Annotated in this window: 49 protein-coding genes (2 of these 49 cut by a window edge); 30 read left to right on the top strand and 19 right to left on the bottom strand. The window is 73.1% G+C overall.

Annotation, left to right across the window (positions count from 1 at the left end; all coding sequences use genetic code 11):
• On the bottom strand, positions 1-660 hold the beginning of the coding sequence (locus ACIQWR_RS08305; protein WP_404005943.1) for a penicillin acylase family protein. 1818 nt of this gene lie to the left of the window's left edge; only the first 660 of its 2478 coding nucleotides appear in the window; it begins with the start codon at positions 658-660; its stop codon lies beyond the left edge, outside the window.
• A gap of 137 nt (positions 661-797) precedes the next feature.
• On the opposite strand from ACIQWR_RS08305, the gene ACIQWR_RS08300 reads away from it, so the two are divergent.
• The 5 genes from ACIQWR_RS08300 (at position 798) to ACIQWR_RS08280 (ending at position 5675) form a co-directional block, all read left to right on the top strand.
• Positions 798-2300 (top strand): fatty acyl-CoA synthetase, encoded by a 1503-nt coding sequence (locus tag ACIQWR_RS08300; protein ID WP_404005942.1) that lies wholly within the window; start codon positions 798-800, stop codon positions 2298-2300.
• Between the two features lie 263 nt (positions 2301-2563).
• Positions 2564-3157: a hypothetical protein gene (locus ACIQWR_RS08295; RefSeq protein WP_404005941.1), complete on the top strand. Its 594-nt coding sequence runs from the start codon at positions 2564-2566 to the stop codon at positions 3155-3157.
• Between the two features lie 139 nt (positions 3158-3296).
• A complete protein-coding gene (locus ACIQWR_RS08290) occupies positions 3297-3779 on the top strand; it encodes a hypothetical protein (RefSeq protein WP_404005940.1) in 483 nt (160 codons plus the stop codon).
• A gap of 124 nt (positions 3780-3903) precedes the next feature.
• Entirely contained in the window at positions 3904-4482 is a 579-nt protein-coding gene (locus ACIQWR_RS08285; RefSeq protein ID WP_404005939.1) for a hypothetical protein, read from the top strand.
• Between the two features lie 146 nt (positions 4483-4628).
• The gene (locus ACIQWR_RS08280; RefSeq protein WP_404005938.1) at positions 4629-5675 is read left to right on the top strand and encodes a serine/threonine-protein kinase; all 1047 of its coding nucleotides are present in this window, start codon (positions 4629-4631) and stop codon (positions 5673-5675) included.
• Positions 5676-5704: 29 nt separating this feature from the next.
• Here ACIQWR_RS08280 and ACIQWR_RS08275 read toward each other — a convergent pair whose 3' ends face one another.
• The 6 genes from ACIQWR_RS08275 to paaK form a co-directional block, all read right to left on the bottom strand.
• Positions 5705-5941: a response regulator transcription factor gene (locus tag ACIQWR_RS08275; protein ID WP_404005937.1), complete on the bottom strand. Its 237-nt coding sequence runs from the start codon at positions 5939-5941 to the stop codon at positions 5705-5707.
• Positions 5942-6161: 220 nt separating this feature from the next.
• A complete protein-coding gene (locus ACIQWR_RS08270; RefSeq protein WP_404005936.1) occupies positions 6162-8615 on the bottom strand; it encodes a SpoIIE family protein phosphatase in 2454 nt (817 codons plus the stop codon).
• Between the two features lie 142 nt (positions 8616-8757).
• Positions 8758-9483 carry a 4'-phosphopantetheinyl transferase family protein gene (locus ACIQWR_RS08265; protein ID WP_404005935.1) on the bottom strand — a complete coding sequence of 242 codons (726 nt, stop codon included), beginning with the start codon at positions 9481-9483 and terminating at the stop codon, positions 8758-8760.
• 10 nt (positions 9484-9493) lie between these two features.
• Positions 9494-14161, bottom strand: coding sequence for a type I polyketide synthase (locus ACIQWR_RS08260; RefSeq protein WP_404005934.1), 4668 nt, complete (start codon positions 14159-14161; stop codon positions 9494-9496).
• 78 nt (positions 14162-14239) lie between these two features.
• Positions 14240-15070, bottom strand: a complete 831-nt coding sequence (locus ACIQWR_RS08255; protein ID WP_399267175.1) for a YhjD/YihY/BrkB family envelope integrity protein — start codon at positions 15068-15070, stop codon at positions 14240-14242.
• A 71-nt stretch (positions 15071-15141) separates the two neighbouring features.
• Positions 15142-16518 (bottom strand): phenylacetate--CoA ligase PaaK, encoded by a 1377-nt coding sequence (paaK, locus tag ACIQWR_RS08250; RefSeq protein ID WP_404005933.1) that lies wholly within the window; start codon positions 16516-16518, stop codon positions 15142-15144.
• A 106-nt stretch (positions 16519-16624) separates the two neighbouring features.
• Here paaK and ACIQWR_RS08245 point away from each other — a divergent pair, with 106 nt between their 5' ends.
• The 3 genes from ACIQWR_RS08245 to ACIQWR_RS08235 all read left to right on the top strand — a co-directional run bounded on the left by ACIQWR_RS08245 (position 16625) and on the right by ACIQWR_RS08235 (position 19064).
• Positions 16625-17554, top strand: a complete 930-nt coding sequence (locus ACIQWR_RS08245) for an alpha/beta fold hydrolase (protein WP_404005932.1) — start codon at positions 16625-16627, stop codon at positions 17552-17554.
• 112 nt (positions 17555-17666) lie between these two features.
• The gene (locus ACIQWR_RS08240; protein WP_404005931.1) at positions 17667-17888 is read left to right on the top strand and encodes a hypothetical protein; all 222 of its coding nucleotides are present in this window, start codon (positions 17667-17669) and stop codon (positions 17886-17888) included.
• A 96-nt stretch (positions 17889-17984) separates the two neighbouring features.
• Positions 17985-19064: a protein kinase family protein gene (locus ACIQWR_RS08235; RefSeq protein ID WP_404005930.1), complete on the top strand. Its 1080-nt coding sequence runs from the start codon at positions 17985-17987 to the stop codon at positions 19062-19064.
• A gap of 83 nt (positions 19065-19147) precedes the next feature.
• Here the strand turns inward: ACIQWR_RS08235 and ACIQWR_RS08230 are convergent, their stop codons facing one another.
• A complete protein-coding gene (locus ACIQWR_RS08230) occupies positions 19148-20779 on the bottom strand; it encodes an acyl-CoA synthetase (RefSeq protein ID WP_404005929.1) in 1632 nt (543 codons plus the stop codon).
• Between the two features lie 186 nt (positions 20780-20965).
• Between ACIQWR_RS08230 and ACIQWR_RS08225 the strand changes: the two genes are divergently transcribed.
• The 8 genes from ACIQWR_RS08225 (at position 20966) to ACIQWR_RS08190 (ending at position 29982) form a co-directional block, all read left to right on the top strand.
• Positions 20966-21766, top strand: coding sequence for a crotonase/enoyl-CoA hydratase family protein (locus ACIQWR_RS08225; RefSeq protein ID WP_404005928.1), 801 nt, complete (start codon positions 20966-20968; stop codon positions 21764-21766).
• A gap of 603 nt (positions 21767-22369) precedes the next feature.
• Complete coding sequence (locus ACIQWR_RS08220) at positions 22370-23338, top strand: Zn-ribbon domain-containing OB-fold protein (protein WP_404005927.1); 969 nt, start codon at positions 22370-22372, stop codon at positions 23336-23338.
• Positions 23338-24402, top strand: a complete 1065-nt coding sequence (locus ACIQWR_RS08215; protein ID WP_404005926.1) for a thiolase domain-containing protein — start codon at positions 23338-23340, stop codon at positions 24400-24402. Before ACIQWR_RS08220 ends, ACIQWR_RS08215 begins: the two co-directional genes overlap by 1 nt.
• Positions 24399-25574 (top strand): thiolase domain-containing protein, encoded by a 1176-nt coding sequence (locus tag ACIQWR_RS08210; protein ID WP_404005925.1) that lies wholly within the window; start codon positions 24399-24401, stop codon positions 25572-25574. Before ACIQWR_RS08215 ends, ACIQWR_RS08210 begins: the two co-directional genes overlap by 4 nt.
• A 144-nt stretch (positions 25575-25718) precedes the next feature.
• Positions 25719-25946 carry a DUF397 domain-containing protein gene (locus ACIQWR_RS08205; protein ID WP_404006398.1) on the top strand — a complete coding sequence of 76 codons (228 nt, stop codon included), beginning with the start codon at positions 25719-25721 and terminating at the stop codon, positions 25944-25946.
• Between the two features lie 167 nt (positions 25947-26113).
• Entirely contained in the window at positions 26114-26518 is a 405-nt protein-coding gene (locus tag ACIQWR_RS08200; RefSeq protein ID WP_404005924.1) for an ACT domain-containing protein, read from the top strand.
• A gap of 101 nt (positions 26519-26619) precedes the next feature.
• The gene (locus tag ACIQWR_RS08195; protein WP_404005923.1) at positions 26620-29379 is read left to right on the top strand and encodes an ATP-binding protein; all 2760 of its coding nucleotides are present in this window, start codon (positions 26620-26622) and stop codon (positions 29377-29379) included.
• A 102-nt stretch (positions 29380-29481) separates the two neighbouring features.
• Positions 29482-29982 carry a hypothetical protein gene (locus ACIQWR_RS08190; protein WP_354384530.1) on the top strand — a complete coding sequence of 167 codons (501 nt, stop codon included), beginning with the start codon at positions 29482-29484 and terminating at the stop codon, positions 29980-29982.
• Between the two features lie 79 nt (positions 29983-30061).
• Here the strand turns inward: ACIQWR_RS08190 and kstD are convergent, their stop codons facing one another.
• Complete coding sequence (gene kstD / locus ACIQWR_RS08185; protein WP_404006396.1) at positions 30062-31762, bottom strand: 3-oxosteroid 1-dehydrogenase; 1701 nt, start codon at positions 31760-31762, stop codon at positions 30062-30064.
• Positions 31763-32028: 266 nt separating this feature from the next.
• The gene (locus ACIQWR_RS08180) at positions 32029-33153 is read right to left on the bottom strand and encodes an aminoglycoside phosphotransferase family protein (protein WP_404005922.1); all 1125 of its coding nucleotides are present in this window, start codon (positions 33151-33153) and stop codon (positions 32029-32031) included.
• Positions 33154-33383: 230 nt separating this feature from the next.
• Here ACIQWR_RS08180 and ACIQWR_RS08175 point away from each other — a divergent pair, with 230 nt between their 5' ends.
• Positions 33384-34907 (top strand): hypothetical protein, encoded by a 1524-nt coding sequence (locus ACIQWR_RS08175; protein WP_404005921.1) that lies wholly within the window; start codon positions 33384-33386, stop codon positions 34905-34907.
• 117 nt (positions 34908-35024) lie between these two features.
• Here ACIQWR_RS08175 and ACIQWR_RS08170 read toward each other — a convergent pair whose 3' ends face one another.
• Positions 35025-36458 carry a PP2C family protein-serine/threonine phosphatase gene (locus ACIQWR_RS08170; protein WP_404005920.1) on the bottom strand — a complete coding sequence of 478 codons (1434 nt, stop codon included), beginning with the start codon at positions 36456-36458 and terminating at the stop codon, positions 35025-35027.
• 176 nt (positions 36459-36634) lie between these two features.
• On the bottom strand, positions 36635-36883 hold the full coding sequence (locus ACIQWR_RS08165) for an SCO4226 family nickel-binding protein (protein WP_385778938.1): 249 nt from the start codon (positions 36881-36883) through the stop codon (positions 36635-36637).
• Positions 36884-37192: 309 nt separating this feature from the next.
• On the opposite strand from ACIQWR_RS08165, the gene ACIQWR_RS08160 reads away from it, so the two are divergent.
• The 3 genes from ACIQWR_RS08160 to ACIQWR_RS08150 all read left to right on the top strand — a co-directional run bounded on the left by ACIQWR_RS08160 (position 37193) and on the right by ACIQWR_RS08150 (position 42032).
• Entirely contained in the window at positions 37193-39517 is a 2325-nt protein-coding gene (locus ACIQWR_RS08160; RefSeq protein WP_404005919.1) for a molybdopterin cofactor-binding domain-containing protein, read from the top strand.
• Positions 39518-39532: 15 nt separating this feature from the next.
• Positions 39533-39988: a (2Fe-2S)-binding protein gene (locus ACIQWR_RS08155; protein ID WP_399267190.1), complete on the top strand. Its 456-nt coding sequence runs from the start codon at positions 39533-39535 to the stop codon at positions 39986-39988.
• Positions 39989-40091: 103 nt separating this feature from the next.
• Positions 40092-42032: an APC family permease gene (locus ACIQWR_RS08150; protein WP_404005918.1), complete on the top strand. Its 1941-nt coding sequence runs from the start codon at positions 40092-40094 to the stop codon at positions 42030-42032.
• Positions 42033-42043: 11 nt separating this feature from the next.
• Here ACIQWR_RS08150 and ACIQWR_RS08145 read toward each other — a convergent pair whose 3' ends face one another.
• Together ACIQWR_RS08145 and ACIQWR_RS08140 are read right to left on the bottom strand one after the other, a co-directional pair.
• The gene (locus ACIQWR_RS08145; RefSeq protein WP_404005917.1) at positions 42044-43648 is read right to left on the bottom strand and encodes a hypothetical protein; all 1605 of its coding nucleotides are present in this window, start codon (positions 43646-43648) and stop codon (positions 42044-42046) included.
• Positions 43649-43779: 131 nt separating this feature from the next.
• Positions 43780-45000: a PucR family transcriptional regulator gene (locus tag ACIQWR_RS08140; protein ID WP_404005916.1), complete on the bottom strand. Its 1221-nt coding sequence runs from the start codon at positions 44998-45000 to the stop codon at positions 43780-43782.
• A gap of 147 nt (positions 45001-45147) precedes the next feature.
• Here ACIQWR_RS08140 and ACIQWR_RS08135 point away from each other — a divergent pair, with 147 nt between their 5' ends.
• From ACIQWR_RS08135 to ACIQWR_RS08100, 8 genes are all read left to right on the top strand, one after another.
• Complete coding sequence (locus tag ACIQWR_RS08135) at positions 45148-46092, top strand: DUF4304 domain-containing protein (protein ID WP_404005915.1); 945 nt, start codon at positions 45148-45150, stop codon at positions 46090-46092.
• 122 nt (positions 46093-46214) lie between these two features.
• Positions 46215-46475 (top strand): helix-turn-helix domain-containing protein, encoded by a 261-nt coding sequence (locus ACIQWR_RS08130; protein WP_404005914.1) that lies wholly within the window; start codon positions 46215-46217, stop codon positions 46473-46475.
• Positions 46476-46657: 182 nt separating this feature from the next.
• On the top strand, positions 46658-47074 hold the full coding sequence (locus ACIQWR_RS08125) for a hypothetical protein (protein WP_404005913.1): 417 nt from the start codon (positions 46658-46660) through the stop codon (positions 47072-47074).
• The gene (locus ACIQWR_RS08120; RefSeq protein ID WP_404005912.1) at positions 47071-47871 is read left to right on the top strand and encodes a transcriptional regulator; all 801 of its coding nucleotides are present in this window, start codon (positions 47071-47073) and stop codon (positions 47869-47871) included. The genes ACIQWR_RS08125 and ACIQWR_RS08120 overlap by 4 nt, the downstream gene beginning before the upstream one ends.
• Positions 47872-47942: 71 nt before the next feature.
• Positions 47943-48362, top strand: coding sequence for a roadblock/LC7 domain-containing protein (locus ACIQWR_RS08115; RefSeq protein WP_404005911.1), 420 nt, complete (start codon positions 47943-47945; stop codon positions 48360-48362).
• An 88-nt stretch (positions 48363-48450) separates the two neighbouring features.
• Positions 48451-48822: a hypothetical protein gene (locus tag ACIQWR_RS08110; RefSeq protein ID WP_404005910.1), complete on the top strand. Its 372-nt coding sequence runs from the start codon at positions 48451-48453 to the stop codon at positions 48820-48822.
• A 169-nt stretch (positions 48823-48991) separates the two neighbouring features.
• A complete protein-coding gene (locus ACIQWR_RS08105; RefSeq protein WP_404005909.1) occupies positions 48992-52567 on the top strand; it encodes a CDP-glycerol glycerophosphotransferase family protein in 3576 nt (1191 codons plus the stop codon).
• A 109-nt stretch (positions 52568-52676) separates the two neighbouring features.
• Entirely contained in the window at positions 52677-53159 is a 483-nt protein-coding gene (locus tag ACIQWR_RS08100; protein WP_404005908.1) for a VOC family protein, read from the top strand.
• A gap of 46 nt (positions 53160-53205) precedes the next feature.
• On the opposite strand, the gene ACIQWR_RS08095 is transcribed toward ACIQWR_RS08100, so the two are convergent.
• Complete coding sequence (locus tag ACIQWR_RS08095; RefSeq protein WP_399267201.1) at positions 53206-53940, bottom strand: SIR2 family NAD-dependent protein deacylase; 735 nt, start codon at positions 53938-53940, stop codon at positions 53206-53208.
• A 79-nt stretch (positions 53941-54019) separates the two neighbouring features.
• The gene (locus ACIQWR_RS08090) at positions 54020-54472 is read right to left on the bottom strand and encodes a VOC family protein (protein WP_404005907.1); all 453 of its coding nucleotides are present in this window, start codon (positions 54470-54472) and stop codon (positions 54020-54022) included.
• 285 nt (positions 54473-54757) lie between these two features.
• Here ACIQWR_RS08090 and ACIQWR_RS08085 point away from each other — a divergent pair, with 285 nt between their 5' ends.
• Both ACIQWR_RS08085 and ACIQWR_RS08080 read left to right on the top strand, forming a co-directional pair.
• Complete coding sequence (locus tag ACIQWR_RS08085; RefSeq protein WP_404005906.1) at positions 54758-54931, top strand: hypothetical protein; 174 nt, start codon at positions 54758-54760, stop codon at positions 54929-54931.
• Between the two features lie 62 nt (positions 54932-54993).
• Positions 54994-55878, top strand: coding sequence for a GNAT family N-acetyltransferase (locus ACIQWR_RS08080; protein WP_404005905.1), 885 nt, complete (start codon positions 54994-54996; stop codon positions 55876-55878).
• Positions 55879-55891: 13 nt separating this feature from the next.
• Here the strand turns inward: ACIQWR_RS08080 and ACIQWR_RS08075 are convergent, their stop codons facing one another.
• The 3 genes from ACIQWR_RS08075 to ACIQWR_RS08065 form a co-directional block, all read right to left on the bottom strand.
• A complete protein-coding gene (locus ACIQWR_RS08075) occupies positions 55892-56314 on the bottom strand; it encodes an SSI family serine proteinase inhibitor (protein ID WP_404005904.1) in 423 nt (140 codons plus the stop codon).
• 316 nt (positions 56315-56630) lie between these two features.
• Positions 56631-57077, bottom strand: coding sequence for a Crp/Fnr family transcriptional regulator (locus ACIQWR_RS08070; RefSeq protein ID WP_404005903.1), 447 nt, complete (start codon positions 57075-57077; stop codon positions 56631-56633).
• Between the two features lie 82 nt (positions 57078-57159).
• Positions 57160-57419 carry the 3' portion of a hypothetical protein gene (locus ACIQWR_RS08065; protein WP_399267206.1) on the bottom strand. It continues 43 nt past the right edge of the window, so 260 of the gene's 303 nt are visible here — the last part of the coding sequence; its start codon lies beyond the right edge, outside the window — the gene reads right to left on this strand; it ends in the stop codon at positions 57160-57162.

Raw genomic sequence — 57419 nt, 5'->3', positions numbered from 1 at the left:
CGCCCCCGGAGCGGCGGCGGGCGGCTGCGCCGCGGTGATCCCGTCGATCCCGCGCCCCTGGCCGCCGAGCACCGCGACGGCGTACCCCCGGGCCGCCACGTCGACGGCCGTCACGGGTCGCACCCAGGCGGCCCCCTTGCAGGCCGGATCCGTGATCTTGTTCTGCGCCAGCCAGGCGTTGTACCCGGCGGCCCAGCCGCGCATCAGCTCCTTGACGTCCTTACCGGGCCCGGCGGGCGCGGGCGTGGCCAGCAGCTTCTCGACCGTGCCCGTCTGCCGGATGCCCTTGAAGTACAGGTCGCTGGAGAGGTTCCCGACGGCGGAGGAGAGGGAGCCGTCGGGGGCCGCGTCGGGCCCGAACCAGCGCGAACGCTCGCCGGACACCGTCAGGAACCCGTCGGCCAGCACGCAGACCTGGTCCGCGGCCTGCGCCCAGCCGGTGCCGAAGCCGAGGTCGGCGTAGTCCTTGGCGAGGATGTGCGGGACGCCGTTCTCGGTGTAGCGGACGAGGGCGGACAGACCGCCCCCGGACGGGGCCCGGGCGGCCCCCGCGTCGGCGGCGGCCGAGGCCGCGGCCGGAGGGACCGCGGCGGCCGCCGCGAGCAGCGCGGCGCCGGTGAGGGCGATCCGGCGAAGTGCGGGGCGGGTGCGGAAACGCAACGTGCCTCCCAAGTAGCCTTCGAATGACTGCGGTTACGCGTGAAACCGGTGGTGCGCTTGCCGTGCCCCCACACTCATGCAGGCAAGCTGATGATCTGTCAACAATCCGTGTTCCAGGATGAGATGAGGATGGCTCCATGACGCAGGTGCGGCACAACACCGTCGACGGGCTCCTGCACGACACCGCGCGGCGCCTGCCCGAGCGGGTCGCGGTCCGCTACCGGACGCGGGAGTGGACCTACAGTGCGCTCGACCGGGCAGTCTCCGCCGCGGCCGCCGTACTGACCGACGGCTACGGCCTGCGGCCCGGCGACCGGGTGGCCACCTTCGCCCACAACTGCGACGCCTACCTGATCGCCTTCCTCGGCTGCGCCCGGGCCGGACTGGTGCACGTCCCGGTCAACCAGAACCTCACCGGCGAGGACCTCGCACACATCCTGGACGACTCCGCGAGCGCGCTGGTGCTGGCCGACCCGGACCTCGCCCCGCGGGTGCCGGACGGGCGTCCGGTGCGGGCGCTGCGCGACGCCCCCGGGTCCTTCCTGGCGGCGCTGGCCGGGCAGGCCCCGTACGAGGGCGTCGGCGACCCGCGGGACGTGGTCCAGCTGCTGTACACCTCCGGCACCACCGCGCTGCCGAAGGGCGCGATGATGACCCACGCGGCGCTGTGCCACGAGTACGAGAGCGCGATCGAGGCGCTGGACCTGACCGCGGACGACCGGCCGCTGCACTCGCTGCCGCTCTACCACTCGGCGCAGATGCACGTCTTCCTGCTGCCCTACCTCGCGGTGGGGGCCGAGAACACGGTGCTCGACGCACCCGTCGCGGAGGAGATCTTCGACCGGGTGGAGGCGGGCGGGGCGGACAGCCTCTTCGCCCCGCCCACCGTGTGGATCGCCCTGGCCGACCACCCCGAGTTCGCCACCCGCGAGCTGGGCGGGCTGCGCAAGGCCTACTACGGCGCCTCGATCATGCCGGTGCCCGTCCTGGAGCGGCTGCTCGCGCGACTGCCCGGGCTCGGGTTCTACAACTGCTTCGGGCAGAGCGAGATCGGCCCGCTGGCGACCGTCCTGGGGCCGGCCGAGCATGAGGGCCGGATGGATTCCTGCGGGCGTCCGGTGCGCCACGTCGAGGCACGGGTGGTCGACGAGGACGGCGCGCCGGTGCCCGACGGCGCCGCCGGCGAGGTGGTCTACCGGTCCCCGCAGCTCTGCCTGGGCTACTGGAACGACCCGGAGGCGACGGCGCGGGCCTTCCGGGACGGCTGGTTCCGCTCGGGCGACCTGGCGGTGCGCGACGCCGAGGGCTACTTCACGGTGGTCGACCGGGTGAAGGACGTGATCAACTCCGGCGGGGTGCTGGTCGCCTCCCGCCAGGTCGAGGACGCGCTCTACACCCACCCGGGGGTGGCGGAGGTGGCGGTGGTCGGGCTGCCCGACGACCGCTGGATCGAGGCGGTCACGGCCGTGGTGGTGCCGCGCGGGGCGGTGACCGAGGCGGAGCTGATGGCGTACAACCGGGAGAAGCTCGCCCACTTCAAGGCGCCGAAGCGGATCCTCTTCGTGGACGCCCTGCCCCGCAACGCCAGCGGCAAGATCCTCAAGCGCGAGCTGCGGGACCGCTACCGCACGGGGGAGTAGGGACCGGACCCCCTGGGACGACCCGGCCCCCGCACCGTGGAACGCCGCGGAGCGGGGGTCGACGCATGCCCGGCCGGGGCTTCTACCCCGAGACGTGGGGTCCGTCAAGTCCCGAATGTCCGGAACGTGACCCCTGTGCGGCGCTCCGGCTTACTGGTGATGCGGGCCTCGCCGGAAAGCGAACGAAGCGAACAAGGCGAAGGAACCGCAGGATCCCGGATCCCCGGGACACCAGAACCCCCGAAGTTCCTGAGGAGAAGGCCATGAACCGTAAGACGCGCACCAACAACGTTGTCCGTACCAACCGCCGCGGATTCCGACTGGCGACGCTGTTCGCCTCGGCGGCCATGATCTCGGGAGGAGTCCTCATTCCGGCCTCGATGGCGTCGGCGGCCCCGATGCCCGCTCACGTGGCCACCGCCCTTCCGGCAGCCGGAGGCGCCGGAGGTGACGGCGGTGAAGGCGGCGGGGGCCTGATCGGCGGGGGCGGCGGCTCCGGTGGGTCGGGTGGCGGCAGCGTCACCGGTGTCGGCGGCGCCGGCGGCAACGGTGGCAAGGGTGGAGAGGGCGTCCTCTCCGGAGGTGGCGGTGGTGGCGGTGGCGGCGGTGGCGAGGGCGTCATCGGCGGCAACGGCGGCAAGGGCGGCGACGGCGGTGGCGGTCTGTTCGGTGGCACCGCCGGCAACGGCGGCGGTGGCGGCGACGGCGTCCTCCAGGGCGGCAACGGCGGCAAGGGCGGCCACGGCGGCAACGGCGTCTTCCAGGGCGGCGGCGGTGGCAAGGGCGGCAAGGGCGGCCACGGGCTCTTCGGTGGCATCGGCGGCGGTGGTGGGACCGGAGGCTCCAGCATCTTCTGACCGGCCCACCCGACCCGGTGATCCGACGGGGTGGGGGCCCCAGGGCCCCCGCCCCACCCCCCAGTCGTTCCGAAACCCGCAGTACCGCAGTACCTCACCTCACTGAAACTCACCGAAACTCACCGAAGTGGAGAACCCCATGTTCACGAGCTCCTGGCAGCGTCCGCTGGTCCTGGCGGCGGCCTCCCTGGCCTTCGTCACCGGTACGGCGTGCGCCGCGCAAGCCGCACAGTCCCACGCTCCCGCGGGTGTCGTCTCCTCGGCCCTGGCCGGAGAGTCCGCCCACTGCACGGGCGGCGCGGGCGGCGAGGGTGGCGAAGGGGGTCAGGGCGGTCAGGGTGGCCAGGGCGGACAGCCCGGTCAGCCGGGTCAGCCGGGCAAGTCCGGCACGGCCGGTTGCTTCCGGTTCGAGGACCTGCCCGACAAGCCGAAGGCGGAGCTGACGGTGGTGGACCGGGTGCGCATCGTCGTGACCCTGCTGGCCGACGACACCGACGCCACGAAGGAGAAGATCGCCAAGAAGTACGAGATCTCGACCGAGCAGCTGGACACCTGGAAGAAGAACTACCTCGACGGCGACTGGTTCGCCCTGACGGCAGGAACCTTCCCCGCCGCTCCGTAGGACGAGCGGAGCGCAGCGGAAGGGTTCATGGAACGAGGCCGGCGGGCCGACAGCGGGGCAGCGGACGATGCGGGCCCGAACGGTCGGTGGCCGGCCCCACCATTTCTCGGCTAGGGAGAATCTCATGCGTGCACGATCTTGGAAGTTCAGTCTCGGTTTCGTCATCTCGACCACGGTGATCGGCGTCGGCGCGATGGTGCCGGCGGCCACCGCCGCCAGCGCGGCCCCCGCGATGAGCGTCCAGGCGGCCTCCACCACCAGCCACCGCCACGTCCCCTCTCCCGGGGGCGGCGGCAACGGGTCGGGCCTCGGCAGCCGGATCGGCGGCAAGGTCCAGGTGGGCAACGGCAGCGTCCGCGTCGGTGACAAGGTGTGCGCGGGCAACTGCAACGGAACGGTCAACGGCAGCCAGGGCGGCAGCGGCGGTGTCTGCGTCGGGCTCTGCAACGGCAGCGCCAACGGCGGCACCGGCAATCAGGGCGGGACGGGCGGCAACGGCAGCCAGGGCGGGAACGGCGGGGTCTGTGTCGGGCAGTGCAGCGGCAGCGTCAACGGCGGTAACGGCGGCAACGGTGGGGCCGCGCCGGCCGGCGGCGACGGAGGCAACGGCGGCAAGGGCGGCAACGGCGGCATCTGCGTCGGCACCGGCTGCGAGAGCAGCGGCCAGGGCGGCCGCGGCGGTAACGGCGGCAGCGACGACTGACCCCCCTGGGGGGGCGGGGCACGAGGCGCGTCCGGTGATCACCGGACGCGCCTCGTGATCGTTCGCACTACACTTTTCGTGTTCGGAAGAAGGCCCAGGCGACGACTGCGCAGCCGAGTCGGTCGGCCGGGAGCGGGAGGCGCCTGATGGGCACGGCATCGCATCGGATCTTCTACACGGGCCGGCCCTCCGGCCTGATCGGGCAGGAGATCGCGGGCTACCGGATCGAGCGGTTGATCGGCCGGGGCGGCATGGCCGTCGTCTACTGCGCCAAGGACCTGCGCCTGGACCGGATGGTCGCGCTGAAGCTGATCGCCCCGGAGCGCGTGCGCGACGAGGTCTTCCGCCGCCGCTTCACCCACGAGTCCCGGGTGGCCGCGCGGATCGACCACCCCCACATCGTGCCGATCTTCGAAGCCGGTGACACGGACGGCGTGCTGTACATCGCGATGCGCTACGTCGTGGGTCCGGACCTGAGGGTCCTGCTGGACCGCGAGGGCCCGCTCCCCGTGACGACCGCCGTGCGCATCGCCGCCCAGGTGGCCTCCGCCCTCGACGCGGCCCATGACCACGAACTGGTGCACCGGGACGTCAAGCCCGCCAACATCCTGGTCGCCGCCGGCACCGACAGCGACCACCCGGAACACGTCTACCTCACGGACTTCGGCCTGACGAAGAAGGCGCTGGCGATGAGCGGCTTCACCACCGCCGGTGAGTTCGTCGGCACGCTCGACTACATGGCGCCGGAGCAGATCGCCGGCCGCCCGGTGGACGGCCGGTGCGACCAGTACAGCCTCGGGTGCGTCGTGTACGAGTCCCTCGTCGGTGGCCCGCCCTTCGTGCGCGACGACGCCCCGGCGCTGCTGTGGGCGCACCAGTACGACCAGCCGCCCCCCTTGACGGAGAAGCGGCCGGACATCGCCCCGGCGGCCGCCGAGGTCCTGGCGAAGGCCCTGGCCAAGGTCCCGGAGGACCGGTACGGCTCCTGCCTGGAATTCGTGGCGGCGCTGCGCGCGGCCGCCATCGGCAACGGCGCGGCCATCGGGAACGGGGCCGCGACACACGTCGACCGGACATCCCTGTCGGATGCCCGGTCTGTCAGCTGGTCCCGGGAACTCGCGGCGCCACCGGAGCCTCCCGGTTGGGCGCTGCCGGTCTTCGTCGGACCGTCCCGCGGGTGGTGGAGCGCGTAGGTCGTAGGGGGATCAGGGGGTACGGCCGGTCACAGGCCCAGGGAGACGGCGAGCCGGACCATTTCCGCAGTGGTGTTGATGCCCAGCTTGGTCCGGATGCGCCGCAGGTAGGCGTCGACCGTGTGCTTGGAGAGTCCCATGGAACGGGCCGTCTGCACGTAGGTGCACCCGGCGGCGATGTGGCGCAGCGCCTCCTGCTCACGGGGAGCGAGAACGGTGGCGGTGGTGGTGGCTTCGACCTGCGGCATGGAGAGTGTGAGGCTCATGGGACTTCCTCCGACACATCGGCTCGGTCATCGCTGCTCACACCCTCGGAAGCAGGGGACTCATCCGTGTTTGCGGATGTATGTCCCTGTTAAAGAGCTTGTCGGTGGGACTTCATGGAGGTGTCCGTCGACTGTCACAGGCGTGTCACAGGCAACGCCGACACGCATACTGCGGGAACCATCGCGGTAGGGCCGGATCCCCCCGCATCACCCGATCGCATCACCCGATGAGGGACTGCTCGGCCCAGATGGTCTTGCCGACGGGGGTGTGGCGGGTGCCCCAGCGTTGGGCGAGCTGGGCCACCAGCAGGAGGCCGCGTCCGCCCTCGTCGAAGATCCGGGCGCGCCGCATGTGCGGGGCCGTACCGCTCGCGTCCGAGACCTCGCAGATCAGGGACGTGTCCTCGTGGATCAGCCGCAGCTGGATGGGCGGCTCGCCGTAGCGGATGGCATTGGTCACCAGCTCGCTGACCACGAGCTCGGTGACGAAGGCGGCGTCGTCGAGGCCCCAGGCCGTCAACTGGTCCGTGGCGTCCCGCCGGGCCTGGCCGACGATGGACGGGTCCGGCGGTACGTCCCAGACGACCACCTTGTCGGCGTGCAGCGCCCTGGTCCGGGCGACGAGCAGGGCGACGTCGTCGTCCGGAGGATGGGTCAACAACGTGGTCAGGACCCGGTCGCACACCGCGTCCAGGGTGGCGGCCGGCCGGACGAGGGCCGTGAACATGCTGTCCAGCGCCTCGTCGATGTCGTGGTCACGGGCCTGGAGCAGGCCGTCGGTGTACAGGGCCAGGATGCTCCACTCCGGCAGCTCCACCTCGACGGTCTCGAAGGGCAGGCCCCCCAGACCCAGCGGCGGCCCGGCCGGGACGTCCAGGAGGTACGCGGAGCCGTCCGGGGAGATCACCACGGGTGGCGGGTGGCCCGCCCGCGCGGCCGTGCAGCGGCGGGTGATCGGGTCGTAGACCACGTACAGACAGGTGGTGCCGATCCCCCCGGCGGTCTCCTCGCCGTCCCGGTCGGCCTCGTCGGCGGACAGGTGGATGACGAGGTCGTCGAGATGGGTGAGCAGCTCGTCGGGCGGCAGGTCGACGTCGGCCAGGGTGCGCACGGCGGTGCGCAGCCGGCCCATGGTGGCGGAGGCGCGGATGCCGTGGCCGACCACGTCGCCCACGACCAGGGCCACCCGCGCCCCCGAGAGCGGGATCACGTCGAACCAGTCGCCGCCCAGACCGGCCTCGCCACCGGCGGGCAGGTAGCGGGAGGCGGTCTCCAGCGCCGAGTGCGCGGGCAGCGAACGAGGGAGCATGCTGCGCTGGAGCATCATCGTGGAGGTGTGCTCCCGGGGGTGCCGGGGCGCGTTGCGGATGCTGCTCGCCGCCTTGTTCGTCAGCTCCTCGGCCAGCCAGAGGTCCTTCGGCCGGAAGGGCTCCGGGCGCTGGTGGCGGCCGAAGAGGGCCACCCCGAGGGTGGTGCCCTGCGCCCGCAGCGGCACCACCATCATCGAGTGGGCGCCGTAATCGGCGATCCAGGCTGCTCCGGGGTCCTGGGTCGCCCCGCGGGCGACGCCCGGGTCCGCCGTCCCGTACACCGCTCCGCGGCCCGCGGCCAGACATTCCGCGGGAGGGGAGAACGGCGGGTGCGTGGTCCGCTCGCCGACCGACACCCGGGACTCCGGGTGCCCGCGCAGGACCGAGCGGTCGGCGGTACGGCGCACGGTCACCGGCGTCGCGGCGGCGTGGGCGGACGGTCCGTTGCCGCGGGGGAGGGGGTCCAGCAGGTCGACGAAGGCGAAGTCGGCGAGCCGCGGGACGGCTACCTCCAGCAGCTCCTGCGCGGTACGGGCACTGTCCTGGGTGGTGCCGATGCGGGCGACGGCCGAGGCCGCGTCGTCCGGTACGAGCGGCTGCCGCTGGTCGTCCTCGGACCCGGCCGCGTGCTGCGCCGCCAGGGAGACCGCGCGCACCCGGCCGTCCGGGTCCCGCAACGGGGCCAGCGAGGTCACCCAGCCGTGCTCGGGCTCCGTACCCGCGGGGTGGACGAAGGCGTCGACGTACTGCGTTTCGCCGGTCTCCAGCACCAGGCGCATCGTGCGCCCGGTCGCGTCGCTCACCGGGTCGGGCACGATGTCGGACAGGCGCAGCCCGCGCATCTCGGCCTCGGTGAGGGACAGCGCGCGCTCCATGCCCGTGTTCGCCCGTACCAGCCGCAGGTCCTCGTCGAAGATCGCGAGGGGGAAGGGGGACTGGGCGAAGGCCCATTCGCTCAGCGGCCCGTTCCGGGACGCCCGGGCGGCCTCGCCACCCACCGCGGAGACCACGAACCACCTGGTGGGACCGTCGCGGGAGGTCCGGCGGTGCGCGAGCAGGGCCTGTTCCAGCCGTCGGCCGTCCCGGTGCCGCAGGGCGACGGTCCCGCTCCACCGCTCCGGGCCGGGCGGGATCGCGCGGGCGACCTCGTCGACGCCATCGGCGAGCAGGTGCGCGGCGGGCAGCCCGACGACCTCGGAGGACGCGTAACCGAGCAGCAGAGCGGCGTCCTCGCTCCACTCGGTGACGATGCCGAGCTCGCTGATGGTGGCCGTGGCCGTGGCCCGGTACACCGGCTCGGGCGAGGCGTTCGGTTCCGCCGGCCGCTCCGGACGCTCACCGGGAGGGGTGGGAAGTTGCTCCATCGACGCTCATCTCGCCCTCGCTAGTCCTGCGCCGCGGTGCCGTGCGCGGTCCCACGGAACCGCGCACGGCCAGGGTTCCACTGACAAGCATGATCCGGCGGGGCACGGAGCACCAACGCAGTGCCGTCACGGGGCGGCGGCGTCACGAGCGGGGCGCGAGCACGAGGGCCAGGACCGTGCCTTCCGTCTGCCACACCATGGCGCGGCGTGCCCCGCCGAGCAGGGGCGGCCACAGGCCCAGGATCGGGACGCGCCGCGCGGCGGGGCCGAAGATGCCGCTCCTGTCCGCCTTGACGGCGGCTTCCTTGAGCGCCCAGGCTCCGGCCCAGGCACCGGGCCGGTCGCCGGGCGGATCGCCGAGCCGGTCCGTGGCGATGGCGCGCCGGTCCCGGGGCGAAAGGACGTGGTCCGCGACGCGGCGCACCGTCGCGGCCGAGGCCGTATCGCACAGGTCCACACCGACCGGCCCCGGTGCCAGGGCCGCGGCGACGTGCCGGGCGGTGTGGCTGATGGAGAGGTGCAGGGCGGGCGCGGGGCCGCCGCCGACGAGGACGCGGGGGCTGCCGTCGCCGCGCGGGAGCACCTCCACCTCGTGCGCCGGGACCGCGAGGAACGTGGCGACCAGACGCTTGGCGAGCAGCCGGCCGGCCAGCCATTCGGCCCGGCGCCGGGATGCCAGGCCGTCGGCCACGCGCTGTTCGGCCGGTGAGAGGCGCGGTGCCCGGTGCAGTTCCTCGCGCCGGGCCACGACGACGCCGGCGCCGCCCCAGCGGAGGGGGCGGCCCGGCACGATCGACCGGAAGGCGGTGGCGTCCGTCACGACGGTGTCTGTGATGCCTGTGGTGTCCGTGGTGTCCGTGGTGTCCATGGCGGCGGGCTCACGCGGCCCGGGCCGGGGACAGGAGCCCCAGCTGCCGCTCCAGCACGGCCACGGCGCCGCGGATCTGCTCGGGCGTGTGGTCGTGGGTGAGGAAGAAGCGCAACCGGGCCATGTCCTCGGGGACGGCCGGATGGAGGATGGGATTGACGCTGATGCCCTCGTCGAAGAGGGCCTGCGCCAACCTCAGGGTCTTCAGGGAGTCCCCGACGATGCAGGGCACGATCGGGGTGTCGTGGCTGTCTCCGATGCTGATCCCGGCCCGGCGGGCGAGGCCGACGAACTGCGCGGCGTTCGCCGCGAGGCGGGCCACCCGCCGCGGCTCGCGGCGCAGCAACCGCAGCGCGGTCAGCGAGGCCGCGGTGTCGGCCGGGGTCATTCCGGCGCTGTAGACGAAGCCGGGAGCGGTGTACCGCAGGTAGTCGACGACCGGGCCGGTCCCCGCGACGTAGCCGCCGCAGCTCGCCAGGGCCTTGGACAGCGTGCCCGACCAGAGGTCGACGGCCGAGCGGTCGATGTCGAAGTGCTCGCCGATGCCGCGCCCCGTCGCACCGATCGTCCCGATGCTGTGCGCCTCGTCGATCATCAGCAGTGCGCCGTGCTTGCGCTTGACCTCGACGAGCGCGGGCAGGTCGGCGATGTCGCCGTCCATGCTGTACACGCCCTCGACGACGACCAGTACCCGTCGGTACTGATGGCGCACCTGCCCGAGGAGGGCGTCCAGGGCGGCCGCGTCGTCGTGGGGGAACGGCCGCCGGGTCGCGCCCGAGAGCGTGCAGCCCTGCAGGATGCTGTCGTGGGCGAGGGCGTCGTGGACGACGAGGTCACCGGGGCCGACGAGGTGCCCGATCACGGTCACGTTGGTGGCGTGGCCGTTGGCCAGGGTGATCGAGTCCTCGCATCCGAGCAGGTCGGCGAGCTCCGCTTCGAGCTCCAGGTGGAGCGGCCGGCTGCCGGACAGCAGCCGGCTGGCGGACACCGACGTACCGAAGCGGGCGATCGCCTCCCGGGCCGCTTCGTGGACCTGCGGGTGCGTGGCCAGACCCAGGTAGTTGTAGCTGGAGAACGAGACCAGTTCCCGGCCGTCGATGACCGTCGTGTCCGTCATGCCGCCCTCGTGGACGAGGAAGTACGGGTTGGACAGACCAGACCGGGCCAGGAGGGCGAGGCGCTCGCCATGGGCCGTCACCTCCGGGAAGCACTCGATCCGTGTGTGCTCTGTGGGTGGGGGTGTGGGCGCGGGTGTGGCGGCGGGTGCGGGTGCGGGCGGTGTCGCGGGGAGCCCGTCGTCCTGTGCCGCGCGCTGCTCGGGGACGGGGACGGGGACAGCTGCGGGTGCGGGTGCGGGTGCGGGCGCGGGGGTCGGGACGGCCGCCGGTGCGGCGTCCTCGGCAGGGCCCGCGATCAGCGCGGCGATCCCGCCGATGGTCGGCCGGTCGGCCACCGCTTCGTCGAAGCTCCACCCGGGCCACTGCCGCTGGAGGGAGGTGAACAGGTCGGTGAGCATCAGCGAGTCGAAACCGAGCTCGTCGATCAGCAGCTGGTCGTCGCGCAGGTGATCCACGGGGAAGGCGCTGATCCGGGCCACCTGGGCGGTCACGGCCTCCATGACCTCCCGCCGGGCCGGGGCACGGAAGGCGGGCGCGTCCACGGGGGCGGGAAGCACCGGCGGAGCCGGGGGAGCCGGCGGAGCCGGGGCGGCGACGCGAGCCGGGGCAGGAGCGGGAGCCGAAGCGGCGGGGGGCGCGGCAGCGGTGTCCCGCCGTGCGGGCTCCCGGCCGGTGAACCAGTAGGACCGGGTGTCGAGCCGCGCCACCGGCAGGTCCAGCAGCATGCGCTCCTCCTTGGGGACCAGCGCGCGCGGGTCGACCGGGACGCCCAGGACCGCGAGCCGGGCGAGGGCCAGGACGAAGGACCGCCCGGCGTCCGGCGCCTCCGCGTCGACGGGGACGACGTGCACGTCGCCGTGGCCGGCGAGGTTGCGGCGTACGGACGTCAGCAGCGAGCTGCCGCCGGCCACTTGGAGGAAGACGCGGGCCCCCTGGCCGTAGGCCGTGCGGACGGCCTCGCTGAAGCGCACCGGTACGGACGCGTGCCGGCTCCACAGCCGGCGCAGCAGGTCGGGATCGTCGCAGACCTGCGCGTTCACGGAGGACACGAAGGTCAGGAGGGGGCTGCTGATGCGACGGCCGGCGAGGTCCGCGCGGACGCTCTCCTCGGCCGACTCCAGCCGCGGCGAGTGGAAGGCGTGGGACACCTCCAGCGACGCCGTGACCACTCCGGCCTCCGCGCAGGCCCGCCGCAGGGCCGCGAGCCCTTCGACCGAGCCGCTGACCACGAGCTGGCGCGGTTGGTTGAAACAGGCGAGCCACACGTCGTCGATGCCGTCGACGAGCCGGCGGCAGGTCTCCTCGTCGCTCTGCACGGCGAGCATCCCGCCCGGGAAGCCGCTCTCGGCCCGCCGGACGGCCGCGCCCCGGCGGACCAGCAGCCGGACGGTGTCCACGGGGGTGAGCGCACCGGCCGCCGCGGCCGCGGCGAACTCCCCGACGCTGTGGCCGAGGGTGAGGTCGGGGGTGACGCCGCAGTCGGCGAGGACCCGCGTGGCGGCGATCTGGACGCTGCCGAGCAGCGGCTGGCACACCTCCGTGGCGGTGAGCCGCTGCATGCGCTCCGCGGCGCCGTGGGCCGTCGTGGTCCCGCCGTACAGCAGCTCGACGAGGTCGACGCCGATGTCCCGGCGGGCCACGGCGCCCAGGACGCCGACCGCCGATCGGAAGGCGGGGAACCGCTCGTGGAGGTCCCGCATCATGTCCGGTCGCTGGCTGCCCTGACCGGGGTAGAGGAAGGCGACGCGGCGCTGCGCGGCCGGGAGCGGCGCGTCGGCGGCGAAGGCCCCGTCGCCGAGGTCGCCGCGGGCACCGGCGAGGAGCTGTTCACGGGCCTCGCGCAGCCGACGCAGGAACGCGTCGGTGTCGGTGGCCACGATCGCCAGCCGTGCCGTCAGCGGTCTCCGGGCGGCGAGGGTGTGGGCCACGGCCGCCAGCGGCGCACGGTCCGCCGTGTCGAGTGCGTCGAGTACGTCGCCGATGTGCTGGACCAGCAGGTCGGGGTTGCCGGCGGAGAGGAGGACGAGCTGGGGGTCCGGGGCTCGGGCACCGTCCGGGCCGCCGGTGGCTGTGGTGCCCGCGGTGCCTGTGGTGTCCGCGGTACCTGCGGTACCTGCGGTGCCTGTGCTGCTAGTGGTGTCGTCGACGTGCTCGGGGCGGGGGCCGGGGGTCGGGGCGGGCCGCTGTTCCTCCAGGACCACGTGGACGTTCGTACCGCCGAAGCCGAAGGAGCTGACGGCGGCCCGCCGCGGGGCGCCCGTACTCGGAAAGGGACGGGCGGTGTCGGCGAAGCGCAGGCCGGCGGCGGATATGCCCAGGTCCGGGTGGGGGATGGTGTCAGGCTGCGGCACGATCGTGCGGTGGTGGACGACCAGGGCCGTCTTGATCAGCCCCGCGATGCCCGCCGCGGCCAGGGAGTGCCCGATGAGGGCCTTGCCCGAAGCGAGGTAGCACAGCCCCGGGTCGTCGTCGGGGAACTCGGTGCGCAGTCGGCGCAGTGCCTCGGTCTCGGCGCGGTCGCCCGCCGCGGTGCCGGTGCCGTGCGCTTCGAGGAAGCCCACGGAGGAGGGCGCGACGCCCGCGTCGTCGTAGGCCCGGAGCATGGCGCGCAGCTGGCCTTCGGGGGTCGGGACCAGGGGGCCGGGGGAGGCCCCGTCGTTGGCGGTGCCGATGCCCTTGATCACCGCGTACACCCGGTCGCCCGCCGCGAGCGCGTCGGCGAGCGGACGCAGGACGACGACCCCGGCTCCCTCGCCGAGGACGAAGCCGTCGGCCCGCTCGTCGAAGGGACGGCACACCCCGGTGGCGGACAGCGCGCGGAGCCGGGAGAAGCCGACCAGGCTGTCGGGCGTGAGGTTGAGGTACACCCCGCCCACGAGGGCGATCGAGCAGGCGCCCCGGCGCAGGTGGGCCATGGCCTGGTCGAGCGCGACCAACGAGCCGGAACAGGCCGCGTCGACGGCGAAGCTGGGGCCGCCGAGGTCGAAGTGCCGGCTGACCGCGCCGGACGCCATGTTCAGCAGGCTTCCGGGCAGGGTGAAGGACTCGACGGTGGCGAGCCGCCCTTCCTGCTCCTGCTCCTGCTCCTGCTCCTTGACGGCGCCCCGGCCGCCGCCCGCCGCGTGCGCGTCGTCGGCCAGGGTGATGACGCGCATGTGGGCCGTCATGAGGTCCTTGTAGTCGGACACCGACAGGCCGAAGAAGACCCCGGTGTTCTCCCGGTCGAAGTCGCCGCGGCCCAGCCCGGCGTCGTCGAGCGCCTCACGGGTGACGCCGAGCATCAGCCGGTGCTGCGGGTCCATGGCCCGGGCGCGTGCGGGGGGCACCCCGAAGTGCAGGGCGTCGAAGCGGTCCACGTCGTCGAGGAAGGCGACCTGGTCGGTGTACGCGGCGTTGGGCGCCGACGGGTCACCGGGCACGTGGAAGATCTCGTGGTTCCACCGCTCCCTCGGGACCGTGGAGAACTGCCGCTCGCCGCTCAGCAGCAGCTCCCAGTAGGCGCGGACGTCCGGGGCGGAGGGGAAGCGGCAGCCGATTCCGATGATGGCGATGTCAGTCATGGGAGCTTCCTTCGGGGCGGTGGCGCACGACGGGTGATTCCCACCGTGCCCGCAGCGGCCCCGCGGCCGTAGCCCCGGCTATTCGTCACTTGACAGGGCGCCGGCGTCCGTGCGCAGGCGCCGCAGGGTGCGGTCCTCGTGGACCAGGCGCCCCACGAGCGCGCCGCCGTAGACCACGAAGCCGACGCCGACGAGCCAGGACTGGACGACCAGCAGGGTGCCGAAGGGGCCGTAGGTGACGGCGTTCGACGCGATGAGGGGGGAGAAGACCAGCTGGGAGAAGATCCGCAGCCCCAGGAGGCCCAGGCTGGTGGCGACCGCTCCGGGCAGCAGGGCCGGCCAGCGGACCCGGCCGCCGAGCAGCACCCGTTGCGAGACCCAGAAGAAGACGCAGGTGCCGGACAGGTCGCCCGCCGTGCCCAGGACCGTCCCGATCGCGTCGTCGGAGGGGGCGGGGATGAGGACGAGCAGGGCGATGTAGACCACCAGCAGGGCCAGCCAGACGACGTGCCGCCACATCGTGTGCCAGCGGGCGGTCGGCAGGTCCCACACCTTCTCGTAGCCGGTCTGCACGGCCGAGCCGAAGGTCAGGCCGAAGACCGCCAGAGCCGCGAGGCCGAAGGCGGTGGTGCGCTCCAGCGCCTGGTTCTCCGCCCCGAAGAGGACCTCGACCCGGGCCCGGGAGGCCGCGGTCACCCCGAGGGCCTGCGCGAGCCAGCGGCCGAACCCCTCACCGCTGCCGGGAGCGGCCGCCGCCACGACGATCAGCAGGGGCACCAGGGTGAGGAACCCGAGGGCGGCGAAGCCCATCGCCCGGTGCATCAGCTCCATCTCCCGGCCACGGCTCCAGGCCAGCCCGGCGGAGGACGCCAAGAGCCGGTCGTGGAGCTGCCGGAGGGACGGGGTCACGCACCATGCCCTACCCGCGAGCGCCCCCCGCTTCCCGAATGTGGCCCGTAAACGCGCCCGAAGGGGTGGTTTCAGCCGCCCGAAGGCGTGTCACCGCGGCCGCGGAGGTCCACGATGCGCTGGAGCTTGCCGACCGAGCGCTCCAGGGTGTGGGGGTCCACCACCTCGACGCGTACGGAGACCCCGATGCCCTCCTTGACCGCCCGGGTCACCGCGGCCGCCGCCCCCTCGCGCTCGGCGGTCGTGGCCTCCGGGCGGGACTCGACGCGCACGGTCAGGGCGTCCATCCGGCCCTCGCGGGTCAGGCGGAGCTGGAAGTGCGGGGCCAGCGCGGCCGCGGACGTGCGCAGGATGACCTCCTCGATCTGCGTGGGGTAGAGGTTGACCCCGCGCAGGATGATCATGTCGTCGCTGCGGCCCGTGACCTTCTCCATCCGCCGGAAGGCGGGTCGCGCGGTGCCGGGCAGCAGGCGCGTGAGGTCCCGGGTGCGGTAGCGGATCACCGGCATGGCCTCCTTCGTGAGGGAGGTGAACACCAGCTCCCCGGGCTCGCCGTCCGGCAGCACCTCGCCGGTGAAGGGGTCGACCACCTCCGGCAGGAAGTGGTCCTCCCAGATGTGCAGCCCGTCCTTGGTCTCGGCGAACTCCTGGGCGACCCCGGGGCCGATCACCTCCGACAGCCCGTAGATGTCGACGGCGTCGATGTCGAGGCGCTCCTCGATCTCCCGGCGCATCTCCTCGGTCCAGGGCTCCGCGCCGAAGATCCCGGTCCGTAGGGAGGTGGACCGGGGGTCGATGCCCTGGCGCTCCATCTCGTCGAGCAGAGTCAGCATGTACGACGGGGTCACCATGATGACCTCGGGGCGGAAGTCCTGGATCAGCCGGACCTGGCGGTCGGTCATCCCGCCGGACGCGGGCACGACCGTACAGCCCAGGCGCTCGGCGCCGTAGTGCGCGCCGAGGCCGCCGGTGAACAGTCCGTAGCCGTAGGCGACGTGCACCACGTGACCGGGGCGGCCGCCCGCCGCGCGGATCGAGCGGGCGACCACCTCGGCCCAGGTGTCGAGGTCGCGCTCGGTGTAGCCGACGACGGTCGGCGCCCCGGTCGTCCCGCTGGAGGCGTGCAGCCTGCGCACCTCGGTGCGGGGGACGGCGAACATGCCGAAGGGGTAGTTGTCGCGCAGGTCGGCCTTGGTGGTGAAGGGGAACCGGGCCAGGTCGGCGAGCGAACGGCAATCCTCGGGGTGCAGTCCGGCCTTGTCGAAGGCCTGGCGGTAGAAGGGGACGTGCTCGTACGCGCGGTGCAGGGTCGCGCGCAGACGGGACAGCTGCAGCTCAGCCAGGGCGTCCGGCGTCAGCCCTTCGCTGCGGTCCTCGAAAGCGGACCTCGCCGAGATAGCGGCAGCAGCGGCAGTGGCCGCAGTAGCGGCAGTGGAGGAAGCAGCCATCTCGTCACCCCGTTGTGAGCAAACCGACCGATCATTCGGTAGCCTGCCGGAGCGCGCGGCGGAAATCAATGACTCGAACGAGTGATCGCCTGTTTGAATGTCGGCCATGTCCTTCTCGCACGCCCCCTCCGCCTTCGACGCGACCCCCGGCGGCGGGGCCGCGGCGGTCCCCTCCGGCACCGGCCGCTTCACCACCTACGACGGGACCCGGCTCGCCTACCACTCGCAGGGCCGGGGCGAACCGCTGATCTGCCTTCCCGGCGGGGCCATGCGGGCCTCCGTCTACCTGGGCGACCTCGGCGGGCTCGCGGCCAACCGCCGCCTGGTGCTGCTGGACCTGCGCGGCACCGGGGACTCCGAGGTACCGGCCGACGGGGCGACGTACCGGGTGGACCACCAGGTCGCCGACGTCGAGGCGCTCCGGGTGCACCTTGGCCTGGAACGCATGGACGTACTGGCGCACTCGGCCGGCGGCAACCTCGCGCAGCTCTACGCCGCCGCCCACCCGGAGCGCCTGCGCGCCCTGGTCCTGGTCACCCCCACCGCGTGGGCCCTGGGCGTACCGGTCACCCCGGAGCTGCGGCTGGAGGCGGCGCGGTTGCGGGCCGGTCGGGAGCCGTACGACGCGGCCATCGCGGCCTACCGGACCATCCTCGACGGCGGTGGGGGCGAAGCGGAATGGGAGCTCGCGGTGCCCCTCTTCTACGGGCGCTGGAACGAGCGGGCCCGCGCCCACGCGGCCGCCAACGCCGACCAGCAGAACGAGGAGGCGGCCCACGCCTACGCCGCCCCCGAAGCCTTCGACCCGCCCGCCACCCGGACCGCCCTCCAGGAGGTCACGGCCGACGTCCTGGTCCTGGCGGGGGAGTTCGACGGCAACCCGCGCCCCGAACCGGCGGCGCGCATCGCGGCGCTCTTCCCCCACGGGGTCCGGGACGTCCAGCCGGGCGCCGGGCACTTCCCGTGGATGGACGACGCGCCGTGGTTCGCGGCGCGGGTGGAACGCTTCCTGGCCGGGGCTAGGACGAGGGTCTGAGCCGGGACGGCGGCCACCGGGCCGCCTCCCGAGCGGCCGTACGCCCGGCGGCGTACCGTCGAAGGACGTGGAGGAGCCGCAGGAGGCAGCCCCCTGAAGGGAGGCCGTGGCGATGTCCGACGTCGACCCCGCCGTATCGGTGCGGCTCGGAGCCTCCGGCGCCCGGCGCCTGGTCGGGCTGCTGGCCGAGGTGTCCCGGCTGCTGGAGGACCCCGGACCGCTGCGCCTGACCAACGAACAGGCCGCCTCGCTGGGCCAGGGCATCGACCGCCAGGAACTCGCCCACTGGAGCCGCGCACTGGCCGCGGAACTCCGGGTCGACCTGCGACCATGACCATGACCATGACCATGACCATGACCATGACCATGACCATGCCGTGAGTGTGACCGTGACCATGACCGTGCGGCAGGGCATTCCTGAGAGGCTGGTGTGCTGGTGGGGGTGGCCGTCGAGGGCTTCGACGCGTCGCGCGGTGCGCGGTTGGCGGCCTACGGCGCCGTCTCCACCTCGCTGGCGCTGTACGGCGATCGCGAACTGCGCGACCTCGTCGATACGGCCATCCCGATGGGTTCCGGCATCGGCGGGACCTCGGCGTTGCTGGAGGTCGGCGGAACCCCGGTCTTCGTCAAGCGGCTGCCGCTGACCGATCTGGAGAGGCAGCCGGAGAACGTCCGTTCCACGGCGAACCTCTTCGGGCTGCCCACCTTCTGCCATCCCGGCCTCGGGGTGCCCGGAAGCCCCGGATGGGGGGCCTGGCGGGAGTTGGCCGTGCACACCATGACGACGAACTGGGTGCTCGCACAGGACCACGAGGGCTTTCCGCTGATGTACCACTGGCGGGTGCTGCCGCACCCCGGGCAGGTGCTGCCGGCGGAACTGGCCGACGTGGAGCGGACCGTGGCCTACTGGGGAGGCGGAGCGCAGGTGCGCCACCGGATCGAGGCGCTGCGGGACTCCTCGGCGAGCGTCGCGCTGTTCATGAAGTACATCCCGCAGAACCTGCACGACTGGCTGGACGTTCAGGTCCGGGCCGACGAGGGGAGCGCCGGGCGGGCGTGCGCCATGGTGGCGAAGGGACTCGAGGCCGGAACCTCATTCATGAACGCCCGCGGGCTCCTGCATCTCGACGGCCACTTCCAGAACGTCCTCACCGACGGCGAGCGGCTGTTCTTCACGGACTTCGGCCTCGCCGTCTCCTCCCGGTTCGACCTGTCGAAGGAGGAGGTCGCCTTCTTCGCCGAACACCGGACCTATGACCGCTGCTACACCGTCACCCACCTCGTGCAGTGGCTCGTCACCGCCCTGTACGGGTACGAGCGGGACGAGCGCGTCGCGTTCGTGCGCGCCTGCGCCCGGGGGGAACCTCCGACGGGGATCCCGTCGCAGGTCGCGGCGATCCTCACCCGCCACGCCCCGGTCGCCGCGGTCATGACGGACTACTACCGCGCGTTCCGCTTCGAGAGCAGGCGGACCCCGTATCCCCTGGAGGCGCTCCGCCGGATCACCTGACGGATGCCTCGCCTGACTGCCTGACCGCCGGACTGCGCGACTGCCTGACCGCCTGCGATACGGGAGTCCACCCGGCGGGTCCGCTACGCCTGTGCCCGCCCCTCCGCCTCGGAGGCCACCGCCTTCGCCCACCGGTAGTCCGCCTTGCCGCTCGGCGAGCGCTGGATGCTCGGCGCGATGACCAGCTGGCGCGGGATCTTGTAGCCGGCGAGCTTGGTGCGGCAGTGGCTCTGGATCTCCTCCAGCGTCGGGTCGGCCGCGCCCGCGCGGACCTGGACCACCGCGGCCACGTGATTGCCCCACTTCGCGTCGGCGACCCCGGCCACCAGGGCGTCGTACACGTCCGGATGGGACTTGAGGGCCTGCTCGACCTCCTCCGGATAGACCTTCTCGCCCCCGGTGTTGATGCACTGCGAGCCGCGCCCGAGGATCGTGACGATGCCGTCCTCGTCGACCGTGGCCATGTCGCCGAGCAGCACCCAGCGCTCCGTGCCCTTCTGGAAGAAGGTCTCCGCCGATTTGACGGGGTCGTTGTAGTAGCCGAGCGGCACGTACCCGCGCTGGGCGAGCCGTCCCGGTTCGCCCACCGCCACCGGCTCGTGCGTCACCGGATCCACCACCTGCGTACGGTCGTTGACCTCCAGCCGGAACCCCTTCTCCGGCCCCGAGTCGTTGGTCGCACGGCCGTTCGAACCGGACTCGGACGAACCGAAGTTGTTCAACAGCATCACGTGCGGGGCCAGTTCCTGGAATTCGGCGCGCACCGTCTCCGACATGATCGCCCCGGAGGAGGAGAGGCTGAACAGGGAGGACAGGTCGGCGCCCTGCAACGGCCCGCGCAGCGCGTCGATGAGCGGCCGGAGCATCGCGTCGCCGACCAGGGAGATGCTGGAGACCTTCTCCTTCGCGATCGTGCGGATCACGTCCTCGGGCGTGTACTTGCGGTGGATGGCCACCCGCTGGCCGTAGTTGAAGGCCACGAAGGAGGTCAGCGTCGACGTGCCGTGCATCAGCGGGGGAGCGGGGAAGAAGGTGAGGCCGGGACTGTTCCCCGCCACCCGCTCGGCCAGCTCCTCGGGCCGCTTGACCGGCTGCCCCGAGGGTTCGCCGCCGAACAGCCCGGCGAAGAACAGGTCCTCCTGGCGCCACATCACGCCCTTGGGCATCCCGGTGGTGCCGCCCGTGTAGATGATGAAGAGGTCGTCGGGCGAACGCGGGCCGAAGCCGCGACCGCCGGAACCGGCCGCCTCCGCCTCGGCGTACGGCACGGCGTCCAGGTGCGGGGCGCCGTCGGGAGCCGTCCCCACCCGGACGAGGTGGCGCAGCTTCTCGGTCTGCGGCAGGGCGCCCGCGACCCGCTCGGTGAACTCGGCGTCGAACACCAGCGCCGCGAGGTCCGCGTCGCGGTAGAGGTAGACCAGCTCCTCCTCCACGTAGCGGTAGTTGACGTTGACCGGTACGAGCCGCGCCTTGAGCGCGGCGAGGACGGTCTGCAGGTACTCGACGCCGTTGTAGAGGTGAAGGCCCAGGTGCTCGCCGGGCCTCAGACCGCTGTCCAGCAGGTGGTGCGCGATCCGGTTCGCCGCCGCGTCCAGCTCTCCGTACGTGAGGCGGCGCTCCGCGCCCGTGCCCGGGTGGTCCAGGTACACAAGGGCCTCGCGGTCGGGAACCACGTCGACGACCGACTCGAACAGGTCGGCAAGGTTGTACTCCACCGTTCCTCCTGACCCCGGAAAAATCCGCATGACAGAGCCGCGCTGGGCGGCACGGCGGCCATTAGAGCGCCGTGCCTGCCAACTGGGAAGGGCGGCACCCAAGAAATCTGACTGGGTGTCAGAAAACTATTGAACTGCACCCGCCCCTCCTGCAACCTGTTCTAGGTCTTGAGAGGGAGGACGGCAATGGGTGGGACAGAACACCTGACCGTGGAACGGCACGGCGCCACGCTGGTGCTCACCATGAACAGGCCCGAGGCGAAGAACGCGCTCTCGCTGCCGCTGCTGGTCGGCCTGTACGACGGCTGGCTCGAAGCGGACGCGGACGACGAGATCCGGTCGGTCGTCCTGACCGGCGCCGGCGGCGACTTCTGCGCGGGCATGGACCTGAAGGCCCTCGCGGGCCGCGGGATGGCGGGCGACCACTACCGGGACCGGCTGAAGGCCGACCCCGACCTGCACTGGAAGGCGATGCTGCGCCACCACCGCCCCCGCAAGCCGGTCATCGCCGCCGTCGAGGGCTACTGCGTCGCGGGCGGGACCGAGATCCTCCAGGGCACCGACATCCGGGTGGCCGCGGCGGGCGCCACCTTCGGGCTCTTCGAGGTCAAGCGCGGGCTGTTCCCGATCGGCGGCTCGACGGTGCGGCTGCCCCGGCAGATCCCGCGCACGCACGCCCTGGAAATGCTGCTGACCGGGCGGCCGTACGGGGCCGAGGAGGCGGCCAGGATCGGCCTCGTCGGGCAGGTGGTGCCCGACGGCACGGCGCTGGAGAAGGCGTTGGAGATCGCGGCGCTGGTCAATGCGTGCGGGCCGCTCGCCGTCGAGGCCGTCAAGGCGTCGGTGTACGAGGGCGCGGAGCTGACCGAGACGGAGGGTCTGGCCGCCGAACTCACCCGTGGCTGGCCCGTCTTCGACACGGCCGATGCGAAGGAAGGCGCCCGCGCCTTCGCCGAGAAGCGACCGCCGGTCTACCGCCGCGCCTGACCCCCACCCGGGTCGGCCGCCCCCACGACACGTCGAGCCACCCCGCCCGACACGTCGAGCCGCCCCGGCGACCGGGCCGGCCTAGCGACCGGACCGGTACGGCGACCGGACCGGTACGGCGACCGGACCGGTACGGCGACCGGGCCGGTACGGCGACCGGACCGGCCTGGCGAACGGGCCGGTACGGCGACGTAGCCGGTACGGGGCTGCGCCGGCCCAGCGGCCGTTCCGGTCCACCGATCGGGCCGGTACGGGGACCGATCCGGCCCAGCGGTCGACTCGGCCCAGCGGTCGACTCGGCCCAGCGGTCGACTCGGCCCAGCGGCCGATCCGGCCGAGGGGCCGATCCGGCGCGGCGATCGCGCCGGTGCAGCAACACCCGCCCGGCAACGGGCTCCTGAGCCAACGGGCCCGTCCGGCGATCGGAGACGTCCGCGCCGCGGGTGCGGGGCCAGGGCCCGCACCCGCGGACCGACCCGCACCGGCGGACCGACCCGCACCGGGGGGACCGGCCGTCCCCCACCGCCCCGCACGACGGACCGCCCCGCCCCCCGCAGGGGACCGGCCCCACCTCACCCGCCCCGGAGAATCGGAGAGCACCCCATGACAGCCGCCCCCACACCGGAAGTGCTGAGCGCGCCCCTCGTCGTCGAGTTCCCCTTCACCCGCTCCCTCGGGCCCGTCCAGAGCGCCTTCCTCACCGGGCTGCGCGAGGGCGTCGTGCTCGGGGTGAAGACCACCGACGGCCGGGTGATGGTGCCGCCCGTCGAGTACGACCCGGTCACCGCCGAGGAGATCCGCGACCTCGTCGAGGTCGGCGCCACCGGGACCGTCACCACCTGGTCCTGGAACGCCGCCCCCCGCCCCCAGCAGCCGCTCGACACCCCCTTCGCCTGGGTGCTCGTCCGGCTCGACGGCGCCGACACCGCCCTGCTGCACGCCCTCGACGCGTCCGGCCCCGAGGCCGTCCACAGCGGGATGCGGGTCCGGGTCCGGTGGGCCGCGGAGCGCACCGGGGCCATCACCGACATCGCCTGCTTCGAGCCGTACGGCGACGCGGCGCGGGACGCCGCCCCCGGGGGACGACCGCACGACGGCGTCTTCGAGGACGCCGTCACCGGCATCGTCGCCGAGGCCCGCCTCGACTACGTCTACAGCCCCGGCCGCGCCCAGACCGCGTACATCAACGCCCTCGCCGAGCGCCGCACCGTCGGCGAGCGCTGCCCCTCCTGCCGCAAGGTGTACGTCCCGCCGCGAGGCGCGTGCCCCACCTGCGGCGTCGCGACCACAGACCGGGTCGAGGTCGGCCCGGCGGGCACCGTCACCACCTACTGCATCGTCAACATCAAGGCCCGCAACCTCGACATCGAGGTTCCGTACGTCTACGCCCACATCGCCCTCGACGGCGCCGGGCTCGCCCTCCACGGCCGGATCGGCGGCATCCCCTACGACCAGGTCCGGATGGGCCTGCGCGTGGAGCCGGTCTGGACCGAGGGCGGCGGCCACCCCGACCACTACCGGCCCACCGGCGAGCCCGACGCCGACTACGACGTGTACAAGGAGCTGATCTGATGGCCCACGCACGCGCGTCCCGCGACGTCGCGGTCGTCGCCTTCGCGCAGAGCGACCACCTGCGCCGCACCGACGAACTGAGCGAAGTCGAAATGGTCATGCCGGTCCTCCACCAGGTCCTCGCCCAGACCGGGCTGAAGGCGGGGGAGATCGGCTTCACCTGCTCCGGATCGAGCGACTACCTCGCGGGCCGGGCCTTCTCGTTCACCATGACCCTCGACGGCGTCGGCGCCTGGCCGCCCATCTCCGAGTCGCACGTCGAGATGGACGGCGCCTGGGCGCTCTACGAGGCCTGGGTGAAGATCCGCACCGGCGAGGCCGACACTGCCCTCGTCTACTCCTACGGGAAGTCCTCGCCGGGATCCGTGCGCGACGTACTGACCCGCCAGCTCGACCCGTACTACCTCGCCCCCCTCTGGCCCGACTCGGTGGCCCTGGCCGCCCTCCAGGCGCAGGCGCTGATCGACGCGGGCGAGACCGACGAGGCGGCGCTGGCCGCCATCGCGGCCCGCAGTCGGGCGTCCGCCGCCGACAACCCGCACGCCCAGCTCGGCGGCCCCGTCCCGCAGGGCGACTACCAGGTCAGGCCGCTGCGCACGGGCGACTGCCCGCCCATCGGCGACGGCGCGGCCGCGGTGATCCTCGCGGCCGGCGACACGGCGCGCGCCCTGTGCGCCCGCCCCGCCTGGATCACCGGCATCGACCACCGCATCGAGGCGCACAGCCTGGGCCTGCGCGACCTCACCGATTCCCCCTCCACCCGGATCGCGGCCGAGCGGGCGGGCTTCTTCGACGCGCCCGTCGACACGGCGGAGCTGCACGCGCCCTTCTCCTCCCAGGAGGTGGTGCTGCGCAAGGCCCTCGGGCTCGGCGACGACGTGCGCGTCAACCCCTCCGGCGGGGCGCTCGCGGCCAACCCGATGATGGCGGCCGGACTCATCCGGATCGGCGAGGCCGCCGCCCGGATCCACCGCGGCGCCTCCGACCGGGCCGTCGCGCACGCCACCTCCGGCCCCTGCCTCCAGCAGAACCTGGTCGCCGTCCTGGAAGGGGACCGAGCATGAGCGCAACGGGCAAGGAGCCGGTCGCCGTGATCGGCATCGGCCAGACCAAGCACGTGGCCGCCCGCCACGACGTCTCCATCGCCGGCCTGGTCCGTGAGGCGGCCGTCCGCGCCCTGGTCGACGCCGGTCTGACCTGGGCGGACATCGACGCCGTCGTCATCGGCAAGGCCCCCGACTTCTTCGAGGGCGTGATGATGCCGGAGCTGTACCTGGCGGACGCCCTGGGGGCGGTCGGCAAACCGATGATGCGCGTGCACACCGCCGGTTCGGTGGGCGGCTCGACGGCACTGGTCGCGGCCAACCTGGTGGCGGCCCGGGTCCACCGCACCGTACTGACCCTCGCCTTCGAGAAGCAGTCCGAGTCCAACGCCATGTGGGGACTCTCCCTGCCGGTCCCCTTCCAGCAGCCGCTGCTGGCGGGCGCGGGCGGCTTCTTCGCCCCGCACGTACGGGCGTACATGCGGCGCACCGGCGCGCCCGACACGGTCGGCTCGCTCGTCGCGTACAAGGACCGGCGCAACGCGCTCAAGAACCCCTACGCGCACCTGCACGAGCACGACATCACCCTGGAGAAGGTCCAGGCGTCGCCGATGCTGTGGGACCCGATCCGCTACTCCGAGACCTGCCCCTCCTCGGACGGCGCCTGCGCGATGATCCTCACCGACCGGGAGGGCGCGGCCCGTGCGCCGAAGCCACCGGCCTGGGTGCACGGCGGGGCGATGCGCAGCGAGCCCACGCTCTTCGCGGGCAAGGACTTCGTCTCTCCGCAGGCGGGCAAGGACTGCGCGGCCGACGTCTACCGGCAGGCGGGCATCACCGATCCGCGCCGGGAGATCGACGCGGTGGAGATGTACGTGCCCTTCTCCTGGTACGAGCCGATGTGGCTGGAGAACCTCGGCTTCGCCGACGAGGGCGAAGGCTGGAAGCTGACCGAGGCCGGGGTCACCGAGATCGACGGCGACCTCCCGGTGAACCCGTCGGGCGGTGTCCTGTCGACCAATCCCATCGGCGCCTCCGGCATGATCCGTTTCGCGGAGGCCGCCCTCCAGGTGCGGGGACAGGCCGGAGAACACCAGGTGGACGGGGCGCGGCGGGCGATGGGGCACGCCTACGGCGGCGGTGCGCAGTTCTTCGCGATGTGGCTGGTGGGAGCGGAGGAACCGGCCAACTGAGGTACCCGGAGCGGAAATCGGTTTCCGGACAGCGGAGCCGGACGGGCCGCGCGGTGACGCGCCGCGGCCTGTCCGGCACGGCCCGTGGTGGTTAACCTTGCCCCCGGACGACGTACCGGGAGGAGCACGCACGTGGCCGAGAGCATGACTTCGAAGCCCTACGCCGGCTGGGAGAAGCCGGAACTCGATCTCAGCGGGGCCCAGTGGCAGTCGAGCAGCCGGGGAGCCGGTGACGTCCAGATCGCCTTCGTCGAGGGCTTCATCGCGATGCGCAACAGCGGGCGGCCCGAGAGCCCCTCGCTGATCTTCGCGCCGGACGAGTGGCGCAAGTTCGTCCTGAACGCGCGCGGCGGCGACTTCGACCTGACGTAGTCACGGAAGGCGCACCACCGGGGCGCGTGCCGCCGCCCCGGTGGAGCCGCCCCGCGCCACCGCCTTCCGCACCGCCCTCCGCACCACCGCGACCGAGCCCCGCGCCCCGCGCCCCTCCGGCAGGGCCGCCGAACCGGTCATAGCGGGAGGAAAGATAGGGTGCGGACATGAGCGGAGAGAGCGATCTGAGGAAACTGCTGAGCGGCATGCGCCCCGAGCTGAACGAGGGGCGGTACGTCTTCTGCACCGTCCCGGGACCGGCGGCCCCGGCCGGGGTCACCCCGGTGGCCACCGTGCTGGAGTCCGAGGGCCTGACCCTGGTGCTGCGCCAGGAGGAGGCGGACGGGGCCGCACTGCCGTACGACTACGTGGCCGGGTGGATCACCCTGCGCGTCCACTCCGCCCTCGACGCCGTCGGCCTGACCGGAGCCTTCGCCGCGGCCCTCGCCGCGCACGGCCTCAGCTGCAACGTGATCGCCGGGTACCACCACGACCACCTCTTCGTGGCCGTCGAGCGGGCCGCGGAGGCGGTCGCGGTACTGGAGGCGCTGGCCGCCGAATCGGCTGAATAACGCCGTACGGAAAAGATTTCGATCTTTCCCGGACCGTGGGCTTCCTTCGAGCTCACGCGGGCGTACGCTGATCCCCCGAACAGGTCTGGGGGGTACCAGTCATGACGGAACGTCGGACCCGGATGCGGCGCGTATTGTTCGAACGCGATGTCGAACTCGCCCTCGTGGACGAGGCGTTGGACCAGCTCGCCGGAGCCCGGACCGGCAGCGGTCCCGCAGCGGCTCCCGGAGCCAGGGCCGCCGCGGGCCCCGGGGCGAGCGGCGGCGCGCTCCTCGCCTTCTCCGGCCCCGCGGGACTCGGCAAGACCACGCTGCTCGCCGAGGTGCGCCGGCGGGCCCGCGCCCGCGCCTGCACCCTGCTGGCCGCCCGCGGCGGCGAACGGGAACAGGGCCAGCCCTTCCACGTCGCCCGCCAGCTGATCCAGCCCCAGCTGGCCGGCCGCTCCGAGGCCGAACTGCGCGCCGCCCTCGGCAGCTGGTACGCCATCGTCGGCCCCGCCCTCGGGCTCTGCGCCCCCGAGGAAGGCGCGCCCCCCGACCCGCAGGGCCTGCGCGACGGCCTCGACTGGGTGCTCACCCACCTCGCCGTCCAGCGCGCCCCGGTGGTCCTGGTCCTCGACGACGCCCACTGGGCGGACCCGGAGTCGCTCGGCTGGCTCGCCGCCTTCGCACCCCGCACCGAGCAGCTCCCGCTGCTCCTCGTCGTCGCCTACCGCCCCGACGAACTGCCCGTACACGCCGAGGCGTTCCGCACCCTGCCCGGCCGCGCGGGCAGACGCCCGCTCACCCTCGCCCCGCTCACCGCGGCCGCCGTCGGCCGGCTCCTGCGCGACGAGGTCGGCGACCACGCCGACGACGCCTTCTGCCGGGAGGCCTGGGCGGTCACCGCGGGCAACCCCTTCGAGGCCGTCGAGCTGAGCGCCAAGGTCCACGACCGCGGCCTCGACCCGGTCGAATCCAGCGCCCCGCTGCTGCACGACCTCGCCGCCGCCCAGCGCGGCAGCGGCCTGGTGGCCCGCCTCGAACGACTCGGACCCTCCACCGTCCGCTTCGCCTGGGCCTGCGCCGTCCTCGGCACGGCCATCCCGCGCGACCTGGCCGCACGGGTGGCCGGGCTCGGCACCGAAGAGGCCGTCGACGCCACCGAACGGCTGCGCGCCGCCCGCATCCTCTGCGCCGCGGCCGAGCAGGAGGGCGGTCCCGGATCCGACGGGGGTCCGGAGCCCGACGGCGGTCTCGAATTCGTCCACCCGCTGATCGCCACCGCGATCTACCGGGCCATTCCCGACGGCCTGCGGGTCGCCCTGCACGGTCAGGCCGCGGTGGCCGTCGTCGACGGTGGCCTGGGCGCCTCCGCGGCCGCCCGCCACCTCCTGGAAGCCCACCCCGAGAACGACCCCTGGGTGGTGCGCACGCTGCGCGAGGCCGCCCGGGAGAACCTGCGGGCCGGAGCGCCCGAAGCCGCCCGCCGCCAGCTCGCCCGCGCCCTGCGCGAACCCCCGGACTTCGACGAGCGGGCCGCCGTCCTGTACGAACTGGGCTGCGCCTCGCTGCTCACCGAACCGGCCAACACCGTGAACCACCTGCGCGCCGCCCTCGCCGAACCCGCCCTGGACCCGGCGCTGCGCCAGGGCATCGTGATCCGGCTCGCCCAGGTGCTCGCGCACAGCGACCGGCTCGCCGAGGCCTGCGACGCGCTGGCCCGGGAGATCCCGCACACCCCCGACGTCCGGGGCCGGCTGCGGCTCCAGTCCGAGCAGTTCATGTGGGGCGCCTTCAACGCCGCCGAACCCGACTCCCCGGCGCGCTCCCGCCGCCTCGCCCGCCTCGCCGACCGGCTCACCGGCCGTGACCTCACCGAGCGGTACGTGATCGGGCTGCGCGCCTGGGACGCGACGCTGCGCGGCGAGCCCGTGGACGTGGTCCTGCACCACGCCGGGCGCGCCCTGGCCGGCGGTTTCAGCTGGGCCCACGAGGACCGCGGGTTCGAGGTCCCGGTGCTGGCCGCGATGGCCCACATGTACGCCGACCGGCCCGAGCGCGCCGAGGAGCTCTTCGAGGCGGGCACCGCCGAATTCGAGCGCCAGGGCTGGCGCGGGGCGCACCTGTCCTTCGCCTACAGCCTGCGCGCCTACATCCGCTACCGCTCCGGGCGCCTGGTGGAGGCCGAGGAGCTGGCCCGGGCCGGCCTGCGGCTCGCCGAGCGGGTGGGCCGCCGCACCCCCGTGCACTGGTACGCCATCGCCATCCTGGTCGAGACCCTGCTGGCCCGCGGCCGCGCCGAGGAGGCCTGGGAACTGGCCCGCGCACACGAGTTCGCGGAGCCGTTCCCGGCGGCCGTGGTCTTCCCCGACTCCCAGACCGTGTACGCGGAACTGCTGCTGGCCCGGGGCAACACGGCGGCGGCGATCGCGGAGTTGGAGGCGGTGGACCGGCGGCTGACCCCGCGCGGCATCCAGAACCCGGCCTGGTGCCCCTGGCAGCTGCACCTCGCCCAGGCCGTGGCGCCGGAGGAACCGGCCCGCGCCCGCGCGCTGGCCGCCGACGCGCTGCGGCGGGCCCGGGTCTTCGGGGCGCCGTCGGCCGTCGGGCAGGCCCTGCGGGTGGCGGCGCGGGTGGGGCCGCGCTCCCGACGGGTGGAACTGCTGGAGGAGTCGGTGGCCCTGCTGAGCGGCTCTCCGGCCGGGTACGAGCTGTGCCGCTCGCTCCTGGACCTGGGGGTGGCCCGGCGGGACCCGGCCCTGCTGGAACGGGCCGCGGCGGTGGCGTCGTCCTGCGGGGCGGACGGTGTGGTCGCCGCGGCCGAGGCGGCCGTCGTCACCGCGAGGCGCGCCCCGGTCACGGCGCGGTCCGGCTCGTGACGGGGCGGCGGCCCCGGGTGCCCCCGGGCGCCGCGAACGGGGGTTCGGCGGCGCTGCGGGGGCCCGGGGCGGAAAACCCATGCGGCCACGTACCATGGCCGCATGTCCTTCCTCCGCCGCCGCAGCGCCGCCACTCCCGCGGGCCCGGACTTCGATGTCCTGGCCATGGACCCGGGCGACTGGCCGGGCAACCTCGGGGCCGGGCTGCTCCCCGCCCCCGACGGCAGCTGCCAGGGTGTCTTCCTGCGCTACGACCTCTTCGGCGGCCGCGGCCCCGCGATGATCATCGGCAACCTCCCCGAGGGCTCCCCGGCCCGGGAGCTCGCCGACAAGGAGGTCCCCTTCGAGGTGGCCCAGCTCCTCCTCGCCCTGGAGAACGACGAGGACGTCGAGGTCACCGGCGCCGAGGACTGCCCCGTCATGCAGGGCGACAACCTCCTCATCGTCCGCAAGGTGAAGCTGTCCGAGTCCCGGATCTCCTGCGTGCAGTTCGACCGCAGCGACAACGTGCTGGTCACCATCGCCAGCTGGGACCGCCCGATCACCGACGACCTCTACGCGCTGCTCAAGCCGCTCCCCGCGGAGCTGTTCCAGCAGGGCTGAGCCCGCTGGAACGCCCCTGAGGAGCCGCCCGCACCGCCGGGTGGCGGCCCGGAGCCGTCGGAACGCGGATCCGGGCCGCTCACGCGTCCGCGATGTCGTTCGCCGCCACGTAGCCGAAGGTCATCGCGGGACCGATCGTCGAACCCGCCCCCGCGTAGCTGTGTCCCATCACGGCCGCGCTCGCATTGCCCGCGGCCCACAGCCCCTTGATCACCGAGCCGTCCTCCCGCAGCGCCCGCGCCCGCGCGTCCGTCACGATGCCGCCCTTGGTCCCCAGGTCACCGGGGACGATCTTGAAGGCGTAGAACGGCGGCGCCCACACCGGGGCCAGGCAGGAGTTCGGGTGCACGCCCGGGTCCGTGTAGTAGTGGTCGTAGGCCGTGTCCCCCCGGTGGAAGTCGGGGTCGGTCCCGCTCCACGCCTGCGCGTTGAACCGGTTGAGCGTCGCCCGCAGTGCGGCCGCCGGCACCCCGATCTGCCCCGCCAGGGCGTCCCAGGACCACGCCTTCTTCGCCGCGCCGGACTCGTACCAGGAGTCCGGGAAGACGATCGTCGGCAGGACGTCCTTGAACAGGTACTTGTTGCGGTAGTTCTGGTCCACGATCAGCCACGCCGGGATGTGCGAGCCCGTGCCGCGGTCCTTCTCGTACATCACGTGCACCACGTCGCTGTACGGGGCCGCCTCGTTGACGAACCGCGCCCCGGCCCCGTTGACGATCAGGCCGCCGGGCAGGGTGCGCTCGGCCAGACAGAAGTACGGCTCGCCCGGCAGCGGGATCGACGGTCCCCACCAGGCGTCCTCCATCAACGCGAGCGCCGCCCCGGCCCGGCTGCCCGCCCGGATGCCGTCGCCCGTGTTCTCCTTCGCGCCCACCGACCACTGGGTGCCGATCGGCTGCTGCTGGTACTGCGCCCGCATCTCGGCGTTGTGCTCGAAGCCGCCCGAGCCGATGACCACGCCGCGCCGGGCCCGTACGATGCCCCGCGCGCCGTCCTTCTCGACGACGACCCCGGTCACCGCACCCCCCTCCTGCACCAGGTCCACCAGGGGGCTGTTCAGCCAGAGGGGCACCCCGGCCCGCAGCAACCCGGCCCGCAGGCCGGTGGCGAGCGCCTGGCCCATGGTGAGCGGCTTCTGGCCGCACAGCGCGGCCGCCGTGCCGCGCGCCAGGCACTCGGCGGACACCGCCAGGCCCTTGGCGCTGACCGCCGCCAGGTTGAGCCACTTGTAGTCCTGGCTGAAGACGACCATCCCGGCCGGGACGGGCAGGTACGCGGGGTTCAGGTGGGCCAGTTCGGCGCCCAGGACGTTCCCGTCGATCTGGTCCGGCTCGATGGAGCGGCCGTTGGGCAGGCCGCCCGGCAGGTTGGGGTAGTAGTCGCTGTAGCCGTCCATGAAGCGGAACTTCAGCGGGCTGTGCGCCATGACGAAGTCCAGCATCCGCGGACCGTTCGCCAAGAACGCCTGCTGGCGGGCGGCGGGTACGCCCGGTCCCACCACCGCCGAGAGATAGGCGGCGGCCTTCGCCGGCGTGTCCGGCACCCCCGCCCCCAGGATCACCGAGTTGTTCGGCAGCCAGATGCCCGCGCCCGAACGCGCGGCGGAGCCACCGAAGGTGGGGGCCTTCTCGACCACCAGCACGCTCAGGCCGCGCCCCGCGGCGGTCAGCGCGGCGGTCATTCCGGAGGCGCCGGAGCCGACCACCACGACGTCGTACTCGCCGAGCGGGGGCACGTCGGCGGCCCGCGCCAGGGCGGGCGGCAGGCCGGCGGCCAGCATCCCGGCGCCGGTACCGGCCAGGACCGTGCGCCGGGAAGGGGAGGTCGGTCTTGCGGACATGGGCGGGCTCCAGCGGTGTGGGGAGGGAGGGCGGCTCTCCAGCATTTCTGATGCTGAGTCAGAAAAGGTGTTCGGGGGATCATGTGATGTCAAGGCATACGCAGGGGTAGCGAGTGCCCCCGGAACGTGCGAAATCCCGTGGTGCACACACCAAGTGTGTGCACCACGGGATTCCCGGGCCTCGTGACCCCCGCGCCGCGGGGCGTTCAGCGCGTGCCGACCGCCGCCCGGACCGCCCTGCGGGCCATCCCGCAGTCGTCGTGCAGCCGGCGCAGCAGCAGGCGGTGCTCCTCGCCGCTCGACAGGGCTCCCGAGGGCAACGGCTGGGTCGGAGCGGCCGCCGCCATCGAACGGTGCACCGCCGTCTCCGCCATCCGGATCTCCCGGGTCAGCACCAGCATCAGGTTCACCAGGAAGGCGTCCCGGGAGGCCGGGCCCGCCGACTGGGCCAGCCTGCTGATCTGCCCGCGGGCGACCGGGGCGTCGCCCAGTACCGTCCACAGCGTCGCCAGGTCGTACCCGGGCAGGTACCAGCCCGCGTGCTCCCAGTCGAGCAGCACCGGACCGGCGGGGGAGAGCAGCAGGTTCGACAGCAGCGCGTCGCCGTGGTTGAACTGCGGCTGCACCCCGCCCATCTTCAGCCCGTGCAGCAGCTTCTGGAGGTCGCCGAGGTCCCGATCGGTGAGCAGACCCAGCTCGTGGTAGCGCGAGATCCGGGAGGCGTACTCCAGGGGCCGGCCGAAGAGCTCACCCGGCGGCCGCCACTGGTTGACCCGGCACACCGCGCCCAGCGCCGCCCGCACGTCCGGCCGCGGCGGGGCCTCGACCGGGTGCCGCTGCAAAGCGGCGACCCGGCCGGCCATCCGTTCCACGATCAGTACGCAGTTCTCGGGGTCCGCGGCGATCAGCCGCGGCACCCGGACCGGCGGGCGGTGCCGGACGAAGGCCCGGTACGACGCTATTTCGTGCCGGTACCGCTCGCGCCATTCCGGCGAGTGGTCCAGTAAGACCTTCGCGACCGCCGTCAACCGTCCTGTGGTGCCCACCAGGAGGACCGAGCGGCCGCTGCGGCGCAACACCTGCACCGGCGCGAACTCCGGACAGATCCGCTGCACCGAGGCGAGCGCGGTGCGCAGTTGCGCGCCCTGCGGCCCCGAGAGGTCGATTCTGCCGCTGATCTGCTGGCCCCCGTTGCCCGGCATCCGCCGTGCCCGTACGGCGGCCTGCGCCGGGTTGGAGGGGCGGCCGGGTTCGAGGTAGGGGCCGCCGCCCGCCTGGAAGGTGCGGTGCGGCCGGACGGGCGCGGACACGGAGGACGTTGCTGCGTACATGATGATACGGATCCCTTCGTGCGCCGACGAGTTGCGTACGCCGCCCCGCTCGATCCCGTACATCACCCTGGGGAGTTCCGCCGGTGACCGGGTCGGGGAGGCGCATTCCTACCTGACACCCGACTGCGGGTGGCACACCATCTGGCGCACCCTGGCGAACCCTGGCGAATAGTCGCTCGGCATCTGACGGGGGGTTACTGTCAACTCAGCCGAGAACCTGGGGGCTTGACGTGAGCAAAGGACCCAACACCCGCCTGTCCGATCTGTTCGGGCTGGCCGGGTGGTCCAAAGGCGAACTCGCGAGGATGGTCAACCGGCAGGCGGCGGCCATGGGCCACCACCAGCTGGCCACCGACACCTCGCGGGTGCGGCGCTGGATCGACGTGGGGGAGACCCCGCGCGAACCGGTGCCGACCGTACTGGCAGCCCTGTTCACCGAGCGGCTCGGTCGTGTCGTGACCATCGAGGACCTCGGGTTCGTACGGCAGCGGCGCACATCGGCACGGAACCAGGACGGGGCGAAGGAGAACCCGGACGGCCTGCCATGGGCGCCCGAACGCACGGCCGCGGTCCTCACCGAATTCACGGGAATGGACCTCATGCTCAACCGTCGCGGTCTGATGGGCGCGGGCGCCGCGCTCACCGCCGGCTCCTCCCTCACCAACGCCATGCACGACTGGCTGCACTCCGACCCCCTGCCCGCCACCCCCGCGCCACGCTTCGGCGGCGACGGGTTCCAGGCCGACCCCGCGGGCTACGACCGCTACGAGGCCGCGCCCATCGGTTCACAGGAGATCGAAGCGCTGGAGCGCTCCGTGGAAGTCTTCCGGGCCTGGGACGCCTCCAGAGGAGGTGGGCTCCAGCGCAAGGCAGTCGTGGGCCAGCTGAACGAGGTGGGCGGCATGCTCGCCTACCACCACCCCGACCACCTCCAGCGCAGGCTCTGGGGGGTGGCGGCCAACCTGGCGGTCCTGGCGGGCTGGATGTCGCACGACGTCGGTCTCGAACCCACCGCGCAGAAGTACTTCGTCATCGCCGCGCACGCGGCCCGCGAGGGCGGCGACCGGCCGCGGGCCGGCGAGGCGCTGTCCCGCGCCGCGCGCCAGATGGTCCACCTGGGCAAGCCCAACGAGGCCCTGGACCTGATGAAGCTGGCCCAGTCCGGCTCGGGCGAGGAGACCCTGCCGCGCACCCGCGCCATGCTGCACACCATCGAGGCCTGGGCGCAGGCCGCCCTGGGCAAGGGCCAGGCGATGCGCCGCACCCTCGGCGAGGCCGAGGACCTGTTCGTGTCCGACAAGAGCGACGTACCGCCGCCCAGTTGGATGCAGCACTTCGACGAGGCCGACCTGCATGGCATGCAGGCGCTGGCCTTCCGCACCCTGGCCGACCACGATCCGAGCGCCGCCCCGATCGCGCAGCAGCACGCGCGCGAGGCACTGCGGCTACGCGCGGCCGGACACCAGCGTTCGCAGATCTTCGACTACATCTCGATGGCCTCGGCCTGCTTCCTCGCCGACGACCCGGAGCAGGCCGACCGCTACGCACGCCTCGCGCTCGTCTCCATGAACGAGACCTCCTCGCACCGCACCTGGGACCGGCTGCGCGAGATGTACCGGCTGACCGGCCAGTACGCCGGCTACGGACGCATCGAGGAACTGCGCCAGGAGATCAAGATGGCCCTGCCGACCCGACCGGTACGAACGGCGCGCGGATCCCGGGGCGCCGGGAGCGCGTCCGGGACCCAGATCTGACGGGGATGCCCGGACAGCCGCCCCCGGAGGAGCACGGACACGATCACGGAAACGACCAAGGCCGCGCCTGACGGCGCGGCCCCGAACCACTGCTTCGCCGCCCCGTGGGCGGCGGGCTCAGTCCCCTACCCTGGCGACCAGTACGCAGGCGTCGTCCTCGCGCCCGGTCTCGCCGAACTCCTCGATGACCGCACGGACACAGTCCTGGGCCGAGCGGGCCCGCGCGAACCGCGGCGCCAGCGCCAGCAGCCGCTCGGCCCCGTCCGCCTGCCCGAACCCGATACCGCGCGGGGTCAGCCCGTCCGTGTGCAGGACGAGCACGTCCGCGACTTCGAGCCGTTCCTCGCGCTGCCCGTACGCCGCCCCGGAGGTCGCGCCCAGCAGGATGCCCTCCGGCGGCCGCAGGGCCCGGCCGCGGCCGCCCCGGAAGAGCAGCGGGGGCGGGTGGCCCGCCTGGGCCCAGGTGAGCACCCGGCCGGTGGGGTCGTAGCTACAGCACACCGCGGAGCCGAGGGCGGGCTGGACCGAGGTCTCCAACAACTGGTTCAGCCAGCCCATCAGCGGGCCCGGTTCGATCCCGGCCATCGCCATGCCGCGCAGCGCGCCGAGCATCATCGCCATCCCGGAGGTGGCGGTGACCCCGTGTCCGGTGAGGTCGCCGACCGTCAGCATCGAGCGCCCGTCCGGGAGTTCCAGCGCGTCGTACCAATTGCCGCCGATCAGCGCGCTCGTCGCCGAGGGGAGGTAGTGGGCCGCCGCGTCCAGCGCGCCGGAGCCGGCGCGCGGGGAGTGCAGCGTGCCGCCCCACGGGGGCAGCACGGCCTCCTGGATCTCCACCGCCAGCCGGTGCTCGGTCCGGGCGATCTGTCGTTGGAGCTGGAGCGAGTCACGGCTCTCGCGCACCGCGCGCTCGCTGCGCCGCAGGTCGCTCACGTCGCGCAGCACGGCCCACATGGACGCCGTACACCCGTCGGAGTCGTCCATGACGGGCTCGCCGCGCATGTGCAGGGTGCGGACGCGTCCGTCGGCGCGGACGATGCGGAACTCGCCGTCGATGGCCTTGCCGTCGACCAGACAGGCCGTCACCATCGCGGTGAGCAGGGGCTGGTCCTCGGCGAAGAGGGTGGATCCGAGCTCGTCCAGGGAGAGCGGGCCGGCCTCCGGGGAGCGGCCGAAGATCAGGAACAGTTCGTCGGACCAGCGGACCTCGTCCGTGACCAGGTTCCACTCGGCGCTGCCGATCCGGGTCTGCTGGTGGTCGGCCGGCTCGGGCGCGGGCTGGAAGGCACCCGGGCCCGGCGCCTGTGCGGGGACGGCGGGCAGCCCTTCCTTGAGCTGCCCCAAGTGCTCGTCGAGGTCGTCGAGTTGGTGCACCGCGAGGTCGCACAGCGCGCGCTGCCATCGTCCCTGCGCGTCGTCGTCGTCCACGACGGTGTCACGGCGGACCGCGTCCACGTCGCCCCGCAACCGTCGGGTCTGCGTGATCAGCGCGTCCACGGACCCGGGGCGGGGGGGCTGCGCGGGACGGTCCGCGAACAGGTGGGACGGCATGAGAACTCCGATACAGGCGCGGCACGGCCAAGTCTGAAGGAAGGACCGGTTACGACTGTTGCACAGACGGCAATGGGCTGTAAGCCGTTTGGCAACATCAGGGCCGTTCCTGCCTGCGGCATATGCCAAGGGCCTCCCGTCCCCCCTTGGCTGTACGAACAGTTCAGGTCAACGCGTCAGACGCTGACGGGAACCGGGTGGATCTCGCTGGCCGGGTGCCCGGCCCGCTCGTGGATCCGCTGGACCGCATCGGCCGAAGGTGCCTCGGAGAGGCAGTACACCGTGCCCGACCCGGGGTCGGCCCACGCGCGTTCGAAGTGCACCCCCTCCTCCGCCTCGATCGCCAGGTCCGCCCGGTGGGCGGCCGAGAGCTGATCCTCGGTGATGCCGTGCATGCCGTGATGGACGTCCATGAACAGGGCCACCGCGCTCCACCTCCTCACTGTCCTGTCGTGTCCGGTGGTGCTCCTTCCATGGTCCGCCCGCGCGGCCGGTGCGGCGCGCCGCGGCCGGAAAGGGCCGCCGCTCGCGACGGGGTCGCTCATGCGCCCGAGGCGTACGAGCGCGGGGCCGCCGACGGCCGCGGCGCGGCCCACGTCCGGCCGCCGTTCGCGTGCCCCCCGAACGGGGGACGCCGCATCTCGGCCGCGACTTCCCAGCGCCCGCGGTGATCGCTACTCTACGTGCCGGTAATGAGCCAAGTGGGGTACGGCGAACAGGGCGGGCGGAGCCACATGACGGGCACGGCAGGGGCTACGGGGCCATCGAGGGCGACGGGTTCCACGGGCGGGCCGGGCGGGCCGGGCGACGCGGGTGACGCGCACGACGGGGGCGCGACGGGCCGGGCCGGGACCGGGAGCAGTCGACGGGCCTTCCTCACCTACCTGGTGGCCGCGCCCACCCTCGCGCTGGTGACCCGCGCCGGGGCCGACGCCCTCGCGCCCCAGGACGCGCACGCCGCCATCCCGACCCTGCCCGCCGTGGCGGACCTGATCGACCTCGGAGACATCTTCATCCTGGCCGGGGCGCCGACCTCCGCCCTGTTGCTGCTCACCGTCGAGGCCGACGGCACGATCCGCTTCCGGCTGCCGCGCGAAGAGGTCGGCCAGGGGCTCACCACGGCCGTCGCGATGCTGGTCGCCGAGGAGCTCGACGCCCCGCTGGCCACCGTGCGCGTGGAACTGGACGACGCGCGCCCCGAGTTGCTCTTCAACCAGCTCACCGGCAGCTCCAACGCCATCCGTTCCCTGTACGGCCCGGTCCGCCAGTGCGCCGCGACCGCCCGCGCCCGCCTGGTAGCGGCCGCCGCCCGGCGCTGGAACACCCCGGCCGCGGGCCTGACCACGGCGGACGGCGCCGTCCGCGCGCCCGACGGCCGCACCCTCGGCTACGGCGCCCTCGCCGAGGCCGCCGCGGACCCGGGCCTGATCGTCCTCGGCGCCGCCCCGAAGCCCGCGGCGAAGCAGACCCTGATCGGCAGGCCCACCAGCCGGATCGACGCCCGCGCCATGGTGACGGGGAAGCAGCGGTACACCCTCGACCTCGACGTGCCCGGGGCCAAGCCGTGCGTCCTGCGCCGCCCGCCCAGCCTCGGCGGTACCGTCCGCACCGTCACCAACCTGGCCGCCGTCAAGGCGATGCCCGGCGTCCTCGACGTGGTCACCGTCGCCACCGGGGTCGCCGTCGTCGCCGAGACCTTCGGCCAGGCCCTCGACGCGAAGGCCGCGCTCCAGGTCACCTGGGGCCCCGGGCCCGCCGACAAGCTCTCCGACGAGCAGGTCCGGGCGAAGCTGCGGACGGCCAACCCGGTCCCGCTGCTGCCGCCGCTGCTCACCCCCTACGTGGACGGCGAGTTCGACTTCGCCTTCGTCAGCCACGCCCCGATGGAGACCAACTCGGCGGTGGCCGACGTGCGCGAGGACCGCGCCGAGATCTGGTCCGGCCTGAAGTCCCCGATCGTCGCCCGCCAGACCATCGCCGCCGAGCTCGGCCTGCCGCTCGACAAGGTCACCGTGCACGTGGTCCAGGCCGGCGGGTCCTTCGGGCGCCGGCTCTTCTTCGACGCGGCCCTGGAGGCCGCCCGGGTGTCCAAGGCCTGCCGCCGCCCGGTCCGGCTCATGTGGACCCGGGTGGACGACACCCGGCACGGGCGGATGCGCCCGGCCACCCACCACCGGATCCGCGCCACCTACGCGCTCGGCGAGGTGCTCAGCTTCGAACACCGGGTCGCGGCCGTCGAGACCGACTTCCGGCACGGCCTGGGCGAGATCATCACCGCCACCGCCGCCAGCCTGCCGCTGGGCATCGGCAACGCGACCCTGGCCCAGACGCTCTTCCTCACCACCGTGAAGTCCCCCTACCACTTCGGCCTCACCACCCAGGTGCTCACCGAAGTGCCCACCGGCATCCCGACCGGGTCCTGGCGCTCGGTCTACTCGGCGAACACCCGGGGCGCCGAGGAGATCATGGTGGACGAGCTGGCGGCGCGGATCGGCAAGGACCCGTACGCCTTCCGGCGCGCCTTCCTCAAGACGGCCGAACAGCGCGCGGTCCTCGACAAGGCGGCCACCGAGGGGGAGTGGGGGCGGACCCTGCCCGCGGGCCGTGCCCAGGGCATCGCCTTCCACGAGGAGTACAAGTCCCGCACCGCCTGCCTGGTCGAGATCGACGTCCGCGATCCGGAGCACGTGCGCGTCACCAAGGCGGTCATCGCCGTCGACGTCGGCCGACCGGTCAACCCGCGCGGGCTGGAGGCCCAGATGATCGGTGGGCTCACCGACGCGATCTCCACCACCCTGCGGGCCGGCCTGCACCTGGACAAGGGGCTCCCCCTGGAGGGCAGCTACAGCCAGTTCCACTGGGCGCTCCAACGGGACACCCCGCCCGACGTGCGGGTCTTCGTCCTGCCCGCCACCGGCGAGCAGCCGGGCGGGGCGGGCGAGCTCGGCGTACCGGCGGCCGTCGGAGCCATCGCGAACGCCTACGCGCGCGCCACCGGCACCAAGCCGCGCAGCTTCCCCCTCGACTTCGACGTCGACTTCACCCCCTACCCGCGCTAGCGCCAGGAGTACGCCGTGCCCTCGCACACCTTCACCGTCAACGGGCAGAGCGTCACCGTGGACGCACCCGACGACCTGCCCCTCCTGTGGGTCCTGCGCGACCTGCTCGGCATCCGCGGTCCCAAGTACGGCTGCGGGGTCGACGTCTGCAAGGCCTGCACCAGCCACCTGGACGGCGCGGACATCCGCCCCTGCGTGGTGCCCGTCAAGGCCTGCGCCGGTCGTGAGGTCACCACGATCGAGGGGCTCGCCGACGGCGACACCCTGCACCCGGTCCAGGAGGCCTGGCTCGAACAGGACGTCTCGCAGTGCGGCTTCTGCCAGCCGGGCCAGATCATGGCCGCCGTCGCGCTGCTGAAGCGGACCGCCACGCCCACGGACGCGGACATCGACGCGATCGCCAACATCTGCCGCTGCGGGACGTACGTCCGCATCCGCGAGGCCATCAAGTCGGCTGCCGCCCGGATGTGAGCCACCGGGGCCGGGTCGAGGGTCGGGCGCGGCCGGGCGCCCGGGTCCCCCGGCTGCGCCATATAACGGGCAGAAGGCTCCGATCGTGGCTGATCATGCTCGAATGAGGCGTATCAACGCGAAACGGGTGCTGGTCGGCGAACCGCTGGACACCGCCCGGCTGGGCGAGACCCTGCTGCCCAAACGGCTCGCCCTGCCGATCTTCTGCAGCGACCCGCTCTCCTCGGTGGCCTACGCCACCGAGGAGATCCTGCTGATCCTCGCCCTCGGCGGCGTGGCCCTGCTGCACCTCGCCTGGTACGCGGCCGCCGCCATCGTCTTCCTGATGGTCGTCGTCGTCGCCTCGTACCGGCAGACCTGCCACGCCTACCCGGGCGGCGGCGGCGCCTACATCGTCAGCTCCGAGAACCTCGGCCCGACCGCCGCGCTGACCGCCGCCAGCGCCCTGCTCGTCGACTACGTCCTCACCGTCGCCGTCTCCGTGGTCTCCGGCGTCGCAGCGATCACCTCGGCCATCCCCTCGCTGCACGACCACATGGTCCTGCTCTCGGTCTGCTTCGTGGTGCTGCTGACCTTGATGAACCTGCGCGGCGTGCGCGAGTCGGGCCGGGTCTTCGCCATCCCCACCTACGGCTTCGTCCTCGTCATCTACGTGATGTTCGCGGTCGCCGCGGTCCGGCTGGGCACCGGCACCACCATCCGCGCGGAATCCGCCGACCTGCCGATCAGCGGATCCGGAACGTACGCGGGCCTCGCCGTGGTCCTGCTCGCCCTGCGCGCCTTCGCCTCCGGCTGCACCGCCCTCACCGGCGTCGAGGCGATCAGCAACGGGGTTCCCGCCTTCCAGAAGCCCAAGGCCCGCAACGCCGCCACCACCCTGGCCGCCATGGGCGTCCTCTCGGTGACCATGTTCGTCGGGATCACCGTGCTCGCCATGTCCTACAAGGTGCACGTCGCGGCCGACCCCACCGAGCTGGGCCTGCCCGCCGGAACCCCCACCTCCACCGCCCTCGCCCAGATCGGCCGCGCCACCTTCGGCAGCTGGGACTTCCTCTTCTACCTGCTCCAAGCCGTCACCGCGGGCGTCCTGATCCTCGCCGCGAACACCGCCTTCAACGGCTTCCCGATGCTCGCCTCGATCCTCGCGAAGGACCGCTACGCGCCGCGCCAGCTCTACAACCGCGGCGACCGGCTCGTCTACTCCAACGGCGTCGTGCTGCTCGCACTGGCCGCCATCGCCCTCATCGTCGCCTTCGACGCCGAGCTGACCCGCCTCATCCAGCTCTACATCATCGGCGTCTTCGTCTCCTTCACCCTCTCCCAGGCCGGCATGGTCCGACACTGGCGCAAGGAACTCGCCTCCGCCGAGACCCGCCGCGAAGAGCGCGTCCACATCCACCGCCGGCTCGCCATCAACGCGGTCGGCGCCACGATGACCGCCGTGGTCCTGGTCATCGTCCTGATCACCAAGTTCACGCACGGCGCCTGGCTCGTCGTCATCGCCATGCCGCTGCTCTTCATCGGGATGAAGGGGGTCCGGCGCCACTACGACCAGGTCGCCCGGCAGGTGGCCGTCGCCCCCGGCGTCAAACCGCGCAGGCCCGCCCGCCACCACGTGGTCGTCCTGGTCGCCTCCGTGCACGCCCCCACCCTCAAGGCCATCGGCTTCGCGATGGGCCTGCGCCCCGACACGCTCACCGCCGTCAGCGTCGCCGCCGACGAGGAGGACGCGGACCGGCTCAGAGCCGCCTGGGCCGAGCACGACCCGGGGATCCCGCTCAAGATCCTCCATTCGCCGTACCGGGAGGTCGTCGGCCCGGTGCTCGCGTACGTCCAGGAACAGGCCGCCCAGGAGGGCACCGACATGCTGTCCGTGGTGATCCCCGAGTACGTGGTGGGCCACTGGTGGGAACAGCCCCTGCACAACCAGAACGCGCTGCGCCTCAAGGCGCGGCTGCTGTTCACCCCGGGGGTCGCCGTGATCGACGTGCCGTACCTGCTGGAGTCCGCGCGGCACGACGAACCCGCGCCCGAGGCGCGCTAGACGGACACCCCCTAGCCGACGGAGGTGTCCACGACGACCGTGCCCCGGGCGGTCAGGTGCCGGTCGGGCGAGAAGTTCGGCGAGAAACCGAAGGGGAAGCCGTCGTTCTTGTCCGGGCTGTCGCACGGCACGTCGTAGGTCCACTCGACCACGTACCGCCCCGAGTCCGCCGGCAGGGCGAAGGACAGCTCGCCCGCGTAGCCGCCCGTCGCGCACCGGCCGTGGGTGCGCCGGACGGTGTGGGCCGGGGCGTCCGAGGCGTAACGGGCGCGGTACCCGGCCTCGGTGCGCACCTCGGCGGTGGCGACGTAGCGGTGGTCGCGCCAGTCCCAGAAGAGGACGTCCCAGCTGAAGCTGTCCGCGCACACCGCGACCTTCACCGTCCACTCCCCGGCGTCCCGGTCCGTCAGGTCCATCGTGACCCGGCAGCGGGCGTTGACCTTCTCCCGACCGCGGTAGGAACGCTGGGTGCGGCACGAGCCGTCGGCCGGGTCCATCGCGGTGCGCCGGGTGACGACGTCGGCGAAGGTGCCGGAGCCGTCGTAGGCCTCGCCGCCCCCGAAGACCTCGAAGTCCTCGTACGTCCCGTACTCCCCGTAGCCCGGGTACCCGCCGTACACCGGCCACGGCTCCGACAGCCCCTGCGCCGGCGGCACGTTCTCGTCGGCCGACGGCAGCCGCCCGCCGTCGTCCGGGAGCACCCGGATCCCGGAGAGGTCCTGGTCCTCGGAGAGCGCGAGCGTGGCGAAGTTGTCGCCGTCCTCGGCCGGGCGGGGCACCCCGCCCCGACTGAACTCGTGGTCCGAGGGGCACCGGCGGAGCACGAAGAACCCCTCGCTCTCGTGCTTCTCCCAGAACAGGTTGGCGTAGCGGGTGTGGCGGCGGTCCGGCGCCGCGGCCGTCAGCTCCGTCGGCTGCGTCTCGACCAGGTCGCCGTACTCCGCGCGGACCACCGGCCGCCGCCCCTTGAGCAGGTCCCGGCGCCGGGTGTCGTGGGTGAGCGCGCTGTAGTCGCGGTCGCCCCCCGCGACCAGCAGGCAGTGCTCGCGGGCCAGCCGGTAGAAGGGGTGCGCGCGCAGTTCGTCCAGGGCCGGTCCGTCCAGGCCCTGCGCGCCGTAGTGCTTGGCCTGCATCGCGACGTCGCTGAGCAGCATGTCCAGCTCGTACTGGATCTGACGGGTGCGGGCCTGCTCGCGCTCCGCCGTGTAGAACTCGTGGGCCGCCTTCAACTCGGCGGTCCGGGCGGTGGCGCCGGTGAGGTCCGCCGCGAGTTCGTCGACCCGGCTCACGTCCGTGTCGTGATTGGCCAGAGTGACGAAGAAGTCCGTGGTCTCCCCGTAGGGCTGCCGGGACGGCGCACCGAAGTGGGTCCAGTGCAGCAGCGTGAGGCGGCCGTTGTAGAGGTCCTTGAACACCACGTACCGGTGGTCGTCCTCGCGCGGGCTGGTCGGACCGAAGTGCCGCGCCCGGATCTCCTTCTCGAACGTGATCCGCCGGTCGTCCGGGGTGATCCGCAGCTGGAACATCCGGCGGCCGTCGCCGCCCGGGCGCTCCAGCTCGCGCAGCAGCTCGGCGGTCGGTTCGTCGAAGGTGGGGGGAAGGAAGCCCTGGGGCATGGTGTCTCCCGGTGTGGGGGGCGGTGCGGTGCGTCACCGAGCCTGACCGAAACCCCGCTGCCCGCGGGACCCGCGCGGAGCCACCTGACCGGATCGCGTCCCCGGCCCACCGGCCGGGACCGCGCTGCTGATCACCCGGCCGGCCCGGACCGGCGCGGCGCGGACTGCGGCGACTTTGGCGCGGATGCGCCCTGCCCGTCGGCCGCCCGCTGGACCACCGCGGCGTGCGCCAGCGCGAGCTCCACGACGTGGGCCGGGTCGGTCAGCGACCGGCCGGTCAGCTGCTCCAGCCGACGCAGCCGGTTGGAGACCGTGTTGCGGTGGCAGTACAGGCGCTGCGCCGCGTACGTGGTCGAGCCCTGGCAGGCCAGCCAGGTGCCCAGCGTGGTCAGCAGCACCCGGCCGTCCTCCGGGGCCAGCGCCAGCACCGGGCCCAGCACCACGTGACGCAGCCGTCCCGCGAGCTCGCTCTGACCCGCGACCAGCGCCGCCGGGAGCCGCTCGTCCAGCAGGGCCGTGCGCGGGCTGCCCGGGCCGGTCGTGGTGCGCAGCGCCAGGACGGCCAGGCGCCGGGCCCGGGCGAAGTCGGCGGGCGCCGCCACCACCGGGCTCACACCGGCCCGGACGCCCAGGGGTACCAGTAACTCGCGCACCGCCTCCAACGGGTGGTGGCCCAGCTCCACCACCGCGCTCTCCCCGTCCGCCCGGATCCGCCACAGGACGCGCGGCCCGGCCGTGGAGGAGGGCGGACGGGCCACCGGGTCGGCGCCGGCGCCCAGCACGAGCACCGCGAACCGCCCCTGCCCCGGCAGCCCGAGCTGGGCGGCCGCGGTGGCGGCCGCCTCGGGCGCCCCGCCGTCGAGCAGGGCGTCGAGCAGCGCCGCCCGCCGCTCCCGGTCACGGCCGCCGCTCGCGCCCTCGGCCCGCCGGTAGGCCTCGGCGGTGGCGTCCGTCTGCTGGTCCAGCACGTCCCACAGCACGCTCGCCCCGGGCAGCAGCCGCGGCAGTGCGGCGTGGTCGTGCGCGGTCACCGCCTCGGTCAGGGTCTGCCACAGCAGCCGCCCCGCCTGCCGGTGGGTGCGCAGCAACGAGGAGAGCGGCAGCCCCTGTTCGGCCCGCAGCGTCCCGACGGAACGCGCCTCCGTGAGGTCCACCGGCAGCCCGCGGGAACTACGGACCACCGCCTCGACGGTCTGGCGCAGCTGCCGGTGCGCCCGCTCGCGCAGCTCCGCCCGGCCGAGCGGAACGGCGTACGCGGGGTCCTCGGCCAGGGTCCGCTCGGCCAGCCGGTCCGCCGCCACGGCGATCCGCCGGGCCAGGTCCTCGCGTATCTCCTCGATGATCCGCTCCATCGAGGCAGCGTGACACGGGAACCGCTCCGGTGGGGAGGGCCTGGACCCCGCTCGTCGTCACGGCGCGGGGAGCCGGCCCTCCGCGGTCCCGAGGGGGCGCGCGGTACCGCTTTGCTCCCGGAGGGTCCGGCTTGGGACACTGCGGGAGTGAATGCGACCGACTTGTTCCATCAGATGCTCCGCGAGCGCATAGCCCCGGCACTGCGCGAAGCGGGCTTCACCGGCACCGGCCGGGAGTACCGGCTCGCGGTCGCCGCCCCCGACCACGCCCTGATCGGCTTCCAGCGCAGCGCGGGCTCCACCGCGGACCGCTGCCGTTTCACCGTCAACCTGCGCGCCGTCGGATACCAGGAGCACGAGGACCTGCGACGGCTGCGGCCCGCGCTCGGCACCCGGCTCTCGGCCAACCACGTCGGCCCCGTCGGCTGGCACGCCCGCATCGGCGGGCTGCTCGGCCACCCGCACGACCACTGGTGGACGATCACCGACGAGCAGAGCGCCTCGGCGGTCGCCGAGGACGTGGTGGACCTGGTGCAGCGGCACGCCGTACCCGCCCTCTGGGGCCGGCTGACCGGTCACGCGCCGGTGCCCGGGCCCCTCGTCGACCCGCTCCCCGAGTGCCTGGAGCGCGGCTGCGCGAACCACCCGGACGCGGCGGGCGAGGAGGCGGGCGCGTACGCCTTCGACGCCGCCGACCTCATCGGCACCGTCGTCTACGAGGTGGGGGAGCGCCAGGCCTGGCCCTACCTCGTCTTCCACGACGAGGAGGCACAGGCGGAGGGCCGCATCACCATCGACGCCTCGTGGCGGCTGACGCAGCCGGACTTCGGCTGGGTCCGGGTGGGCCACGACCCGGTGGGCGGCGAGCGGATCGTGCGGTCCCCGGGCGCCACCCTCCCCGCGCACAAGATGGCCGTGCTCGGCGAGCTCGGCCTGTGCCGGGTCTCGGACGCCGAGGTCCAGCCCGACGGATCGCTGCACATCTGCTTCGAGCAGGGCACCCCGCGCGACGCCTGCATCACGGTCTCCGGCACCCCGCACGCCATGACGGTCACCACGCCCTGGCGGTTCGACGGCTGGACCCGGGCCTGACGAGGACGCGATCCGGCCTTCGTCGATCTCGTGCCCGGCTCGGCGCGAGTCAGCTGGTGTTGCGGGCGGCGAAGGACTTTGATGGGTTTGCCAGGCCGCCTACCGGAGCAGGGGGACTACTCATGGGCACCGAGCAGACTCAGCGGGACAGCGCACCCCACAGCACACCCACCCTCATCTGTTCCGTCCAACGGGCGCTGCGCCTGGTGGAGGCCATGTACGCGGAGGGTGGTGCGACGGCCAAACGGCTGGCGCGGATCACCGGGATCCCCCTCCCGACCGTCTACCACTTGCTGCGCACGCTCACCCACGAGGGGTACGTCCGCCGCGAGGGCGGGGCCTTCCGGTTGGCCGACGGCCGGCCGCTCCCGTTGGCCTCTTGACCGCAAATGATCAGGGGATGACCGGTCTTGGACGCCATCCGGCCACCGGTCCGTAAGCATCAAGCGCATGTTCCAAGGGAAAATGCCAGAACACCCTTCCGCAGTGTGGAACTTCAGTAAGTTCCTCTCTGTCGCGCCGCACGAACGTGCACCACGCACGACCGGCCGGGAGGGGAACCCGCGTGCCCGGGATCGACGAATGCCTGCTCGAAGCCATGACGCTGCCCGGTGCGCGCGGGGCCGCGCTGGTGGACTGGAGCAGTGGACTGGCCCTCGGCACCGCGGGGGAATCACCGGTGGGGGACCACGAGACCACCGCCGCGGAGACCGCGGAGCTGGCCCGGGCCGCCGCCGAATACGAGTCCTTCGCGCCCGGCCCGCCGGACGGGGACGGCCGCACGGCCCCCGGTGACGAGGAGGGCCCGCCCATCGAGGATCTGATCGTCACCACGCGCACCGGCTACCACGTGCTGCGCTTCGTCGAGACGAGCTTCGACAGCAGCGTCTTCCTGCACCTGTGGCTGGACCGGTCCCAGGGCAACCTCGCCCTCGCCCGACTCAGACTCAGGGACCTGGCGGAAGGGCTGGTGCTCAGATGACCACCGCGCCCTTCACCGCCGACACCGTGTCCGGCCCCACCGCCGTCTCCCCGCTGCTCACCCGGCTCGCCGCCGAGCGGGCCACCGGAGCCCTCCTGCGCGACCGCGGCACCCTCTTCCTGGAGGACGGACGGATCGTGCACGCCGAGAGCCCGGCCACGCCGGGTCTCGACGTCCTGCTCACCAAGGGCGGCGGGCTCGCCCCCGAACGCTGGCGGGAGGCCGTGGACCGGGCCGGAGCACGCCGCCAGGTCGCCCGGTTCCTCGTCGACAGCGGCGGGCTCGCCGGGGGCGAACTGGAGATATGCCACCTCGCCGCGATCTTCGACGCCGCCTTCTTCGCGCTCTCCCCGGGCAGCGGACCCTCGCGCTTCCGGCGCGGGGCCACCCACTGGATCGGCTCGGTGCGCTCCGTACCGGCGGCCGCCGTGGAGCGCGAGACCCGGCGCCGGCGCGAACTGCTGGACGCGGTGTGGCCGTACCCCCTGCTCGACACCTCGCCGGTGGTGCCCCGGGCGGCCGCGCCCGGCCAGACCGTCACCAGCCGCCAGCGCATCCTGCTACGGCAGGCGGACGGGGTGCGCACCCCCGCCGCACTGGCCTGGGTGCTGGGACGCCCGGCCTTCCACACACTGCTCGACGTACGGCGGCTCGCCGCCGCCGGACTGGTCGAGACCCCCCACGCACCGGTGCCCGGGCCAGTGGCCGAGCCGCTGCCGGAGTGGATGACCCAGGCCCAGACCCCGGACGTGGCCCTGCTCCGCCGGTTACGCGACGCACTGGAGGCAAGCCTGTGAGGCTCCCGCTGCGACCGCGCGCCGACCGGCGGCAGGCCGAGCGGGGGCGTCAAACCGAAAGGAGACTGTCGATGGTGCCCGCCGAGGCCGAAGCCGAGATCCTCGCAGAGCTGCGGCGGCTGCGGGCCCGGGTCCCCCAGCTCACCGGAGCCCTCGCCGCCAGCGCCGACGGGCTGGTGCTCGCCCGGGACACGGCCGCCACCGAGGCGGAAGCCGTGGCGGCGCTGACCGCCGCCGCCCTCGGAGTGGCCCAGCGGCTCAGCGACAGCACCGGACAGGGCGACTTCCGGGAACTGCTCGTCCGGGGCGAGCACGGGTACGTCGCCACCTACGCCGCGGGGGACGCGGCGGTCCTGACCCTGATCGCGGAGCCGCGCGCCAATGTCGGCCGGCTCCACCTGGAGGCCCGCCGCTCCAGCCTGCGGATCGCCGAGCTCATAGACGGCGTCCTCGGCCGCCGCGGCCCGCAGGCTCCCGAAGGCCCCCGCTGACCCCGAGCACCACGCACCGCACCACCCGCGCCACCACCGCACCACCCATCGCCCCATCACCAGTAGGAACACCGGAAAGGAATCCCCCATGGCCAACGTGGAGACCGCCCTCAAGGAGACCACCACCATCGACGGCGCCATCGGCGCCGCCCTGGTCGACTACGGCAGCGGCATGGCCCTCGGCACCATCGGCGGCGGCAAGGACTTCGACCTCGCGGTCGCCGCCGCGGGCAACACCGACGTGGTGCGCGCGAAGGTGCGCACCATGGAGTTGCTCGGCCTCAAGGACGAGATCGAGGACATCCTCATCACCCTCGGCTCGCAATACCACCTCATCCGGCTGCTGCGCGGCCGCAATGCCCAGGGCCTCTTCCTCTACCTGGCGCTGGACAAGGAACGGGCCAACCTCGCGATGGCCCGGCACCATCTCAAGCGGATCGAGGCCGAACTCGAGGTCTGACGGTACGTACGTTCGCGGTGGGGTGGCGAGCGGTCGAATTCTTTGCCGTTCGCCCCCGTCACCTGCACAGTTTTGTCCGGATTGGGTGGAGTTTATAATCCCGTTACAGAGTAAGATGCTGTAATTAGCTGATCATTGACTGACAGACCCGCTGGAGAATTCGTCACCCATGCCCCCGCGCCTGAGCATCGTCGTCCCTGTCTACAACGTCGAGCTCTACCTCGATGAGTGCCTGGAGTCTCTCGCCGCGCAGACGTTCGGCGACTTCGAAGTCATCATGGTCGACGACGGCTCGACGGACACCAGTGCCGTCATAGCCAAGGCCTTCGCCGCACGGGACGGTCGCTTCCGACTGGTCATGCAGGAGAACGCCGGACTCGGCGCCGCCCGCAACGCCGGCGCCCGGCACCTGACGGAGGGCAGCGAGTACCTCGCCTTCGTCGACAGCGACGACACCCTGCCGGCGAACGCCTACCAGCTGATGGTGGACACCCTCGACGAGACCGGCTCGGACTTCGTCGGCGGCAACGTCCTGCGGTTCCGCTCGGTCGGCATGAACCAGTCGTGGGGGCACAAGGCGCCCTTCGCCAAGACCCGGCTGAAGACGCACATCTCCAAGTTCGCCCCGCTCGTCACCGACCGGACCGCCTGGAACAAGGTCTACCGGCGCACCTTCTGGGACGAGCACGGGTTCCAGTACCCGGAGGGCATCCTCTACGAGGACGCCCCCGTCAGCATCCCCGCGCACTACTTCGCCGCCAGCGTCGACGTGCTCAGCGACGTCGTCTACCACTGGCGCGTCCGCGAGACCGGTGAGCGCTCCATCACCCAGCGCTCCACCGACCCGGTCTCGCTCGTCGACCGGGTCAAGTCCGTCCGCCTGGTCCGCGACGCGCTCCAGGCCAAGACCGGCGCCAAGTACGCCCGTTACCTGCGCGACTTCGACCACAACGTGCTGAGCGAAGAACTCCCGCTCATCTACAAGTACGTGCCCGAGGGCGGCCAGGACTTCCGCGACGCCTTCGTCCGCGAGGTCGGCGCCCTGGTCCGCGAGATCGGCAGCGAGCCCTGGAGCGACCTCACCGTCGCCGACCGGCTCAAGGCCTACCTCGCCGGCGAAGGCCGCGTCGAGGACTTCATCGCGCTCCTCAAGCACCAGGGCGACTTCTCCTACAGCGTCCCGGTCAAGGGCCTCGCCCGACCGCAGGCCGACTACCCCTTCCTCCAGGGCCGCCCGCCCGTCCCGGCCAAGGTGCTCACCCTCGGCCCGCGCGAACGCCGCGTCGTCAGCAAGCTCGAACACGCGGCGTGGAGCGGCGGCAAGCTGCTGCTGCGCGGTTACGCCCTGCCCGGCCACCTCGGTGCCGAGAGCCGCCTGGGCTCCCGCAAGATGCTGATCTTCCGGGAGAAGGGCAAGCGCCGCCGTACGGTCGTCAACACCCGCACCGTCGCCGCGCCCATGGCCACCGTGAACGCGGCGCACCTCGCGCTCCGGCACGCCGACTGGGCCGGCTTCACCGCCGTCGTCGACCCCTCCGTCTTCCAGCAGGGCGGCAAGTGGCGCGACGGCACGTGGACCACCTCGATCGCCGTCACCGGCGCCGGCGGTCTGCACCGCGCCCGGCTCAAGGGCGGCGACCACGACAGCGGTCTGACCCCGCCCGCCCACTGGGTGGCGCCCGACGTCCGGATCGTCCCCACCGTCGCCGGTGCGCTCACCGTCACGGTCGAGGTCGTCCGCGCCCGGGTCCTGGACGTCCGCCCCGACGCCGACGGCACCGGTTTCGTGATCAGCGGCGAGCTCGCTGACGACTTCGCCGCCGGAGCCGCCCTGCGCGCCCAGCACCAGAACAGCGGCACCGTCGTGACGCTCCCGCTGGAGACCACCCCGGGCGCCCACGGCGGCCGCGCTGCCTTCACCGTGCGCGTGCCCGTCGCCGACCTGGCCGCCGTGCCCGACGCGGTGCCCGCCCCCGGCGAATGGCTCCCCGAGCCGTGGAACCTGTCCGTGACCCGGGCCGACGGCACGGCCGTCGACCTCGCGCACGACGAGCGCGGCGGGTTCACCGGCCTCGTGGTGCCCGTCCCCGGAGACGACACCGGCCGCTCCGTCTTCGTCAAGCGCACCGCCCTCGGGCACCTCTGCTTCGCCCTCCAGCCGTCGCCGCCGCTGGTGGAGACCGTCGAGGCCGAGGACGGCCGACTGACCCTGCGCGGCACCTACCTGCCGCCCGCCGACAGCGCGGAGGAGCCGCACGAGCTGGTCCTGCACAACTGGCACGGCGAGGAGTACAGCTACCCCGTCACCCTCGGCGACGGCCGCTTCGAGGCCTCCTTCGTCCCGGTGCTGCCCGAGCACTTCGCGGGGCGGACCACGCTGCCGCACGGCCGCTGGTGGCCGACGCTGCGCCCGGTCAGCCGCGGCGGCGTCACCGCGAGCCTGCTCGGCGTCGACCGGGGTGCCCCGGTCCAGATGCTCGCCCCCGCCCTCGGTAGCGGCCCCGCCGGTCTGACCGTCGACGGCCGGCGGATGCGCGTGGAAGCGCGCTTCTTCGACCGCATGGCGCTGGTCGTCGACCAGCTGCTGACCCCGCACGACCGCTCCCGCTACGCGCAGCGCATCGCCCGCGACGTGACCTACCCGCAGCAGCGCCGGGCCCCGGTCAAGGACATCGTGGTCTACGACACCTTCCAGGGGAACGGCGCGGGCGACTCGCCGCGCGCCATCCACGAGGAGCTGGTGCGCCGCGGCGAGAAGCTGGAGCACGTCTGGCTGGTCCGCGACGGCCACACGGAGGTCCCGCCGACCGCGCGCGCCGTGCAGTACCGCAGCCTGGAAGCGTGGGACGTACTGGCCCGCGCCCGCTACTACGTCGCCAACGACAGCGTGCCCGCGCCGTTCTTCCGCCGCGAGGGCCAGGTCGTCGTACAGACCTGGCACGGCACGCCGCTCAAGCAGATCGGCCACGACTTCATCCACGACTACTACTCGAGCCCCGAGGTGCTCGAAGCGCTGGAGCACGACAGCGCCCAGTGGTCGCTGCTGGTCTCCCCGAGCAGCTTCGCCACGCCCGTCCTCAAGCGCGCCCTCGGTTTCAAGGGCGAGGTCATGGAGGTCGGCAGCCCGCGCGCCGACGCCCTGGTGCGCCCCGACGCCGACCGGATCGCCGAGGTCCGCCGCCGTCTCGGGCTGCCCGAGGGCAAGAAGGTCGTCCTCTACATGCCGACCTGGCGCGAGAACAACGAGGGCTGGTCCAACGGCTACAAGCTCGACCTGCGCATCGACCTGGACGAGGCCCGGCGCGAGCTGGGCGAGGACCACGTACTGCTGGTCCGCGGCCACTACCGGGTGACCGAGCAGGTCCGCGACGCGGTCCGGGACGGCTTCGTGAAGGACGTGTCCCGCTGGGCCGACGCCACGGACCTGCTGTTGGTGGCCGACGTGCTCGTCTCGGACTATTCCTCCGCGATGTGCGACTTCGCGCTCACCGACCGGCCGATCCTGCTGTTCACCTACGACCTGGCGCACTACCGCGACACGCTGCGCGGCCTCACCATCGACCTGGAGGCCAAGGGCCCGGGCCCGCTGCTGCACGATGCGACGAGCCTGCTCGCCGCGGTGCGCGACGCGGACGCGATCGGCGCCGAGTACGCGGAGCGGCGCGCCGCGTTCCGTGCGGAGTTCTGCGACCTCGACGACGGCCGGGCCGCCGAGCGGGTCGTCGACCGCATGCTGGAAATGTAGCCCGTACGGGTGCTTCGCGGACCGGTCCCGGGCCCACCGATGAGAATCGGGCCCGGGACCGGTCTGTATGGGTGGGACGAGAACCCGCCCACACCCGCTGGAGGCATTCATGATCAGCAACGGTTTCACCACGTGCCTGTGGTTCGACGGCCGAGCGGAAGCGGCCGCCGACTTCTACCTCTCCGTCTTCAAGGACGGCAAGCGCGGCCGGATCGGCCACTACACCGACGCGGGTCCGGGCGAGGTGGGGTCCGTGATGGTCGTCGAGTTCGAGATCAACGGACAGAAGTTCGTCGCGCTCAACGGCGGCCCCCAGTTCACCTTCACCGAGGCCGTCTCCTTCCAGATCCACTGCGCCGACCAGGCCGAGGTGGACCACTACTGGGAGGCGCTGACCGCGGACGGCGGCGAGCCGTCCGTCTGCGGCTGGCTCAAGGACCGCTTCGGCCTGTCCTGGCAGGTCGTCCCGGCCGAGGTGATCGACCTGATCAGCGACCCCGATCCGGCGAAGGCCGCACGGGCCAGCGCCGCCGTGTACACGATGAAGAAGATCGACCTCGCGGCGGTGAAGAAGGCCCACGCGGGCGGCTGAGCCCGCGGGGCCGCGGACCCGCTGGACGCCCCTGGACCTGGACCCCCTAGACCTGGACGTCCTGGAGCCGGTCGAGCAGCGCGGGCAGGGCGCTCCCGATCGGTTCCCGGATCACCTCGTCGGCGAGCGGGTCGTACGGGGTCTCCTCCGCGTTCACGATGATCAGCCGGGCGCCGTGCTCGGCCGCGATCCCGGCCAGCGAGGCGGCGGGCTGCACCTGGAGGGTGCTGCCGACGGCGATGAAGACCTGGCAGCCCTTGGCCACCGCCACGGCCTGCGCCAACACCTCGGGATCGAGTCGCTCGCCGAACATCACGGTCCCGGCCTTGAGGATCCCGCCGCAGGTCAGGCAGGCGGGGTCGGGCTCGCCCGCCGCGACCCGGTCCAGGGTCTCGGACATCGGGGAGCGGACGTGACACCGGGTGCAGACGACGGCCCGGGCGGTTCCGTGCAGTTCGAAGACCTTGCGGTCGGGCATTCCGGCGAGCTGGTGCAGCCCGTCGACGTTCTGGGTGACGACCCGGACCGGGGTCCCGGCGCGCTCCAGCGCGGCCACGGCCAGGTGCGCCGCGTTGGGCAGCGCCCCGAGCGCGGCGATCTCGGCGCGCATCAGCCAGGACCGCCGCCGGATCTCCGGATCCTCCATGTAGTACTCGTAGGTCACCAACTTCTCGGCGCCGGGCTCCCGGCGCCACAGGCCCTGCGGCCCCCGGTAGTCCGGGATCCCGGAATCGGTGGACATTCCGGCTCCGCTGAACACGACGACGAGTGGCTTCCCCATGCCCCCGACCCTACGCAGCCCCCGCCCCCCGGGGCGAAGCATTAAGCGGCGCGCCGACCGGCCGGCGGCGCCGGCGGCATCACTGCACGCAGAACTCGTTGCCCTCGGGGTCCGCCATCACCACGTGCGACATGCCGTGCTCCTCCACCGTCCGCAGCACCGTGGCCCCCAGCGAGGTCAGCCGCTCGCTCTCCGCCACCCGCCGCTCCGGACCGAAGTGCAGGTCGATGTGCAGCCGGTTCTTGCCCCGCTTGGGCTCCGGCACGGCGTTGAAGAGCACGCGGCGCCCCAGCCCGACCCCGGTCGCCGGGTCGACCGGGTCCTCCGGGTGGCGCACGGCCGCGGCGCTGCGCCACACCTTCCGACCGTCCACCACCATCCAGTCGGCGTCCGTGACCGCGCCGAAGCCGATCAGCCGCTCGATCAGCTCGGAATGTTCCTCCTGCGCGTACCCCAGCGCGGCCGACCAGAACCGCGCGAGGCGCAGCGGATCGGCACAGTCGACGACGAGTTTCCACTGCACGGCGGTCATGGCATCCTCCGGGACGGAACGGACCTTGTCTTCCGCTCCCGTTATAGCCGGGCCCACTGACATCGGCTGAGTACGGGTACTCAGGTCCGCGGGGCGCGCGTTGGCGATACTGACAAGTACGCCGAGAACAACGCGTTCAAGAGGGAACTGCCCGACACCCCCAGGGAGCAGTGTCTCGGCCGGGCCCACGCGGAGCGCATCCGGGCGGCCCTGACCGGGGAGGGCAGGACGGTCCCGCACACCGAGGCGGAGCTGCGGACCGCGCTGGAGGGGCTCGGCTACGCCGTGGACCCGGGCGTCGTCAAGAGCGGTCCGGGGCAGACCGGCACCCTCTGGTTCGAGCTGCGCGTCCACGAGGGCGGACCCTGCGTCGGCGGCCAACTGCACGATCCGGTGCGGATCGAGACCCACGGCTCGTACATGGAGGGCGGCTGCTGGGAGCCCCGGGGCGGTCACTGACGGGCCGTCGGCCGGACAGGCACCGTACCGGGACGGACCACACCTCTGGTACAACACCGCACATGAGCGCATTCGAGATCGCCGGCGCGAGCGCCGGCGACATGGAACTGTTCCGGGCCTGGTCCGACGACGAAGGATGGAATCCCGGTGACACCGACCGGCTGGCCTTCGCCGTGGCCGACCCGCGCGGCTTCCTGGTGGGTCGGCTCGACGGCGAGCCCGTGGCCTGCGTCTCGGCGGTCCGCTACGGCGCCGGGTTCGGCTTCGTCGGCTTCTACATCGCCCGCCCCGCCGTGCGCGGGCAGGGGTACGGGATCCAGCTCTGGCACGCCGCCATGGCCCGGCTCGACGGGCGCCTCGTCGGCCTGGACGGGGTCGTCGCCCAGCAGGACAACTACCGTAAGTCCGGCTTCCGTTCGGCCTGGAACAACGTCCGCCACGAGGGCGTTCCCGCCGCGCCGCAGGGGAGCGGCGACTTCGGGAGCGCCGGCGCCGGCATCGAGGTGATCGACGCCCGCTCCCTGCCCTTCGCCGAACTGGCCGCCTATGACCGGCGGTTCTTCCCCGAGCCGCGCGATTCCTTCCTCGCGGCCTGGACCGGGCTGCCCGGCCGCACGGCGCTCGCGGCCGTCCGTGACGGGCGGGTGGAGGGCCTCGGGGTGATCCGGCCGTGCAGTGCGGCCTCGCGGATCGGTCCGCTCTACGCCGCCACCCCGGCCGTCGCCGCCGCCCTGATCCAGCGGCTGGCGGCGACGGTGCCCGGGGCCCCGGACGGGGGAGCGGGACCGGTGGCGGTGGACGTGCCCGACGCCAATCCCGCCGCCCTCGCCCTCGTGTCCGGACTCGGCCTGGTCCCCACCTTCGAGGCCGCCCGGATGTACACGGGCCCCGCGCCGGAGGTCGACCTCCCCGGTCTCTACGGGGTGACCAGCCTCGAACTGGGCTGACCCGGGGCGCTCGTCAGAACGCGAAGAGGGACCCGCTGCCGCCCCGCATCGCGCAGCGGTTGGCGAAGGTGTGCTGGTAGCTGTAGTGCTTGCCCTGCCAGACGCCGTCGGCCGTGACCGTCACCGGGTCCCACTCCCTGGTGCACGGCCCGGCGGAGCCGCCGCGGGTGATCGTGTCGGCCTGGCCGGCGGCCGCGAGTAACTCCGTACACGCGCCCGCCGGGTCCGGATGGGTCCCGCTCGGGCGGGGTGCGCAGACGAGCGTCACGGCGCGCAGGACCGTTCCGTTGCGGGCGTCGTCGCCCGCCGTGATCCCGAGCACCAGCGCGGACGGCGCGTAGAGGCTCTCGGTGCCGGAGGGCGCGGCGTCGGCCGCCCCCGACCCGGCCAGTGCGGTGAGCGCGGTGAGCGCCATGGCCGCGGAAGCGAGACCCATACCCCTTGCGATGGACCGCATTTCGAACACTCCCTTGGGTGGTTGTTTCGGATAACGGACACGAGTGTTGCCCACCCAGGGCACGGCCGCTCACCCGCACCCCCATTTCACGTCACCGAAAGCGACCGGATGATTGCGGATTGTGTCGGTCCGGAGTCCTGTGACCTGTAGGAAAACCTGTATAGAACCTGTATACGAAACGGCCGAAGATCGGTCCGTCGACATCGGGCCAGCGAAGGCCCGCGGCAGGCCGGTATCCGGTCGGTGCGGGCCCCGACGGCGCCGCCGCGGGGCCCTGGTGGAAGGCGCGTATGCCCTAGTGGGGGGCGTACAGGTCGAGCAGGCGGGTGCGGGTCTGGTGCAGGCGGTGGGCCAGTACCCGGCCCACCCAGTGGCCCACGGCGGAACCGAAGGTCGGGTCGGCGTCCATCAGCATCCGGACGGTCGTTCCGTCGAACTCGTACGCGCGCACCGGGGTCATCGCCTCGGCGCCCAGCTGCCAGACGTACGGCGGGAACAGCCACGACCAGCCCACCAGCTCACCGGGGCCGAGGCTCTCCACCGGGGCGGGCCGGCGGCCGGGGACCGGGATCTCCAGGGTGACGGTGCCGGAGCGCACGATCCAGAAGGTTTCGGCGCGGTTTCCTTCGTCGAAGATCCGCGCGCCCTCGGGGAAGTTCACCTCGTGGGCGTGGCTCATCAGCCGCCCGCGGTGTTCGGTGGACAGGGCGGCTGCGATCCGGATGGGGGAAGGGTTGCTCACGACGGCCTCCGATCGGGACCCCCCGCTCCAACCAGTGTCGCCGACCGGCGGCCCGATGGCCGTTCTCCGTCGCGATCCGCCGTCATTCGTCGCCGTTGGCCTCCAGGCAGGCCAGCTCCATCGCGTCGAGCACCGCCTCGTAGCTGCGCTGGCTCAGCTCCGCGACGTTCTCTATCTGGGCGGTCGCCCACGCGGAGAGGGTCATCACGAGGACCCGCAGCCCGTCCGTGCCGTGCTCGGCGAGGATCGCGTCCGCCAGGACCATCGCGTCCTCCGGCACCCGCTCCGGCGGCTCCAGCCCGGCCAGCTCCCGCAGCAGCGTGATGGTGCGGCGCGAGATCT

The organism is Streptomyces sp. NPDC098789 (genome assembly GCF_044759975.1).
GTDB lineage: Bacteria > Actinomycetota > Actinomycetes > Streptomycetales > Streptomycetaceae > Streptomyces.
Note: the sequence above shows the minus strand (reverse complement) of the source record. Positions and strands in the feature narration are given on the sequence as shown.

Excerpts from the sequence above, each read along its gene's own strand:
- ACIQWR_RS08140 (WP_404005916.1), bottom strand. The coding sequence starts at position 45,000 with ATGGAGCGGATCATCGAGGAGATACGCGAGGACCTGGCCCGGCGGATC.
- ACIQWR_RS08190 (WP_354384530.1), top strand. The coding sequence starts at position 29,482 with ATGTCCTTCCTCCGCCGCCGCAGCGCCGCCACTCCCGCGGGCCCGGAC.
- ACIQWR_RS08300 (WP_404005942.1), top strand. The coding sequence starts at position 798 with ATGACGCAGGTGCGGCACAACACCGTCGACGGGCTCCTGCACGACACC.
- ACIQWR_RS08100 (WP_404005908.1), top strand. The coding sequence starts at position 52,677 with ATGATCAGCAACGGTTTCACCACGTGCCTGTGGTTCGACGGCCGAGCG.
- ACIQWR_RS08090 (WP_404005907.1), bottom strand. The coding sequence starts at position 54,472 with ATGACCGCCGTGCAGTGGAAACTCGTCGTCGACTGTGCCGATCCGCTG.
- ACIQWR_RS08205 (WP_404006398.1), top strand. The coding sequence starts at position 25,719 with ATGACTTCGAAGCCCTACGCCGGCTGGGAGAAGCCGGAACTCGATCTC.
- ACIQWR_RS08245 (WP_404005932.1), top strand. The coding sequence starts at position 16,625 with ATGTCCTTCTCGCACGCCCCCTCCGCCTTCGACGCGACCCCCGGCGGC.
- ACIQWR_RS08225 (WP_404005928.1), top strand. The coding sequence starts at position 20,966 with ATGGGTGGGACAGAACACCTGACCGTGGAACGGCACGGCGCCACGCTG.
- kstD (WP_404006396.1), bottom strand. The coding sequence starts at position 31,762 with ATGCTGGCCGCCGGCCTGCCGCCCGCCCTGGCGCGGGCCGCCGACGTG.
- ACIQWR_RS08295 (WP_404005941.1), top strand. The coding sequence starts at position 2,564 with ATGAACCGTAAGACGCGCACCAACAACGTTGTCCGTACCAACCGCCGC.
- ACIQWR_RS08080 (WP_404005905.1), top strand. The coding sequence starts at position 54,994 with ATGAGCGCATTCGAGATCGCCGGCGCGAGCGCCGGCGACATGGAACTG.
- ACIQWR_RS08145 (WP_404005917.1), bottom strand. The coding sequence starts at position 43,648 with ATGCCCCAGGGCTTCCTTCCCCCCACCTTCGACGAACCGACCGCCGAG.
- ACIQWR_RS08265 (WP_404005935.1), bottom strand. The coding sequence starts at position 9,483 with ATGGACACCACGGACACCACGGACACCACAGGCATCACAGACACCGTC.
- ACIQWR_RS08150 (WP_404005918.1), top strand. The coding sequence starts at position 40,092 with ATGAGGCGTATCAACGCGAAACGGGTGCTGGTCGGCGAACCGCTGGAC.
- ACIQWR_RS08130 (WP_404005914.1), top strand. The coding sequence starts at position 46,215 with ATGGGCACCGAGCAGACTCAGCGGGACAGCGCACCCCACAGCACACCC.
- ACIQWR_RS08115 (WP_404005911.1), top strand. The coding sequence starts at position 47,943 with ATGGTGCCCGCCGAGGCCGAAGCCGAGATCCTCGCAGAGCTGCGGCGG.
- ACIQWR_RS08285 (WP_404005939.1), top strand. The coding sequence starts at position 3,904 with ATGCGTGCACGATCTTGGAAGTTCAGTCTCGGTTTCGTCATCTCGACC.
- ACIQWR_RS08210 (WP_404005925.1), top strand. The coding sequence starts at position 24,399 with ATGAGCGCAACGGGCAAGGAGCCGGTCGCCGTGATCGGCATCGGCCAG.
- ACIQWR_RS08290 (WP_404005940.1), top strand. The coding sequence starts at position 3,297 with ATGTTCACGAGCTCCTGGCAGCGTCCGCTGGTCCTGGCGGCGGCCTCC.
- ACIQWR_RS08260 (WP_404005934.1), bottom strand. The coding sequence starts at position 14,161 with ATGACTGACATCGCCATCATCGGAATCGGCTGCCGCTTCCCCTCCGCC.
- ACIQWR_RS08220 (WP_404005927.1), top strand. The coding sequence starts at position 22,370 with ATGACAGCCGCCCCCACACCGGAAGTGCTGAGCGCGCCCCTCGTCGTC.
- ACIQWR_RS08160 (WP_404005919.1), top strand. The coding sequence starts at position 37,193 with ATGACGGGCACGGCAGGGGCTACGGGGCCATCGAGGGCGACGGGTTCC.
- ACIQWR_RS08270 (WP_404005936.1), bottom strand. The coding sequence starts at position 8,615 with ATGGAGCAACTTCCCACCCCTCCCGGTGAGCGTCCGGAGCGGCCGGCG.
- ACIQWR_RS08120 (WP_404005912.1), top strand. The coding sequence starts at position 47,071 with ATGACCACCGCGCCCTTCACCGCCGACACCGTGTCCGGCCCCACCGCC.
- paaK (WP_404005933.1), bottom strand. The coding sequence starts at position 16,518 with ATGGCTGCTTCCTCCACTGCCGCTACTGCGGCCACTGCCGCTGCTGCC.
- ACIQWR_RS08095 (WP_399267201.1), bottom strand. The coding sequence starts at position 53,940 with ATGGGGAAGCCACTCGTCGTCGTGTTCAGCGGAGCCGGAATGTCCACC.
- ACIQWR_RS08075 (WP_404005904.1), bottom strand. The coding sequence starts at position 56,314 with ATGGGTCTCGCTTCCGCGGCCATGGCGCTCACCGCGCTCACCGCACTG.
- ACIQWR_RS08105 (WP_404005909.1), top strand. The coding sequence starts at position 48,992 with ATGCCCCCGCGCCTGAGCATCGTCGTCCCTGTCTACAACGTCGAGCTC.
- ACIQWR_RS08110 (WP_404005910.1), top strand. The coding sequence starts at position 48,451 with ATGGCCAACGTGGAGACCGCCCTCAAGGAGACCACCACCATCGACGGC.
- ACIQWR_RS08170 (WP_404005920.1), bottom strand. The coding sequence starts at position 36,458 with ATGCCGTCCCACCTGTTCGCGGACCGTCCCGCGCAGCCCCCCCGCCCC.
- ACIQWR_RS08240 (WP_404005931.1), top strand. The coding sequence starts at position 17,667 with ATGTCCGACGTCGACCCCGCCGTATCGGTGCGGCTCGGAGCCTCCGGC.
- ACIQWR_RS08215 (WP_404005926.1), top strand. The coding sequence starts at position 23,338 with ATGGCCCACGCACGCGCGTCCCGCGACGTCGCGGTCGTCGCCTTCGCG.
- ACIQWR_RS08195 (WP_404005923.1), top strand. The coding sequence starts at position 26,620 with ATGACGGAACGTCGGACCCGGATGCGGCGCGTATTGTTCGAACGCGAT.
- ACIQWR_RS08280 (WP_404005938.1), top strand. The coding sequence starts at position 4,629 with ATGGGCACGGCATCGCATCGGATCTTCTACACGGGCCGGCCCTCCGGC.
- ACIQWR_RS08200 (WP_404005924.1), top strand. The coding sequence starts at position 26,114 with ATGAGCGGAGAGAGCGATCTGAGGAAACTGCTGAGCGGCATGCGCCCC.
- ACIQWR_RS08275 (WP_404005937.1), bottom strand. The coding sequence starts at position 5,941 with ATGAGCCTCACACTCTCCATGCCGCAGGTCGAAGCCACCACCACCGCC.
- ACIQWR_RS08180 (WP_404005922.1), bottom strand. The coding sequence starts at position 33,153 with ATGTACGCAGCAACGTCCTCCGTGTCCGCGCCCGTCCGGCCGCACCGC.